This is a genomic window from Thermobacillus sp. ZCTH02-B1 (assembly GCF_002159085.1).
Classification (GTDB): domain Bacteria; phylum Bacillota; class Bacilli; order Paenibacillales; family Paenibacillaceae; genus Thermobacillus.
On record NZ_LZRU01000009.1, the window covers coordinates 341710 to 396694 of the forward strand.

A 54985-nucleotide genomic window follows, 5' to 3' on the forward strand; every position below is an offset into this window, starting at 1 on the left:
ATGAAGGGCGCCGGCACCGTCCGGCGAACAGTTGTCCCTGCCTGACGCAAAAAACTCCCGAACGGCCCGATGGGGTCCCCGTCCGGGAGCTCTGGCTGCGGTCTATTCGTCGGATTCGCGGGATTCGCGGCAGCGGCGGCAGATCCCCTGGAAATCGAGGCGATGGTCGATGACATGGAAGCCGTATTCCTTCTCCAGCCGCTCTTCGAGCGGAATGAGCCAGTCCTCCATGATCTCCTCCATCGAACCGCACTGCACGCAAATCAAATGATGATGGTGGTGCTTGGAGCTGTCCGTCCGCAAATCGTAGCGGGCAACGCCGTCTCCGAAGTTCAGTTTCTCGACGACGTGCAGCTCGCTCAAGAGTTCCAGCGTCCGGTACACGGTCGCAAGACCGATCTCGGGCGCGATCTCCTTCACGAGCAGGAACACTTCTTCCGCGCTGAGATGGTCTTCCTCGTTCTCCAGCAGCACGCGAACGGTCGCCTCCCGCTGCGGGGTCAGTTTGTAGCCCTGCGACTGGAGCTGTTGTTTGATTTTCTCGAGCCGGGCCTCCATGCGCTCCCCTCCGCGTTCGGCAACCTGCGAACCAACAATCATTATCCAATCATTATAAATCATTATAGAAGCAGGCCCGAAAGAAAGTCAAACGAATCCGTCACGCCGTCAACGGTCAGGATGCGATCAGCGGCGCCGCCCAGACGATCAGCTTCGGCGCGGCCCACGCCTCGACGAACGCGCCGCCCGCGCACGCGACCAGCATCGCGAGCGAGAACGACGTGTGGACGACGAGCGGCTCGCGCAGGCTGCCGGACGGCTGCAGGAGCCGGTACCGGAAGACGTGAAGCGCGAACGCGACGGACGAGGCGCCCGCGAGCAGCAACGCCGGGAGCGCCAGCAGATTGCCGGGAACCATCGCCGCGAGGGCGAACAGCATCCCCTTCCATCCGTGCGTCTGGACGAGCACGCCGAGGGAGAATCCGATCAGCATTCCTTTGAGAAAAAGAACGAACAGCACGACAGGCGCCCCGACCACCGTGACGCCGAGCAGCCAGACGGCCAGCAGCCATTTCGCGTGGTGCATGAGCCGCTCGCGCAGCGCGTCCCCCGCCTCCGGAAGCTGTCCGGCTTCGGCCGACATCGCGTACAGCTCCAGGTCGGAGGCGAGATTGTCCCGCTGATCGAGCGTCAGCGTCCGGCTCGCGAGCGCCCCGAAGGCGACGCCCGCCGCCGCAAGCACCGCGAGGAATACAAGCAGCGTCCGCCGGTCCGTCGGCGGACGGAAGCCGATTTGTGCGTCCATCGCCGCCCTCCCGTTCCCGGCCCGGGGACATCCGGGCCCAGGACATGATGGTTCATTTCTATGTCCGGGGCCGGACGGGTATGCCGCGGCCGGACGGCACGTCCGAAGCCGCTCAGCAGGAGAGCGCCCTGCCGTAGCGCCCGCCGCCGCCCGCCTCGAGCCGCAGCCTTCCTTCGCGGGCGGCGAGGATCAGCGCGGCCGTCTTCTCGCCGGCCGCTTCGGCCAGCGCTTCGGGCGGAGCTTCGTGCAGCACGTTCATCTCCGTGCCGAAGCGGTCAAGCAGCCGCCCGAGCAGCTTCGGTCCGACGCCGGGGATGAATTCGAGCGGCACCTGGCAGATATACGGGGGCCTTGCGGCCTCGGCGGGAGGCTGCTCCCGCCCCGCGAGGCGGCCGAGGGCGCGCACCCGGTCGGCCACGCCGCGGATCAGCTTCGCCGCCCCGCACAGCGGGCAGCGCGCGGCGGGACCGGCGAGGATCGCCGCTTCGGCTTCCCGTTCGTCCAGCGTCGTGCCGCAGCCCGCGCAATGCGTCCGGTGGTATTTGCCGAGGCGCGGGTCCAGTCCGTAGTTCGCCGCGATCCTTCGGCCATCCTCCCCGTGCAGCGCCTTGCGGAGCTCGTCGAACGACGGCTCGGCGACGAGGAGCGCGTTGTATTCCCGTCCGATCCGGGCGAGCGAATGGGCGTCCGAGTTCGTCAGAAACGCGTACCGGTCCAGCTCGGGCACGAAGCCGGCCATCGCCGTGTCCGCGCTGAGCCCCAGCTCGACCGCGTCCACGAGCTCCGGGTCGAGCACGTCCGACAGCCGGTCCGCGCAGCTTCCGTACAGGCTGCGGTGCGGCGTGAAAATGTGGGCGGGAACGAACAGCCCGCCCCGCGCGGCCACCTCGAGCTGCAGCTCGCGTCCGCTTGCCCGGACGCGCTGCGAGCTGAGCGCGACATTCGTCATCCGCTTCGCGAGCCACCGGGTGAACGAGCGCATCGCGTCGAAATCGCGCAGGAAGACCAGGTGATGCGCCGGCCCGCGGCCGGGCTCCATCACCTCGATCTCCGCGCCGAGCAGGAGCGTCACGTCCCGGTAGCAGATGCCGCCGCCGGGCGCCTCCTCCATCTCGCCGCGGTCGAGCAACTCCGCGATGTCCCGCTGCACGCCGGGCGAATGGGCGTCGATCACGCCGAGCAGCCGGATGCCCTTGCGATGCACGGCCTCATGGGCGATGTTCCGGAACGTGAGCGCCCGGCTGGCGCTGATCTTTACCGGTTCGCCGCGGCCGGTCGAGCCGATGTGCAGATGGAGGTCGGCGAAAATGCGGCGAAGGCCCGCCTCCGGAACGGCTTGATTCGCTGCAGTTCCCATGTCACGCGAACGACCCGGTCAGCCGGAACAGCCGCCACGCCTGGACCGCGATGATCGTCTTCGCGTCGCCGATCCGGCCCTCGCGGATGTACCGGTCGGCCTGTTCGAGCGTGATCGCGTCCACGTTCAGCAGCTCGTCCTCGTCCGGCTTGCGATTTCCCCGCGTGAGATCGTATGCCGCATACAGATACAGCTTCTCGTCGGCGAAGCCCGGAGACGTGTAGAAGCTGCCGATGAGTTCGAGCCGCCCCGCACGCCAGCCGGTCTCCTCCTCGAGCTCCCGCCCCGCCGTCACCATCGGGTCCTCGCCGGGCTCGAGCTTGCCCGCCGGAATCTCGACCAGCGTCCGGCCGAGCGGCTTCCGGTATTGCTCGACGACAATCAGCCGGTCGTCCCGGATCGCGAGCACCGCGGCCGCGCCCGGATGCCTCACGATCTCCCGCGTCGTCGTCTTCCCGTCCGGAAGTTCGACCGTGTCCACCTGCACCGTGATGATCCGGCCGCTGAAAATCGGCTTCGTCTCGATGGTGCGCTCGGGCTCCGGCCTTCCCATCTCTCCACTCCCGAATGGCATCCTTCACCCGCTCCCCCGGTGTGATATCTTGTCCGCTCCGTGCATAGGATGGGACATGCCCGATCCGAAACGGAGGTTGCGATTGCGATGAAACAGTACAACGACCCCAACGGCATCCGCCTCGTCGGCAAGGCGTGGGAGATCCGCCACCGGCTGCGCGTCCTCGCCGACGGGCGGAAGAAGCTGGCCGACTACGTCCGCCGGCACGGCGCAAGAACCGGCGGAAAATGACCCGGATGCTTGCCGGCAGCCCCGGCCCGGTCGCGCCGCGTTCTCAGGGCCGGGCCTCGAACCGGACCAGGGCGGCCGGCGGCGACGTCGGCCGTTCGCTGCCGCCCTTCGGCTCGGCGCTCAGCGAGATCATCTCGGCGTCCGGCAGCAACATCGAACGGACGTGCAGATGGGCGACGCCGTCGAAGAGCTTCAGGATGCCGAGGCTGTCCGCGTGCGGTCCGCGCATCGCCCAGGCCTGATAGTCGACCTGATCCGTGTCGGGAAGCCCGTACAGATAGAACAGCGCCTCCCGTGCGTCGCCGCTCAGCCAGATGTAGCCTTCGCCCGCCATCCCGAAGATGCGGACGACCCGGAATTGCGTCGTGTCCGGATCGGCCAGGACGGGCACGGCATCCGGCTCCCGCTGAAGGAGGTATTCGCCCGGCAGCGCATGCATCGCGTTCGGTGCGGCGCCCCGGATCGGATCAACGGAGACGCCGGCGCGCAGGAGAAAGCCGGCGGTCAGCAGCACGGTGGCAGCGCAGACCGCGAGCACCGGACGGCGCAGCCTGCGGCGCAGGCCGACCGCGCGCACCGCCCTCCGGAGCGCGCGGCGCCGCCGCTCCGGAAGCGGCGATGCGGCCGGCCCGCCATCCGCGGGCCCGAGCAGCCGCATCCACTCGTCGCGGCGTTCCGCGCAAGCGGCGCACAGCGAGGCGTGCGCCTCCATCCCGGACGCTTCCCGCGCGTCGAGATGCCCGAGGGCGTAATCCGCCCACTCGCGGTCCGCGTAGCCGAAGGAGCAACGGCCGGGGACGAAGCCGTCATTCCCCGTCATGCGGCGTTCCCCCTTCCCCGCCGGCGATCCAGCCGCGGACGGCCATCTGCTTGCGCAGGTTGGCGAGGCCGCCGCGAATCCACGATTTCACCGTGCCGAGCGGCACATTCCACTCGTCGGCCAATTCCCGCTGCGTTTTCTCGCTGTAAAAGGCGTTCGCCAGCGCGCGCCGCTGCCGGCTCGGCAATGCGGCGAACGCTTCCCGGACCGCCGCCCGCTGGAAGCGGAGAACGACCAGGTCCTCCGGAGCCGCCGCGGTCTCGATTTCCGGGATCCGCGCGCCGGACGCGTGCGTGCTCCCCTGCAGGGCGCGCCGGGCCCGACGCCGCCTGTCCAGCGCGCGGCTGCGCGTCAGGACCGCCAGCCAGCTCTCGATCGACCCCCGCGAACGGTCGAATTTCCTGCCGGATCTGAGCACCTCGAGGAACACGTCATGGCAAAGGTCTTCCGCCTCCATCCGGTCTTCCATCATCCGGAGGGCGATCTGCATGACCAGCGGCGCATACCGTTCGTAGAACCGGTCGAACGCTTCGACGGAGCCGGCGCACATCGCTTCGAGCACCGCCGCCATGTCGTCTCCCCGTCTGTCCAATCCGCATCCTCCCCACCGACAGTGGTCTCTCCCGGATATTTTAACAGATGCGTGCAAGCGTCGAAAGCCGGACGTTCCTCCGGAACCCGATGCAGGATTTGAAAAAAAAACCTGAAGCGCATTAATCCGTCCGCCGTGCCCGTTCGTAATGTAAGCGGAAGCATCATTCCGACCATCATCGGTGAAGGGGGAATCAAAAGCATGCTTGCCGCATGCCGCAACTTCTTGACCAGGCTGGGGCTGGCCGCCCTGATCGCGGCCGGAGCCGCCGCAGCTTCGGCGGTACCGGTGAAGGCCGCCGATACGTTCGAACTCTACACCACCTACGTCAACCTGTCGGCGCCGCCCGGCGAGACGATCACGTACTCGGTCGAGGCGATCAACCGCAGCGACAGGACGCAGATTTTCCCGATCCGTCTGGAGACGACGGCTTCCAACTGGGAATACAAGATCACGTCCGGCGGCCGCACGGTGAACGAAATCGCCGTCAAGCCGGACGATTCGGAGACGTTCAACGTCCAGATCGAAGTGCCGCTTGAAGTGAACAAGGGGACCTACCGGTTCACGGTCGTCGCCGGCGACCTGGCCCGCCTGCCGCTCGTGATCAACGTGACCGAGCAGGGCACCTACGCGTCGGAATGGACGGCGGAACAGGCGAACATGGAGGGCCACGCGGACGACACCTTCACGTTCTCGACGGAGCTGCACAACCGGACGGCCGAAGAACAGACCTATGCGCTGAGCGCGGCCGTGCAGCCGGGCTGGGACGTCCGCTTCATGGTCAGCGGCGACAGCGTCCGCTCCGTGACGGTCGAGCCGAACGCAAAGAAGACGATCTCCGTGCAGGTCATCCCGCCGCAATCAGTGGAAGCCGGCACGTATCAGATTCCGATCGCCGCGACGAACAACGCGACGCAGGCCGATGCGACGCTCGAGGTCGTCATCACCGGCACGTACGGCATCGATCTGACGACGGCCGACGAACGGCTGAACGCGCGCGTGAAGGCCGGCGGCGAACGGAAGATCGACCTCGTCATCAAGAACACCGGCACGGCGAAACTCGAGGATGTCAGCCTGTCGTCGAATGCACCGATCGACTGGGAAGTGTCGTTCGAACCGTCCAAGATCACGTCCATCGAGCCGGGCGAAACGGCAACCGTCCAGGCGACGATCAAGTCGTCGGAGAAGGCGCTGGCCGGTGACTACGAAGTCGACATCACCGCTAGTTCGGCGCAGAAATCGGACACGATCGCACTGCGCGTCGCGGTGCAATCTTCCACGCTGTGGGGCTGGATCGGCATCCTGATCGTCATCGCCGTCGCGGGAGGCGTCTACTACCTGTATCGCAAGTACGGGAGGCGGTAAACGTGGTCGCGCTCAGCGAAGAACGCGAGCCGGTCATCGAACTCAGAGGGCTTACGAAGATGTACGGTGAGCTCGCGGCCGTCAACCGCCTCGATCTGACGATCTGGCGCGGCGAAGTGTTCGGCCTGCTCGGTCCGAACGGCGCCGGCAAGACGACGACGATCCTGATGATGCTCGGCCTGACCGAGCCGACCTCGGGTTCGGCCCGCGTGCTCGGCCTCGACCCGACCCGGAATCCGCTGCAGATCAAGCGCCGCGTCGGCTACATGCCCGATGACATCGGCTTCTACGAGGACCGGACCGCCGTCGACAATCTCGTCTTCACGGCCCGGCTGAACCGGATCCCGCCGGCCGAAGCCGAGGCCCGCGCGCGCGAACTGCTCAAGCGCGTCGGCCTCGCCGAAGCCGCCGACCAGAAGGTCGGCACCTTCTCCCGCGGGATGCGGCAGCGGCTCGGCCTTGCCGACGTGCTGATCAAGCGTCCCGAGATCATCATCCTCGACGAGCCGACGCTCGGCATCGACCCGGAAGGGGTGCGCGAGCTGCTGGAGCTGATCACGCGCCTGAGCCGCGAGGACCGAATCACGGTGCTGCTTTCGTCCCACCATCTGCACCAGGTGCAGCAGGTGTGCGACCGCGTCGGCCTGTTCGTCAAGGGCCGCCTCATCGCCTGCGGCGACATCGAGTCGCTCTCGAGACAGCTCGATGAGGACGGCACGGTCACGGTCGAGCTCGAGCTCGAATCCTGGCCGGACGGTCTGGACGAAAAGCTGCGCGGCATCGGGGGAGTCCTGTCCGTGAAGCGCGGCGAAGGGGGCAAGGCCTCGGTCGTCTGCAGCGCGGATCTGACCGCGGACATCGCGCAGGCCGCCGTCGGCAGCGGCGGGCGGCTCGTCGCCATCAGCCGCCGGAAATACGGGCTGGACGACATCTACCACCGCTATTTCGAAGGAGGGGAAGCCCGTGGCGCTTGACGTCAAATCGCTCCTCGGACGCATCGCGCGCCGCAGGGACGCCGACGGCGCGGCCGGTTCGGAGCAAGCGCGGGATGCGGCGATCTCTCCTTTCTGGATCATCGTGCAGAAGGAATTCAGCGACCACATCCGGAGCTGGCGGTTCACGATTCTGCTCGCGCTCATCTTCCTGGCGTGCATCGGCTCGATCTTTTCCGCCGTGTCCGCGATCCGCGGCGGCAAGCTGAATGACGATCTGAATTTCCTGTTCCTGCAAATCTTCACGATTTCGGACGGAACGTGGCCGAACTTCATCACGTTCGTGACGTTCCTCGGCCCGCTGATGGGGATCGCGCTGGGGTTCGACGCCGTCAACTCGGAACGGAACCGCGGCACGCTGAGCCGGCTCATGTCGCAGCCGATCTACCGGGACGACTTCATTCTGGCGAAGTTCACGGCCTCGCTGCTCCTTGTGACGGTCGTCATCTTCGCCCTCGGGCTGCTCGTGGCGGGGCTCGGCCTGTTCGCGATCGGCTATCCGCCGACGCCGGAGGAGTTCTGGCGCATCTTCTTCTTCCTCGTGCTCGCGGTGTTCTACGTCGGGTTCTGGCTCAACCTGTCGATCCTGTTCTCGATCCGGTTCCGCCAGGCCGCGACCTCCGCGCTCTCGAGCCTGGCGCTCTGGATCTTCTTCACCGTCTTCTACGGGCTGGTCCTGAACCTGATCTCGAACGCGATCGCGCCTTCGTCGGACGCCGGGGTGCAGCGGATCATCAACTACCAGCAGACGATGCTGTGGCTGAACCGCCTGTCGCCGGCCGAACTGTTCTCCGAGGCGACGACGACGCTGCTGACGCCGAACGTCCGGACGCTCGGTCCGTTCACGCTCGAGCAGATCTACCTCGCGATCGCGAGCCCGCTGCCGCTCGGTCAGAGTCTGCTGCTCGTCTGGCCGCATTTCACCGGGCTCATCGCCGCGACGGTCATCTGCTTCGGCATCTCGTACGTGATGTTCATGCGCCAGGAAATCCGTTCGCGCTCGTGATCCGAATCCGGAATCCGGCGTCAACCATAAGCGAAGGCCGGCCGGGATCGCTCCCGGACCGGCCTTCCTTTGTTCCGGACAAACCTGTTTGGGTGAGGCACGCCTGCTCCTGAATGAGGCAAGCCCGCCTCAGCCTTTCAGTCCCGCGGCCTGGCGGATGATCTCGACGACGAGCTCCGCCGTCTTGACCAGATTGTCGACGTGGATCCGCTCGCGCGTCGTATGGATCTCCTCATAGCCGACCGCGAGGTTGACGGTCGGCACGCCGTGACCGTTGAAGATGTTCGCGTCGCTGCCGCCTCCCGAATGGAACGTGCGCGGCTTCAATCCGACCGCCTCGATCGCCCGGACGGCAAGCTTCACGACCGGATCCTCCTCCGTATACCGGAACGCCGGATAGAGGATCTCGCTTTCGAATTCCGCCCGCGCACCGAACTCCGCCGCCGCCTCCTCGAGCGCCCGGCGCATCGCCTCCACCTGACGGTCCAGCTTCGCCCGGTCGAGGCTGCGCGCCTCGGCTTCGAGCCGGACGAAATCGCAGACGATGTTCGTCGCGCCGCCGCCCTCGAACCGGCCGATGTTGGCGGTCGTCTCGTGGTCGATCCGGCCGAGCGGCATGCGCGCGATCGCCTTCGCGGCCACCTGGATCGCGCTGATGCCGTCCTCGGGATTGACGCCGGCATGCGCCGACTTGCCGTGCACCTTCATCGTGATCTTCGCCTGGGTCGGCGCCGCGACGGCGATGTCGCCGACTTCGCCGTTCGAGTCCAGCGCGTAGCCGAACGCCGCCTTCAGCCGGCTCCCGTCCATCGCCCGGGCGCCGTTCAGCCCGGCTTCCTCGCCGACCGTGATGACGAACTGGACCGGACCGTGCGGGATTCCGCGCTCGCGGACCACCCGGATCGCTTCGAGCATCGCCGCGAGTCCCGCCTTGTCGTCGCTGCCGAGGATCGTCGTGCCGTCGCTGCGGATGTAGCCGTCGTCGTCCAGCCGCGGTTTGACGCCGCGGCCCGGCGCGACGGTGTCCATGTGCGACGTGAAGAAGATGACCGGCGCATCCGGAGCTCCGTCGGCCTCCAGCATCGCGAACAGGTTGCCCGCGCCGTGCCCCGTCTTCGCCGCGGCGTCGTCTTCCTCGACCGCAAGGCCGAGCGCGGCGAACTTCGCCTTGAGCGCGCGGCCGATCTCCTGCTCATGCCCGGTCTCGCTGTCGATCCGGACGAGTTCCATAAACTCGTCGATCAGTCGTTGTCGATCGATCATCGCTTTCCACCCGTCTTTCGTATCGGATACAATAGAAGCGTGCAATCAGCCTGGCGAAAGGAGCGTGCAACCCGCCATGATCAACGGCAAATGGGTCCGGATCACGGCCATCGTGGTCGTCGCCGCGATGCTGCTCTCAACCATCGTCGCCGGCATCGGCTTCTTCTTCTATTAAAGGGCCGGCGGTCCTGCCGAACACGCGGCAGAAGTGCGGCACGATCTCCCGCGCCGCCCGATCCGGCGGCATCGGCATTCCCGCCACGTCCTCGAAGCTCGTGACGCCGTATTCGCGGATGCCGCACGGAATGATGCCCGCAAAGCCTTCCTTCCCGATCCCCGCGCGCAGGTTCAGCGCGAAGCCGTGGCTCGTGATGAAGCCGCGGCGGGAGCGCGCCTTGTTGAACTTGACGCCGATCGCCGCGATCTTCTCTTCCCCGACCCACACGCCGGTGTACCCTTCCTTGCGGCCGGCCGCGATGCCGTAATCGGCCAGCCACTCGATGATGACCTGCTCGAGGCTGCGCAGATAACCGTGCAGGTCGAGCGTCGCCGGATCGAGATAGAGCAGCGGGTAGCCGACGAGCTGCCCCGGACCGTGGTAGGTGATGTCGCCTCCGCGATCGATCTCGAACACCCGGATGCCCCGCGCCTTCAGCTCCTCTTCGCCGAGCAGGAGATGTTCCGGATGCTTCTGCGAACCGATCGTGTAGGTCGGCGGATGCTGCAAAAGCAGGAGCGTCTCCGGCCCTTCGCCGCGGTCGATGCTCCGCACGATCTCCTTTTGCCGCTCCCACGCCTCGGCGTAGGCGATCATCGGGATATAGCGGATGTCGAGCGGTGCTGCGTTCGTCCCGTTCATGGCGCGCCCCTCAGTACAGCGTGGTGTTTTCGATGCTGAAGCTTTCGAGGTTCTCTTTTACCCGCTGCAGGAAACGCCCGCAGATGACGCCGTCCAGGATGCGGTGGTCGAGCGACAGGCACAGATTCACCATCGAACGGATCGCAATCATGTCGCCGATGACGACGGGCCGCTTCACGATCGACTCGAACGTGATGAGCGCCGCCTGCGGATAGTTGATGATCGGCTGCGACAGGATCGATCCGAACGAGCCCGTGTTGTTGACGGTGAACGTGCCGCCCTGCATGTCGCTGAGCGACAGCCGGCCTTCCCGCGTCCTGCGCGCGAGCTCGTCGATCTCGCGGGCCAACCCGGCGATGTTCTTCTGGTCGGCGTTCTTGATGACCGGCGTCCAGACGCCCTCCTCCGTGCCGACCGCAAGCGAGATGTTGATGTCGCGCTTGACGATGATCTTGTCGACCGCCCACACCGAGTTCATGATCGGGTAGTCCTTGATTGCGTTGATGACCGCCTTCAGGAAGAACGCGAGATAGGTCAGGTTGATTCCTTCGCGTCTTTTGAACTCGTCCTTCAGTTTGTTGCGCAATGCGACGAGGTTCGTCACGTCCGCCTCGATCATCATCCAGGCGTGCGGAATCTCGGTGACGCTCTGCCGCATGCGGGTCGCGATCGTGTGCCGGAGCGGCGTCACGTCGATGAAATATTCGTTGCTCCCCGGTTCCGCCGGCTCGACCTCGATGGCCGGCAGCTTCGGCTCCTCGGTGAGGTGCAGCCCGGAAGACCGGACCGGCATCCGGACCGGATCGTCCGCCGGCGGGCTGTCCCGGCGTCCGGACGCGCGGCCGGACGCGATGTAATGCAGCACGTCCTTGCGCGTGATGCGGCCGCCGAGGCCGGTTCCCCGGATCTCGGACAGATTGACGCCGTGTTCGGCGGCGAGCCGCTGCACCGCCGGCGAGTAGCGGGCGCGCATGGGCTCGGCGTCCGGAGCGGCCGGCGGCTCCTCCCGCGAAGGCTCCGTCTCCCGCCGATCCGCCGCGGAACGGTCTTCCCCGCCCGCCGCCGCGGTCTCGACGAGGCAGATCGGCGCGCCGACGTTCACGGTCTCGCCTTCGCCCGCCAAAATTTTGACCAGCCTGCCGCTCACGGTCGAAGGCAGCTCCGCATTCACCTTGTCCGTGTTGATCTCGCAGATCGGCTCGTACAGCTCGATCGTGTCTCCCGGCTGCTTGAGCCAGCGCTCGATCGTCGCGGACACCAGCGATTCCGCGAGCTGCGGCATCAAGATTTCCCGAAGACCTTGCCTCACGTTCTCAACCCCTCCCGACCTCTAATAAAGCGCCAGGTGCCGCATCGCATCCCGCAACTTCTCGCGATTCAGCATGAAATGCTTCTCGCCGGGCGCGTTGATCGGCATCGCCGGCACGTCCGGTCCGCACAGCCGCATGATCGGGGCGTCCAGCTCGTACAGCAGCTCCTCGGCGATGATCGCCGCCACTTCGGCGCCGACACCGCCCGTCTTGTTGTCCTCGTGGACGATCAGCACCTTGCCCGTGCGGCGGACCGCCTCGAGGATCGCCTCCTTGTCGAGCGGCTGCAGCGTGCGGAGATCGAGAATGTGGGCCGAGATGCCCTCCGCCTCCAGATCCTCGGCCGCCTGCAGCGCGAAATGAAGCGGCAGGCTGTAGCCGATCACCGTGATGTCGTCGCCTTCGCGCAGCACGTTCGCCCTGCCGATCGGCACGATGTAGTCGTCCTCCGGCACCTCGCCGGATACGAGCCGGTAGCATTTCTTGTGCTCGAAGTAGAGCACGGGGTCCGGGTCCCGCACGGCGGCCTTCAGCAGCCCCTTCGCGTCGTAGGCGGTGTACGGCGCGACGATCTTGAGGCCGGGCGTGCCGAAGAAGACCGATTCGACGCACTGCGAATGGTACAATCCGCCGAACACGCCGCCGCCGATCGGGGCGCGGATGACGACCGGGCAGGACCAGTCGCCCGCCGAACGGTAGCGGATCTTCGACGCCTCGCTGATGATCTGGTTCGCCGCGGGGAAGATGAAATCCGCGTACTGGATCTCGGCGATCGGCTTCAGGCCGTACATGGCGGCCCCGATCGCCGCCCCGGCGATCACCGATTCCGACAGCGGCGTATCGAGCACCCGCTCCGGCCCGAACTTCTCGAGCAGCCCCTTCGTCGTCGTGAAGACGCCGCCCTTGTAGCCGACGTCCTCGCCGAGAATGAACACGTTCTCGTCGCGGGCCATCTCCTCCTCCATCGCCAGCCGGATCGCGTCGATGTAGTACATGACCGCCATGTTACCGCCCTCCTTCCGCGTCTTCGGCGTAGACGTGGCGCATGATCGACTCCGGCGGCGGGAAGGGCGCCCGGTCCGCGTATTCGGTCGCCTCGTCGAGCATTTGCCGGATGTGCTCCTCGAGCGACCGGTCCAGCTCCTCGTTCCACAGACCGCAGTCGATCAGATATTGGCGGTATCGCGGCAAACCGTCCTTCGCGCGGTGCTCCTCGATCTCTTCCTTCGTCCGGTAGGCCAGATCGTTGTCGGAGGTCGAATGCGGCGACAGCCGGTACATCATCGCCTCGATCAGCGTCGGGCCTTCCCCCGCGACGGCCCTCGCCCGCGCTTCCTTGACGACCCGGTACACCTCGAGCGGATCGTTGCCGTCGACCCGCACGCCGGGAAATCCGTAGCCGATCGCCCGGTCGCAGATCCGCCCGGCCACCTGCCGCTCGACCGGCACCGATATCGCGTATTGGTTGTTCTCGCACATGAAGATGACGGGCAGCTTGTGCACTCCCGCGAAATTGCAGCCTTCGTGGAAATCGCCCTGGTTGCTCGAGCCCTCTCCGAACGTCACGAACGCCACGCCGGGCTTGCGCTTCAGCTTGAGCGCATAGGCGATGCCGACCGCATGCGGCACCTGGGTCGTCACCGGGCTGGAATGGGTGACGATGCGAAGCCTCCTGCAGCCGAAATGCCCGGCCATCTGCCGGCCGGCGCTGTTCGGATCCTCTTCCTTCGAAAACAGGCACAGCATCAGCTCGCGGAGCGTCATGCCGACCGCCAGCACGAAGCCGTAATCGCGGTAATAGGGCAGGAACCAGTCCTGCTCCCGGTCCAGCGCGAAGGCGGCCGCCACCTGCGCGGCCTCCTGTCCGATCCCCGAGATGTGAAAATGGATCTTGCCGGCCCGCTGGAGAAGCAGCGCCCGTTCGTCGTAGCGCCTTGCCATCAGCATCGTCGCGTACATCTGCACCGCTTCGTCGTCCGTAAGTCCGAGCTCGCGGTGGCGGAACGAACGCTCAATCCCGGTATTGGCCATGCATTGCCTCCTTCTCCCGGCTGTGGCGAGCCGCCCGTTCGAGGTCAGCTCTTAACACCAGGTACTAAATACAGGATGCATTCATTATACCCTGTTTTCCCTGAAAAAGAAATGAACCGGACGCACCGGAATTCCCCGGAATTTCGGGTCAAAACGACAGGGATGCGCCGTCGATCGCCAGCATCGCCTCGCCGAGCGTCTCCGACAGCGACGGATGCGGACGGATGAGCTGGCCGGACTCCCATACGGAAGCGTTCAGCAGATCCGCAAGACCCGCTTCGGACAGCAGCTCCGTCACGTGCGGACCGATCATGTGAACGCCGAGGATGTCGCCGGTTTTCCGGTCGGCGATCACCTTCACGAAGCCGTCCGTTTCGCCCTCCACGACCGCCTTGCCGCTCGCCCGGAACGGGATCCGGCTCGTCTTCACGTCGTGGCCGCGGGACATCGCCTGGCTCTCCGTCCAGCCGATCGAGGCCACCTCCGGCCGCGAATAGACGCAGCGCGGGATGCGGTGCGGCTGGATCGGCTCCGGATCGAGGCCCGCGATATGCTCGGCCGCGATCACCCCTTCGCGCGCCGCCGCATGCGCGAGCTGCACGCCGCCGATGCAATCGCCGACCGCGTAGATGTGCGGTTCGGCCGTCCGGCAATGCTTGTCCACCGCGATGAATCCGTCCTTCACCGCCACATCGGTCGCCTCGAGGCCGATGCCGTCGACGTTCGCCGTCCGTCCGACCGCGACGAGCATCCGCTCGGCGTACAGCGCGACCGTCCCCTCGCCGGTTTCGACCTTGACCGACAAGCCGCCTTCTTCGGGCGCGAACGTGTCCGGCAGCAGCTTCGCCGACGTGAGCACGCGCACGCCGCGCCGCCGGAGCAGCCGCTCCATCTCGGCGGAGACGTCGGCGTCCTCGCCCGGCAGCAGCCGCGACGCCGCTTCGACGATCGTCACGTCCACGCCGAAGTCGTTCATCATCGACGCCCATTCAATGCCGATGACGCCGCCGCCGACGATCAGGAGGTCCTTCGGCAGCGTCTCCATGTTCAGCGCGTCGTCGCTGCTCAGCACGCGGACGCCGTCGAAGGGCAGTCCATTAAGCTCGCGCGGGCGCGATCCGGTCGCGATCACGAGCTGCTGCGGCACGACCGTCTCGGTCTCGCCAACTTCCAGTTCAACCGCGACCGAGCCGCTGCGCGGCGAAAAGATGGACGGTCCGATGATCCGTCCCCGGCCGCGGACGACTTCGATGTTGTACTTCTTCATGAGCGACTGCAGGCCGCGGGAGAGCTGCTCGACGACGGCGCGCTTCCGCTCCAGGACCAGATCGTAGCGCAGCTCCGGCTCGCCGCCCACGGCCACGCCGTAGCGCGCGGCTTCCTTCACCGTTCGGAACACTTCCGCGCTCCTGAGGAGCGCCTTGCTCGGAATGCAGCCCCGGTTCAGGCAGACGCCGCCGAGCCGGTCCTGCTCGATGATGACGACCTTCCGGCCGAGCTGGGCGGCGCGGATCGCGGCCGAGTAGCCGCCGGGCCCGCCGCCGAGCACCGCAACATCCGCTTGGATGGCCATGTCCATTCTCCTTTATCCGCTTGATCCGCATATCAGGTGTTTGGCAGCGAACGCCAATCTCACAAGTTCTATTTTACCTTCGCCGATGCCGGGATAACAGACCCGTTCGGCACCGTTGGACAACGAAGGCGCTTTCGCGGTATGATACAAGGGAGGAAGTGTCGCGCCGCACGCTGCTGGAGGAAGGATGGTAGAAGCATGAGACTCGTCATCTCGCGATTCATCGCCGTGCTGCTGCTGGTCATTCCCGGCATCGGGGCGGCCTACGGTTTCCTGCAGATCAAGAACACCCTGTTCAATTATCTGGCTTCCTTCGGTCCGGACGGTGCCGTACCGGACTTCGACTGGCTGCGGTTCATCTTCGGCCTCGTCCTGTTCCTGGGAGGTGTCGGCTTCATCGGCGGCTGGATCTTCTTCCGCGACCGGAAACGCAACTACGTCGCCCCGCGCTTCCGCAAGAAGCGTCCCCGTCCGCCGAAGCCCGTCCGCCGCCCGGACAACGAACTTTCCTGAAACGAACGCCGCATCCGGCCCGGTGCCGTTGCGGCGTTTCGCATGATGGCCGGCAACCCGGAAGGGGATGCAACATCGGCTGCCGCCATCGCCATCCGGCCATGAAAAAGGACCGGTCGGAACATCCGGCTGACCGCCCTCGACGCTCCTCAGCGCTTCACCGCGATCGTTGAAGGCATGGCGCGTCGCCCGCCGTCCGGCAGCGCGTCCGCCTGGCCCTACCCGATGCGCAGCGCCCGCCCGCGGCAACCTTCACGGCGTTTCCGGAATCCGCAGGCCGCTCCAGCCGTCCACTTCGCACTGGCCGTGCGAATTGTCCCCGACAGCGACGACGGTTCCGTCCGCGCGCAGCCCGACGGTGTGGGCGCAGCCCGCCGCGATCGCCACGATCCCGCGCCAGCGGCCCACCTCGCATTGGCCGAAACGATTGTCGCCGGCGGTGACGACGGTTCCGTCCGCGCGGAGTCCGACCATGTGCAGGCTGCCCGCCGCGATCGCCACGATGTCCCGCCAGCCGTCCACTCCGCATTGGCCGGCATGGTTGCTGCCCGCCGCGGTCACGGTTCCGTCCGCCCGCAGCCCGACCGAATGCAGATAGCCCGCCGCGACCGCCACAATGTCCCGCCATTCGTCCACCCGGCACTGGCGGTGGCGGTTGTTGCCCGTCCAAGCGACCGTGCCGTCCGCGCGAAGGCCGAGCGTATGCCAGTCACCCGCCGCGATCGCGACGATATCGCGCCAACCGTCCGTCTCGCATTCGCCTTCCAGGTTCCGGCCGACCGCGACGACCGATCCGTCCGCGCGCAACCCGACGGTCCGGCACCAACCCGCGGCGATCGCCACGATGTCCCGCCAATCTCCCGTCTCGCACTGGCCGTGCCGATTCCAGCCCGCCGCGACCACGGTGCCGTCCGCGCGCAGTCCGACGGTGTGCGCGTTGCCGGTGTTCGCCGCCATGTGGACGTTTCCAGCGGCGACCGACACGATGCCGTGCCAGCCGTCCACCGCGCACTGGCCGAGCCGGTTGTCCCCGGCCGCCACCACCGTGCCGTCGGCCTTCAGTCCGACGGTATGCCGCCTGCCCGCCGCCAGGACGCTATGACGCATTTCCGGTAACAAAATCCTCATCCCGTACCGCGTCCGCTTCCCTCCATCTCCGCCAGCAACCGCTCCAACACTTTCGCCACTCCGTCGCGATCACGGGTGTCCGTGATCGCGCAGTCCATTCTTTTGGCGCGCAAAGGATCGTTCATCCTTTCCCCGAGATGACAAAAACGTTGAAAGCTTCATGCATGATGAAACCAGCTTTGCGCAAGTCTATGGGAAATTCCCCCGAAACGTTCAATAGAAATTCAAACAAAACGCCCCTGCCATTGGTTCTCTTCCAACCAATAAACAGGGGGAATTCGTCGGAACGGATGTTCAAGGATGGTTGGCCTCGCCAATGTCGTTCGGTCTCGTTGAAACATTCCCGCGATTCCGCAATCCCTTGTCCCTTGAGCCTTACGACACCTTGTGCTCGATCCGCAGTTTGTCGGCCACCATCGCGATGAATTCGCTGTTCGTCGGCTTCGACTTGCTCATGTTCACCGTGTAGCCGAAGAGATGCGAGATCGACTCGATGTTGCCGCGCGTCCAGGCGACCTCGATCGCGTGCCGGATCGCGCGCTCGACGCGAGACGGCGTCGTCTTGAACTTCTCGGCGATGGCCGGATAGAGCGTTTTCGTGATGGCGCCGAGGATCTCGATATTGTTGTACACCATCGTGATCGCTTCGCGCAGATATTGATAGCCCTTGATGTGGGCGGGAACGCCGATCTCGTGGATGATGCTCGTGATGTTCGCGTCGAGGTTCTTGCTCTTCGACATCGGCACGACGCCGGACGATTTCTGCAGCATCGAGCCGTAGCTTCCGGACGGCGCGAGCGCCGGCTGGTTCACCAGCTGCCGGATCCGGTTCGCGAGGATTTCCATGTCGAAGGGCTTCAGTATGTAGTACGACGCGCCGAGTTGTACCGCCTTCTGCGTGATGTTCTCCTGGCCGAAGGCCGTCAGCATGATGATTTTCGGCATCGGATTCAGATTCATGTCGCGCAGCCTTTCCAATACGCCAAGGCCGTCGAGGTGTGGCATGATGATGTCCAGGATGAGGACGTCCGGCGCCTTGCGCGATTCCTCCAGCAGCCGAAGCACTTCTTCGCCGTTGTAGGCTACGCCCGTGACGGTCATGTCGCTCTGTTCCGAGATGTACTCGGAGAGCAGGTTGATGAATTCACGGTTGTCGTCTGCCAGCAACACTTCAATTTTCTGCAAGGTGTGAGGCCTCCTTACTTGCAATGGATTCGCGATTGGAAGGCGAGGATTCCTCCCCGGCATAATACCGATTCGACACAGGGAAGAAAATTCCTTCCCGATCCAAAATTTTTCTTTACAAATTTTCTTGTAATGAATATAATAATTTAATTTTCAAAATTCTCCCCATTTCTGGATCGTTCGACATTTTTCGACATTCCGGTTCCCGAAAATCGGATGGAACGGACGAAAGCTTAGGGCGTCAACCCGCCTTAAGCTTTCGTTGCTCCCGGGCCGGCAGAATGCCGGCGTCTTCGAGCATCCATTCGATATAGCAGGCGTAACCCGACGACGGGTCGTTGACGAACACGTGGGTGACGGCGCCGACCAGCTTGCCGTTCTGGATGATGGGACTTCCGGACATGCCCTGCACGATGCCGCCCGTGCGCTTCAGCAGCTTCTCGTCGGTGATCCGGATGATCATGCCCTTCGTCGCCGGTTCGGTCTGGCGCATCGCGCGCGTGATCATGATATCGAATTTCTCCACCTTTTCGCCGTCGACCACCGTCAGGATATGCGCGGGTCCTTCCTTCACCTCGTCCGCGAACGCGACCGGTATCGCCTTGTTGTCATAGTACGGCGTCGGCAGTTCGCTCATTCGTCCGAAAATGCCGAACGGCGTGTTGCGCTCGACGGTGCCGAGCACTTTTCCCTCCTTGACGAAATGCGCCCTTTTCTCGCCGGGTTCGCCGCTGGAGCTCTTGTTGATCGACGTGACGCTCGATTGCACGATCTGCCCTTCTCCGACCCGGATCGGCGCCTGCGTGTCCATGTCCGTGATGATGTGTCCGAGGGCGCCGTATACGCCGTGTTCCGGCGCGTAGAACGTCAGCGTGCCCACGCCGGCCGCGGAATCCCGGATGTACAGGCCGAGCCGCCAGGCCCGGTCTTCCGCGTCATAGACCGGCTTCAGCTCCTTCATGAACCGTTCGTCTCCGCGCTCGATCACCAGCTTCAGCGTTCCGCCTTCCCTCCCGGCCTTTTCGACCATCTTGGCCATCTGGCCCACTTCCCTGAGCCTGACGCCGTTCGCGCTCTTGATCAGATCGCCGAGGCGGATGCCGGCCGATTGGGCGGGCGACACCTTCCCGCCGTCTTCCGTCTTCACCTGGTGATGACCGACGACCATGATGCCGTCCGATTTCACCTTGACGCCGATCGTCTGACCGCCGGGAATGACCTTCAGTTCGGGGACGACGTTCAAGGCAACCGTCTTGATAGGAATCGTACCGAATAATTTCAGTTGCAGCCTGGCGGTGCCGTCCGCCAGCGGCCTGATCGACAGCGGCTTGCGCATGTCAACCCGGACCGGACGGCCGCCCGAACCGTTGATGTCGACGATGGACGGATCGACCGTGATGTCGGCGTGGACCGGCAACGTGTAGTCAAGCTGCCGCTGCTGGCCGAGGAACAGCTTCAGTTCGCCCGGGAAGGCAGCGTAATGGCGGAACGGGGCGGAAAATCCGGCGGAGCCGACCAGCATCGCGAGCAACAGACCGAACCAACGGATCCGTGCGCTGCCATTCAATGGATTCACGCTCCTTCGGGGGAATCGGGATGAACGGCGGACGGGATGCGCATGCGCATAGCAAAAAAGCCGTCGATGAACCACCGGTCGGCTGCCGGCGGTTCTCGCGGCTTCGTGTCGGCGCGGGCGCTGTCCCGGGGTCCGCCCGATGCGATGGAAGCCGCGGAAGCTGTCGCTCCCGTGTCTTGTGGATCGCCCTGTCGGCGTACCCTTAAGGTATCCCCGCCCCTTTTCTTTTATGACCGATAAAACATTCCCGGGATGGCTTTCAGGGGGTTCAGGCGCCCTTCTTCCGCGCGGCCAGATCGAGCATTTCCTGCGCGTGATGGCGCGTCCTGTCCGTCACTTCCACGCCGCCGAGCATGCGCGCCAATTCCTCGACCCGGCCGGCGCCCTCGAGCGGTTCGACCGTCGTCGTCGTGCGTTCGCCGGCCGTCGACTTGCGGATGCCGTAATGATGGTCGGCCATACAGGCAACCTGCGGCAGATGCGTGATCGCGAACACCTGGCAGCGCCGGGACAGCTTCGACAGCTTCTCCGCAATGGCCTGCGCGGCGCGGCCGCTGACGCCCGTGTCCACCTCGTCGAAGACGAGCACGGGCACGCCGTCGATCGCGGCGAACACCGTCTTCAGCGCCAGCATGATGCGCGACATTTCGCCGCCGGAAGCGATCTTCGCGAGCGGCTTCGGCGGCTCGCCCGGGTTCGCGGAGAACAGGAACATCGCCTCGTCGATTCCGTTCGGTCCGAGCTTCGGCTCGCCGTCCTCGCCCGCGGGCTGTTCGAGCTGCACCCTGAACGTCGTCCGCTCCATGTGCAATTCCTTGAGCTCGCCTTCGATCTCCTTCGCCAGCCGGTCCGCCGCCAGCCGGCGCTGCTCCGACAGGGCGAGCGCCAGCCGCCGCGCCTCGTCGCGCAGCTTCCGCTCCTCCTCGCGCAGCCGCAGGAGATGCTCGTCCCGATTTTCCATCGTGTCGACGGCTGCGGCGATTTGATCCCGGTATGCGAGGATGTCCTCGATGCGCTCGCCGTACTTGCGCTTGAGGCGGCCCAGGAGATCGAGCCGGTCCTCGATCTCGGCCAGCCGCTCCGGATCCGCCTCGATCCGGTCGCGGTAATCGCGGAGCTGATGCGCGACGTCCTCCGCCTGGTAATAGGCCGACTGCAGCTGATCGAGCAGCGGACCGACGCTCGCGTCGTACCTGCGGATATCCTCCAGCCGCGCGATCGCCCGGGCCAGCGCGTCGAGCCCGGAGCGGCCGTAGATCAGATCGTACGCCTCGGCCGCGTTCTGCATGAGCCGTTCGGCGTTCGCGAGCCGCCTGCGCTCGTCCTGAAGTTCCTCGTCTTCGCCGGGCTTGAGCCGCGCGTCGTCAATCTCCCTGAGCTGGAACCGGTACAGATCGAGCATCTGCATGTTGTGCCGCGAGGCGTCTTCCAGCTCGCGCAGCCGGCTCCGCGTCTCCGCATACCGCCGGTACGCTTCCTGATATTCCCGCTTCAACGCGGCCAGCGGCTCGCCCGCATAGACGTCGAGCCATTCGAGATGGCGTTCGGTCCGGAGCAGCGACTGGTGCTCGTGCTGGCCGTGGATGTTGACGAGCGAATCGCCGATCTCCCGGAGCATCGACAGGTTGACGATCCGGCCGTTCACGCGGCATACGCTCTTGCCCTGAACCGACAGCTCGCGCCGCACGACGATCGGCTCGCCGGGATCCGCCTCGATGCCGAACGATTCCAGCACGTCCCATACCGGATGGCCGGCGGGCGGCTCGAACAGCGCCTCGATCTCGGCCTTCTCGCATCCGTAGCGCACGAGGTCGGCCGACCCGCGCCCGCCGATGGCAAGGGTCAGCGCATCGATCAGGATCGATTTGCCCGCGCCGGTCTCGCCGGTCAACACATGAAACCCTTCGGCGAAGGAAACGGTTACGTGCTCGATGACCGCCAGGTTGCGTATCGACAGCTCGCGCAGCATGGACGTGTCCCCTTCCCTGCCAACTAATACGATGCCTATTTCCGGCCCGGTTCATGCAGCAGGCCGATCAGCCGGTCGACGATCGCCTGGCTCTGCTTCTTCATCCGGCAGATGATCAGGATCGTGTCGTCCCCGCAGATCGTGCCCATGACCTCGCTCCATTCCATCGCGTCGATCAGCGCCCCGATCGCGTTCGCCGTGCCGGGCAGACATTTCAGGACGATGAGATTGTCCGCGCGGTCGATGTGGACGAAGTGGTCCTGCAGCGCCCGCTTCAGCTTCTGCAGCGGATAGATCTTACCTTCCGGCGGCAGCGAGTATTTGTAACGGCCGTCTCCGGTCGGCACCTTGACGAGCTGCATCTCCTTGATGTCCCGGGAGACGGTCGCCTGCGTCACGTTCAGACCCGCGCGGCGAAGCGCCTCGACCAGCTCGTCCTGCGTCCCGATCTCCTGCTCGCCGATGATCTCCCGGATCTTCAACTGCCTGTATCCTTTCATCTGGAGCCAGCCTCCTCAGCCTTCCGTTCCGATCGCGAACGTGATCGTCCGCAGCCGCCGTTCCTTCGGATCGGCGTAGATGACGCCCTCCGCCGAAGGGACGAGCAGCGCATAGACGAGCAGCCGGTCGCGGACGCCGGCGCCGGTCCAGTCGATCGGCATCCGGTCGCGGGCCGTCTTCACGAGCCAGGTCCGCCCGTCCTTCACCGCGACGTAGTCGATGAACAGCCGGGATTGCAGCAGCTCGCCATCCACCTCGATCTCGATCGGCACGCGGTGCTTGCCCGAGACGACTTCGTAGCCGCATTCGGTCAGCAGGCGCACCGCCTCGTCGTCGGGATCCGGTTCCGCCCCTTCTCCCAGCCTGTAGAAGCGGCTGGCCGGCGGCTCGTGCAGCCACGCGTAGAACCGGCGGAACAGCCAGACGGCAATCAGGCCGCCCGCGGCGAGCATGAGAAGCCAGTCGGCCGCATTGCCCACATCCGCCGCCCCCTCCGCGCATGCATGCGCGCATGGTTTCGCCTGCTCTACAGGTTCTCGCTCGGGAGCGGAAATTCCTTCCATGACGAGACAATGCGGACCAGAACGTTTGTTTGCCTTTCCAGTATACCAGAAAATGTCCCGATGGGAAAGCCGCGGACCGGGCACAAAACGACAAGAGGCCAACCGATTGTCAAACCGATCGACCTCGCATGCCTTGCGCCCGGCTCCCGCCGGTCCGATGTTCCCGCTTCGGTTCCAAAAAGAAAGTCCGGCCCGTCAACCCTTCCGGAACGCCGCGTGCGCCTCCCGGACGATCCTCCCGACCGTTTCGGGGGTCGCGGGAAAAGCCGCCGGCTCTTCCGCGCGCCACCAGGCCAGAAATTCGATGTTGCCCTCGCCGCCCGTGATCGGCGAATAGTCAAGCCCGTGAAGGCCAAAGCCTTCCTCCTCCGCGAAGCCGCACACCCGGATCAGCACCTCTTCGTGCGTCTTCGGGTCGCGCACGACGCCGGACCTGCCGACGGCTTCGCGCCCCGCCTCGAACTGCGGCTTGATCAGCGCGACGACGTCCGCGCCGCGCGGAAGCATCGTCCGCAGCACCGGCAGGATGAGGCGCAGCGAGATGAACGAGACGTCGATCGCCGCGAAATCCGGCTGCGGCCCGCGGAGGTCCTCCGGTTTCACATAGCGGAAATTCGTGCGCTCCATGACGGTGACCCGGCTGTCCTGCCGGAGCGACCAGTCGAGCTGGTTGTAGCCGACGTCGATCGCATAGACGTGGGCGGCGCCGTGCTGGAGCGCGCAATCGGTGAAGCCGCCGGTCGACGCGCCGATGTCGAGCATGACGCGCCCTTCCATCCTGAGGCCGAACGCGCGGATCGCCTTCTCCAGCTTGAGCCCGCCGCGGCTTACGTACGGATGCGGCGCCCCCTTCACCGCGATCGCCGCCTCGCGCGGCACCTTCGCCCCGCTCTTCTCGACCCGCTCGCCGTCCACCGTCACAAGCCCGGCCATCACGGCCGCCTTCGCCTTTTCCCGGCTCTCGAAAAAGCCCCGCTCCACGAGGAGCACGTCGATCCGTTCCTTGTCCTTCCGATCCTTATCCGGCATGTCCGTTCCCGTCGTCCCCCATGTCAGATGCGGGCGGCGCCGGCGCGCGCGCCCGGCCTGGCCCGGAGCCGCATCGCCTCGCCGACGATCCGGTCGGCGGTCAGCCCGATCTCCTCGCGCTGTTCGCGGATCGAGCCGTGCTCGATGAACCGGTCGGGCACGCCGATCAGGCGGATCCGCATATGGTCGATGCCGCGCAGCGCATAGAACTCGAGTACCGCGCCGCCGAGTCCGCCGTGCACCGCGCCCTCCTCGATCACGAGAACGGGCAGGCCCTCGTCGGCGAGGGAGAGCAGCATCTCCTCGTCCAGCGGCTTCAGGAACCGGGCGTTCACGACGCGCATCCGCACGCCTTCCGCAAGGAGCCGCTCCGCCGCCGCCTCCGCCAGGCCGACCATCGGGCCGCAGGCGAGCGCGACGAGGTCTTCGCCCGCGCGGACCGTCTCCCAGGAGCCGATCGGAATCGGCTGCGGATCGGGTTCCGGCTTCAGGCCGACCCCGGGCGACCGCGGGTAACGGACCGCGATCGGGCCGCCGTCGTATTCAACGGCCGTGCGCAGCATGCGCCTGAGCTCGTTCTCGTCCTTCGGCATCATGAGCACCATGTTCGGAATGTGGCGCAGGAACGCGATGTCGAATACGCCCTGATGCGTCTCGCCGTCGGGCCCGACCAGTCCGGCCCGGTCGATCGCGAGGATCACGTTCGCGTTGTGGCGGCAGATATCGTGCACGACCTGGTCGTACGCCCGCTGCAGGAACGTCGAATAGACGGCGAAGACCGGCTTCATGCCCTCGAGCGCGAGCGCGGCGCACAGCGTCGCCGCGTGCTGCTCGGCGATGCCGACGTCAAACATCCGGTCCGGGAACCGCTTCGCAAACTTGAGCAGGCCGGATCCGCCGGGCATCGCCGGCGTCACCGCGACGATGCGCGGATCGCGCTCCGCCAGCTCCACCAGCGTATCCCCGAACACGTCCGTGTACGTCGGCGGTCCGGCCTGCTTCAGCACCTGGCCGGACTCGATCTTGTACGGCGTGATGCCGTGCCATTTGTGCGAATCGGCCTCGGCCGGCTTGTACCCCTTGCCCTTCACGGTCAGCACGTGCACGAGCACGGGTCCCCCGACCGCTTTCGCCTGGTTCAGCGCCTCGATCAGCTTGCGGACGTCGTGTCCGTCCACCGGACCGAGGTACGTGTAGCCGAGCTCCTCGAACCACATGCCCGGCACGACCATGTATTTCAGGCTGTCCTTCAGCCGCTCGGCCGTTTTCGCGAGCCTGCCGCCGATCGCCGGAATCCGGTTCAGCAGCTGCTGCAGCTCTTCCTTCGCCTTCAGATAGTGGCGGTCCGAACGGATCCGGCCGAGATAATTGTGCAGGGCGCCGACGTTCGGCGCGATCGACATCTCGTTGTCGTTGAGGACGACGATCAGCTTCTTTTTCTCGTGGCCGATGTGGTTCAGCGCCTCGAGCGCCATGCCGCCGGTCAGCGCGCCGTCGCCGATGATCGCGACGATGTGATGGTTCTCGCCCTTCAGATCGCGGGCGATCGCCATGCCCATCGCGCCGGACAACGACGTGCTGCTGTGCCCGGCTTCCCAGACGTCGTGCTCGCTCTCCGAGCGCTTCAGGAAACCGCACAGCCCCTTGTATTGGCGAAGCGTGTCAAACCGGTGCATCCGGCCGGTGACGATCTTGTGCACATACGCCTGGTGCCCGACGTCGAAGATCAGCCTGTCCTTCGGGCTGTCGAACACGTAATGGAGCGCGAGCGTCAGCTCCACGACGCCGAGATTCGACGCCAGATGGCCGCCGGTCACGGACAGCTTCTCGATCAGAAACCGCCGCACTTCCCCGGCCAGCTCGTCGAGCAGGTCCACCGGCAGCGCCTTCAAATCCTTCGGTCCCCGGATTTGTTCGAGCAGCATGCGTCTACCTCGCTTTCGTCCGGCGGAACGTCTTCCCGGCGGCGCGCCTTGCGGCGAACCTTCGCGCGCCGCGCCGGTCTCCGTGCTCCGCCATGCGCGCAGGCCCATTATACCACAAGCCGTCCGGCCAGGCACACGGCGGCAGTCCGGCCGCTGCCGGTCCGCGGGCAGGCCCGCGCCTCAGCGGTCGCGCCGCATCAGATAGTCGGCGATGCCGATAAGGAGGTCCGGCTTGCGCAGGCCGGCTTCCCGCAGCATTTCCTTCGCCTCGCGCGTAAGCCTCTCGACTTCGTCCCGGCTCGCCTCGAGTCCGGCGAGATACGGCCAGGTGACCTTCCGGCTCCGCTCGTCGCTGCCGGTCTTCTTGCCGAGCCGCCGCTCGTCGCCGATTACGTCCAGCATGTCGTCCCGGATCTGGAACGCGAGCCCGAGCCGGCGGCCGAATTCCGCCAGCGCTTCGATCTGGCCGGCGGACGCGCCTGCCGCCCGGCCGCCGGCCGTGAGCGAGAACACGATCAGATCGGCCGTCTTGTGCAGATGGATATACCTCAGTTCCTCCAGCGTCGTCACGCCCTGCTCGCCGAGGATGTCGGCCGCCTGTCCGCCGACCATGCCGGACGCGCCGGCCAGCCGGGCCAGATCGGCCGTGATCGCCAGCGCCGCGTCGGCGGACAGCCTGCCGGAGAGCGCGGCTTCCGCGATCAGATGGAACGCGTGGGTGAGCAGCGCATCACCGGCCAGGATCGCCATCGCTTCGCCGAACACCCGGTGGTTCGTCGGTTTGCCCCGGCGGAAATCGTCGTTGTCCATCGCCGGAAGATCGTCGTGAATGAGCGAATAGGTATGCACCAGCTCGACGGCGCAGGCGGCCGGCATCGCCGCCTCCGACGCCGATCCGTCCCCCCGCACCGCTTCCGCGGCGGCCAGCACGAGCACCGGTCGTACCCGTTTGCCCCCGGCCTTCAGCGAATACATCATCGCCTCGCGCAGCCTGGCCGGCACATCCCAACCGGCCGGAAGGACGCCGTCCAGCTCCCGCTCGACCATGCCGGCCAGCCGCGCCATGTACGCTTCGACGGTCATTTCCTGCTAACTCCAATCCGTGGGTCTCGAATCAACCGCCTCAAGGTCTGGTCATTCTTCCGGAACGAAGGGCCTGCGTTCGATCCCCTGCTCCGTCTCGATCAGCATCTCGATCTTCCGCTCGACCTGCTCGAGCTTGTCCCCGCACAGCCGCGACAGTCGCATGCCCTCCTGGAACAGCTCGATCGCTTGTTCGAGCGGCACGTCGCCCGATTCCAGCTTCGCGACGATCGCCTCGAGCTTGTCCATCGCTTCCTCGAAGCTCAAGGCGGCGTCCCCGTTGCCCGCGTCCGGTCCGGGCATTCCAGCGCCCGTCCGGTCAACGTTCGTTTCCGCCAAAGCCGTCCTCTCCCCTCATCGACCAGATATGGCAATCCAGCCGGCCGTCCAGAAGCCGCACCTTCACCATGTCTCCCGGCTGCACGTCCCGGATCGACCGGATCAGCCGCTCCTCCCGCTCGTCGTAGACGAGGCTGTAGCCGCGCATCATCACCTTGAGCGGGCTCAGCGCGTCAAGCCGGCTCATCGCCAGCGCCAGGCGCTGCCGCCCGTCCTTCACGGCCGTCCGCATGGCGGCCGCGAGCCTCCGCTCCGCCTCGCGCCGCCGGGCGGCGGCCACCGCCGCCTTGCCGCCCGGATGCGCCGCCGCCAGGCGCGCCCTCAGGGCCAGCAGCCGCTGTCGGTTCTGTCCGGCCCGGTGCCGCATCCGCTCGCGCAGCCGCTCGGTCGCCCGGTCAAGCCGCTCCGCATGCGCCAGCAGGTAGCGCCGCGGGTAGAGCAGCACCGGCGAGCGGCGGACGCGCGCGAGACGCTGCCGGCGCGAATCGACGACGGCCGCGAGCGCGACGCGCATGCTGCGCTTGAGATGCTCCAGCGTCTCCTTGAGCTCCATGATGTGCGGCACCGCGAGCTCGGCCGCCGCCGTCGGCGTCGGGGCGCGGAGATCCGCCGCGAAGTCGGCGATCGTGAAGTCCGTCTCGTGCCCGACCGCGGAGATGACGGGGATGCGGGACGCCGCGATGGCGCGGGCCACGATTTCCTCGTTGAACGCCCACAGCTCCTCGATCGATCCGCCGCCGCGCCCGACGATCATCACGTCCGCCTCGCCGATCCGGTTCAGCAGTTCGATCGCCCGCACGATCGACGGCGCCGCACCTTCCCCCTGGACAAGCACCGGCACGAGGACCACCCTCGCCTGCGGATAGCGGCGGCCGAGCGTCGTCAGAATGTCGCGGATCGCGGCGCCGGTCGGCGACGTGACGACCCCGATCGTCCGGGGGTACCGCGGCAGCGGCCGCTTGCGCGCCGGATCGAACAGCCCTTCGGCCTCGAGCTTCCGCTTGAGCTGCTCGAAGGCGAGGTAGAGCGAGCCGATCCCGTCCGGCTGCATCTGCGTCACATAGAATTGATAATTTCCGTCCCGCTCGTAGACCGCCACGCTGCCGCGGGCGATCACCTTCGTCCCGTCGCGCGGCATGAACGGAAGCTTCCGGTTGTGGGCGGCGAACATGACGCATTTGATCCGGCTGGCCTCGTCCTTCAGCGTGAAATACATGTGCCCGCTCGTATGGTGCGTGAAATTCGAGATTTCTCCGCGCAGCCACACATCGGCGAGCCGTTCGTCCGATTCCAGCTTCATCCGGATGTACCGGGTGATCTCATGGACCGAATAGATGCGAGCCTCTCCCACGGACTCCACTCCCGGCTTGTCCGGCGCCTCAACCGACGCCGTGCATGCGTTTCGCCGCGGTCAGCGTGTTGCGCAGCAGGAACGTGATCGTCATCGGGCCGACGCCGCCCGGCACCGGCGTGATCCAGCCGGCGACTTCCTTGGCGCTCTCAAAGTCGACGTCGCCGGCGAGCTTGCCGTCCGGCAGCCGGTTGACGCCGACGTCGAGGACGACGGCGCCCGGCTTCACATACCGCGCGTCAATCGCCTTCGCCTTGCCGATCGCGACGACGAGGATGTCGGCCTGCCGCGCGATCTCCTCCAGGTTGGTCGTGCGCGAATGGCAGATCGTCACCGTCGCGTGCTCGCGCAGCAGAAGCAGCGCCGCCGGCTTGCCGACGATGTTGCTTCTGCCGATGACGACCGCGTGTTTGCCCGCGATCGTGATGCCCGACCGCTTCAGCAGCTCGATGCAGCCGGCCGGCGTGCACGGCAGCAGGCTGTCGTCGCCGATCACCAGATTCCCCGTGTTCACCGGGTGGAAGCCGTCGACGTCCTTGTCGGGCCGGATCGCGCCGATGACGGCCTTTTCGTCGATATGCTCCGGCAGCGGCAGCTGCACGAGGATGCCGTGGACGGCCGGATCGCCGTTCAGCCGGTCGATCAGCGCGAGCAGCTCCTCCTGCGTCGTTTCCGCCGGCAGCCGGTGCACCTCCGAATGAAAGCCCGTCGCCAGGCACGCCTTTTCCTTGTTTCGGACGTACACCTTCGACGCCGGGTCGTCGCCGACAAGGACGACCGCGAGCCCCGGTACGATGCCGCGTGCCTTGAGCGCCTCCGTCTCCGCGCGGATTTCCTCGCGGATCGCGTTCGCAATCGCTTTTCCGTCGATGATGGTTGCGGACATGGTACCACTCCTTTATCAAATGGGCCGGTTCTGCTTCAACGTCTCAAGCTCGTTCAACACCCGGCCAAGCACGCCGTTGACGAATCTGCCCGATTCCTCGGTGCCGAAGCGCTTCGCGAGTTCGATCGCCTCGTTCACCGCCGCCTTCGGCGGCACGTCGTCCCGCCAGACGATCTCGTAGGCGGCAAGGCGAAGGATCTGCCGGTCGACGCGGGACAGCCGGTCGATCTGCCAGCCGGTCAGCACCTGCTGCAGCAGCCGGTCGATCGCGGGCCTGTGCCTTGTCACGCCCTCGGCCAGCTCCCGCGCCCGCGGCACCGCCGCCTCGAGCGCGGCCGGGTCCGCGTCGAGCTCGCTGTCCTCCCGCGCCGCCTCCTCCGCAATCATCGCGACCGCGTCAGCGGCGTTCGTGTCGTTCATCTCGATCTGGTACAACGCCTGCACGGCGATCTCGCGCGCCAATCTGCGTATCATGTCGCCTCCCGGTTGCCTGGAGCCGCGGTCCGGAGACGGGCCGCGCCCCGATCTCGAACGAAAAAAACCTATGATCTCCTCCCTGCACCGAACCGTGGGGACGCCGACTCCGGCGCACGGAGGAAATCACAGGGCCTAACGGAACCGGCGCCACCGGTCGCCCAGCCATTCTCCCAGCCTTTCGCCCAGCCGGTCCCAGGGGATCGCCGGCCAGCTCCGCTCGTCTTTCATTTTGCCTGCGTAATAGCCGATCCAAACGAGCAGCGCGAAAAAGAGCATATCCCAGAAGCCCGCGATCAGATAGATGATGCCGAAGAACACGCCGGCCAGCACGCCCGCGACGCGTCCCCCGTGCGTCGACAGGAGATCCCTCCAGAACATGGCCGACTCCTCCTCTTATTCCACGCGGTTCCGGAACGTCTGGCTCCGCGCGATGTTCGCGACGAATACCGCGACATTCGCCACGGGAATCCCGGTGATTTCCTCGACGTAATCCCTGACCGCCCGCTGCATCTCCTCCGACAGCGACGGAATCGGGCTGTCGCCGTCCACGACGGCCCGGATCGAGATGTCGATGCCGGCGTCGGTGACCCGGATGCGCGCGCGGAGATCCTGCACGCCGCGCTGGCGGGACGCCGCCTTGAGCGCCAGATTCTCGACGGTCTCGAGCGAGATGCGAATGTCGCCGTAATCGGTCCGCTGGTCGATCGACGCCGCCGCGCCGCCGCCCCGCCGCAGCGACAGGTAAAGGAAGCGCAGGCTGATCAGCAGCAGGACGGCGGAGACGGTGATGACGGCGATGCGCACTCCCCAGCCGTCGTACAGGGCGCGGACGGCGTCCAGCGCCTCATCCTCGGGAATGACGCCCGCGCCCGCGGCGATCGCCGCGACGGAGGCCGCGAGGATGATCAGACTGCAGACGAACAGCAGCAGCTTGTCCAATACCCTGGCCAATTCGTCATCTCTCCCCATAATGAAAATCCCCCCGACGGGCGGCATGCCGTCCACGAGGGGAAAACCCGTGTAAAGCCGTTACTTCACCCGGTGCGTCTCTTCTTCCTCCGCCTTCTCGGCCGATTTGAAATGAACGTCGTGCACGTGGACGTTCACCTCGACGACCGTCAGCCCGGTCATCGTCTCGATCGATCGCTTCACGTTGCGCTGGATCTCGGAGGCGACATCCGGTATCCGGTACCCGTATTCGACGACGATTGACACGTCGACCGCGGCTTCCTTCTGGCCGACTTCCACCTTGACGCCCTTGGCCAGATTCTTGCGGCCGAGAAGTTCCGCGATGCCGCCGGCGATGCCTCCGCTCATGCCCGCGACGCCGTTCACTTCCACGGTCGCGAGGCCCGCAATCACGGCGATGACCTCCGGCGCGATCTGGATCGTGCCGATCTCCGTGCGCTCGAAATCGGCCGCTTCCGCAATGCTCTCCATGGTGCACCTCCCCGGACTTGCTGGGCTTATCCGCGTTTATTTCTATACTATAACATTCGGCGGGAATTATGACAAACCTGGATCGACGGCGGTGAGATCGTGCTCCTCGAGAAACTTGATGTCAAAGTCGCCGCGCTCGAACACCGGATGGTTCAGCACCCGGAGATGGAACGGAATCGTCGTCTTGATGCCATCGATCGCGAACTCCGCCAGCGCGCGCTTCATGCGCGCGATCGCCTCCTCGCGCGTCGGCGCCCAGACGATCAGCTTCGCGATCATCGAGTCGTAGTGCGGCGTGACGGTGTAGCCCGGATACGCACCGCTGTCGACGCGCACGCCGATGCCGCCCGGCGGAAGGTAGAACCCGAGTTTGCCGGGGGACGGCATGAAGCCCCGATCCGGATCCTCCGCGTTGATGCGGCACTCGATCGCCCAGCCGTTGATGCGGAGGTCCTCCTGCCGGAACGAAAGCGGATGCCCCTCGGCGACGCGGATCATCTCGCGGATCAGGTCGACGCCGGTGATCATCTCCGTCACCGGGTGCTCGACCTGGATGCGCGTGTTCATTTCCATGAAATAGAACTGGCCGTCCGGTCCGAGCAGGAATTCCAGCGTGCCCGCGCCGACGTAACCGACCGCCTTCGCGGCGCGCACGGCCGCCTGCCCCATTCGCTCCCGGAGCTCGGGCGTCATGACCGGGCAGGGAGCCTCCTCGATCAGCTTCTGCCGGCGGCGCTGCACGGAGCAGTCGCGTTCGAACAGATGGACGACATTGCCGAATTTGTCGGCCATGATCTGGATCTCGACGTGCTTCATGCCCGTCAGGTATTTCTCGATGTAGACTCCGCCGTTGCCGAACGCCTTCTCGGCTTCCTGGCGCGCGGTCTCGAGCCCCGCGATCAGCGCTTCCTCGTTCTCGGCGATGCGGATGCCGCGGCCGCCGCCGCCCGCCGTCGCCTTGATGATGACCGGGTAACCGATTTCGCGGGCGATGCGGACCGCCTCTTCCGTGTCGCTCACGAGCCCGTCGGACCCGGGCACGACCGGGACGTCCGCCTCCCGCATCGTCTGCTTCGCCGCCGACTTGTCGCCCATGCGGGCGATCGCCTCCGCCGGCGGGCCGATGAACGCGATGTTGCAGGACTCCACGATCTCCGCGAAGTCCGCGTTCTCGGACAGGAAGCCGTAACCCGGATGGATCGCGTCGCAGCCGGTCAGCGTCGCGACGCTCATGATGTTCGCAAAGTTCAGGTAGCTGTCCTTGAGCGGCGCCGGCCCGATGCAGTACGCCTCGTCCGCCAGCCGCACGTGCAGCGAATCGCGGTCCGCCTCCGAATAGACGGCAACCGTGGAAATGCCGAGTTCGCGGCACGCGCGGATGATCCGGACGGCGATTTCTCCGCGGTTCGCGATCAGGATTTTATGGAATTTCAAGCGACGTTACCCCTTTCGACGATCGGATCACTCCGGCCTGACGAGGAACAGCGGCTGCCCGTACTCGACGAGCTGCCCGTTCTCGGCGAGAATGTCGACGATCTCGCCCCGCACCTCGGCTTCAAGCGGATTCATCAGCTTCATCGCCTCGAGGATGCAGACGACGGTCTTCTCCGTGACGCGGTCGCCGATGTTGACGAACGGCGGCGCGTCCGGAGATGGCGCGCGGTAAAACGTGCCGACCATCGGAGCCACAATCGTGTGCAGATTGTCCTCGCGGGCCGGAGCGGAAGCCCGTCCGGCGGGCGCTTCGGGTTCCGGCGCCGGAGCGGCGGGCGCGGTCGCGGGTGCCGCCGGTATATGCGCGGAAACGGCTTGCGGCGCCGGAACCTGGACGACCTCGCTCTTCCCCGGTTTTCGGATGACGAGGCGCGAGCCTTCGTTCTCGATCTCGAGTTCCTGCACCGAAGTCGCATCGACCAGCTTGATCAGTTCCTTGATCTCACTGAGTTTGAACATCTTGCCTGTCTTCACTCCCCAAAAGGTCTGCGCGCGGCGGCGGAAAGCCTGTCCGGGCGCCGGTTCCTTCACCGAACGTAAGTATTATAGCACAAACGGGAAGGAACTCGTACATCTTTTTCCTGCCGCCCCTCCGCGGGCGCCCGGAAAGCGGAACAAGCCGGCGGGCCCGTCCCCGGGCCGTCCGGCTTGCGCGCCGCCCCGCCCGGGCGGCGTCAGGGCACATATTGCACCGACACGCGGTCGGCCGTCACGTCCATCGTCTTCATGACGAGGTCGACGATGTCGACCGCGTCGGCGGTCTCCAGCTTCTCGCTCTGGACGACGACCTTGTACCGGTTGTTCTCCTCCGTCACGACGACGTTCGGGAAGCGGGCGGACAGCTCCTCCTCGATGCCGGTCAGTTTTTCCTCCTTCTCTTCCAGGAGGCTGAGCTGCTCCATCGCCGCCGACGATTCGCCGGCGTCGAGGCTCGTGTCCGCGATGATGCCGTACAGCCGCTCCGCCGCCTCCGCGAATTCCTCGGTGCGCGCGTGCTGCAGCTTCGCGATGTAATCACCGCCGGACGAGCCGATCCCCTGCGCCTCGAGCTGCCGGAGCACCTCCGCATCCTCCTCGCTCAGTTGCGAGCCGTCCGCCGCCCATCCGGCGTCCGGATCGACCTCGTCGACGACGATGCCGGTATCGTCCGCCGCCGCCTGCCGCCCGTCAGCCGGGCCCGTGTCGAGATCCTCCGTGAACAGATAGTACGCCGACAGCACGACCATCAGGCTCAACATCGACACCAGCCAAATCGTCTGCCTTCTCGAGTTCATGCTCCTTCTCCTCCCCTGTGATGGCATAGCCGCTTCATCCCGTCTTCCGCGGCACGACCGAGATGCGGCCGGCGGGCACGCCGGTTCCCTTCTGCACGGCGTCCAGGATGAGCGCCCGGACCGTCTGGTTCTCCGCGCCCTTCGCGACGACGAGGATGCCGCGGATCTTCGGCTGGATCCGCTTCACGACGACGGGCGTCTGATCGCCGGACACCTCGTAGAAGACGATCGTGCCCTCCTGCGTAACCTGCGCGATGTGCCGGGTTCCGCCCTGGCCGTCCGTCTCGTCGGTCTGCTGCCGCGTCAGCCGGCTGTTCTTCTCGTAGACGATCTCCTCCGTCGATTCGACCGTGACGAGCACGTCGACCGTGCCGACGCCCACGATCTTCTCCAGCATCTCCTTGAGCCGCTGCTCGAGCGGCTGCTCGATCGCCTCGAACGGCGACGCGGGCGCCGGCTCCCGGTTCAGAAACGTCTCTTCGCCCTCCGGGGGCGGGCCGGCCGCGCCTTCATCCGGCTCGACGCCGCGCAGCGACAGGAACGGGTTGATGACGAGCAGCGCCGCGCCCAGGCCGCCGATGATGAACAGCAGGCGCAGCGATCGGGAGCGCTTCTCCCCTCCCGGTCCGCCGCCGACGATCCGTTCCAGCCCCTCCAGCCATTTCGCCACCCGGAATCCCTCCCGCTCGACTTGCTGCCGGCCGCGTCAGGCCGGCATCCATACCGCGATCCGCTCCGGTTCCACCCCCCATCCCTGGTGAACGACCGCCCGGATGACGGCGGCGATGCCTTCGGGCGCCGCCGCGAGCCCGTCCGCCGCGGGCCCGTCCGCTTTGCGCCCGTCCGCATCCGGCGCGCCACCGCCCGCGCCGGCCCGGCCGGCGGCCGGACCGGACGCCGGAACGGCGCGCTCCGTTCCGCTCCGGATCCGCACCGCTTCCACCGGCTTCACCGGATCGATCGGTCCGATCCGGATCGGCCGCACGGTTCCGTCCTCCGAGCCGGCCGCCGGGACGTGTCCGCCCCCCGGTTCGTCTTCCGTCTCCCGGTCCCGCGCCGCCTCGAGCACGATCGAGACCGAAGCGATCTCCGGTCCGCCGCGGCCTTCGGCGAGCTCCACCCGGACGTCCCGTGCCCTCGGTCCGTTCAGCCGGTTCACCGCCTCGCGGATCGACGCCTCGAGTGCTTCCGCGGCCAGTTCCGCGGCCTGCCGCTCCTGCCGTCCGCGCAGCGCTTCGGCTTCGCTCCGGATCGCTTCCAGTCCCGGCATGCGCGCGGACGAACGGTCCGCCGCCACGCTCCAGCCCGCGAGGCTCCGTTCGATGAGCCGCTCCGGATCTTCCCTGAAGAGCTTCAGCACCGGGCCGAGCATCGCCGCCAGGATGATGAGGCCGAGCGCGAGCCGCGTGTACCGCTCGTACGCCTTGCCGGGAACGAGCAGGTCGACGACCGCCGCCAGGAGCAGAACCGTGAGGATCTGTTTGATCCAGTCGTTCAGCCACGCCATCATGCGGCATGCCTCCCCCCGTCCGGCGCACTCCCGTTCAGCGGATCATGAGCGCCGCGTTTCCGGCGGCCAGAATGACGGCGACGGCGAGGAAGAACATCATGCCGACCGCCGCCACGGCGGCGAACACGTGGACCATCGTCTTGCCGATCGCCTCGAGGCAGGACGCGATCGGGCTCGGTCCGAGCGGCTGCAGCACGGCCGCCGACAGCCGGTAGATGACGGCGAGCGCGACGATCTTCACCGCCGGGAACAGGCACAGGAAGAGCAGGATCACGACGCCCGCGATGCCGACCGCGTTCTTCACGATGACCGACGCGCTGAGCACGGCGTCGGCCGCGTCCGAGAACATCCGGCCGACGACCGGCACGAAGTTGCCGGTGACGAACTTGGCGGTGCGGAGCGCCACGCCGTCCGTCACCGAACCGACCGCGCCCTGCACCGCGATGACGCCGAGAAAGACGGTCAGCAGGACGCCGAGCGTTCCGGCGCCGACCGCGCGCATGAGATCCGCGAGCTGCGTCGCCTTGAACCGTTCGGACAGGGAACTTGCGATGTGCAGCACCGCCGAGAAGAACAGCAGCGGGAACACGATCGCCTGGATCAGGGTGCCGACCGCGTAGATCGTGAACACGATGAGCGGATGCATGACCGTCACGGTGACGACGCTGCCCGTCGAGGCGAGCAGCGTGAGCAGGAGCGGCACCATTGCGATCATGAACTCGATCATGCCGCCGATCGCCTCCCGCGCGTAGCCGAACGCCTCGTTGAAGCTGTTCGCCGCGATCACGAGCAGCACCATGAAGGCGACGGCGTAGGCGGCCCGGCTGACCGCCCCCTGCTCGAACGCGGACTGGACGGTCTCGAGAATCATGCAGAACACGGTGAGCAGCACGATCGTGCCGATCAGCCGTCCGCTTTGGATCACTTCGTACAGCAGATAGCGGACGATTCCGGTCAGCGCGGCGCCGATGTCGAGCGTTTCGCCGTCGGGCCTGAGGAGGTCCGCAAAACCCGGCGGCTTGCGGTCCGGGAAGAAACCGCCGTATTCGCGCATCAGCCGGTTCCAGTACGCCTCGATCGCGCCGGTGTCGATCGCTTCGAGCTGCTCCTCCGTCAGCCGGCGCGTGAGTCCCCCGTCCGCGCGGTCTTCCTCCGGTCCGGCGCCTTCCGCGCCGGGCATCGCCGAAGCCGGCGCGGCGGCGAACAGGAGCCAGAGGACGGTGAGCGCCAGCAGCAGGCGCACGCGCCTTACCTCCCTTCGGGCAGCATCCCGATGACCATCTCGATGATGGCGCCGATGATCGGGATGGCCATCACGAGGATGAACACCTTGCCCGCGGCCTCGATCTTCGACGCCACGCTCTCCTGGCCCGCGTCCCGCACGATCTGCGCGCCGAATTCGGCGATGTAGGCGATGCCGATGATCTTCAGCACCGTCTCGAGCCAGACGTTCGGAATGCCCGAACGGTCGGCCAGCCGCTGGAGCATCGCGATCACTTCCTCGATCCGTCCCGCCAGCTCGAGGAATACGTACAGCCCGGTGAACGCCGCGAGGAGGAACGCGAACAACGGTTTCTGTTCCCGGACGACGAGAATGAGCACCGCCGCCACCAGCCCGAGTCCGACGAGTTGGATGATGTCCACGCGCGTTCACCCGCTTGATTGTGCTTGGCCGGCTACTGGAACAGAAAGATCGCCTTGATCTCCCGGAACAGATCGTTCAGCAGCCGGACGACCATGAACAGCACGACCACGAATCCGATCAGCGTTACCCAGTGCGCCATGTCTTCCTTGCCCATCTGTTTGAGCACCGTATGGATCATCGCGATGATGATCCCGATGCCCGCGATCTGGAAAATGGCGCTGACGTCGATACCCATTGCCCGGCCTCCCGCTACAACATGAGAATGACGACGAGCAGCGCCGCCATGAAGCCGAGGCTTCTCCACATCTTGCCGTACCGGATTTGTTCGTCCCGCGCCCCGGCTTCTTCCGCCGCAAGCAGCGCGGCCGCAAGCCGCAGATGCCGGATCTGGTCCTCCCGGTCGCTGATGCCGAGCGCGTCGCCGAGCCTTGTGAGCGCCGCCCGCTCCGGTTCGCGCATCGCGGTCCGGGGCCAGACTTCCGCGACCGCCGCGCGCAGGGCGTCGCGGACGCTGGCGCCGTCCGCCCGAAGCCGCTCCGCCGTGCGGATGAAGATCGCGGCGACCGGCTCCGCCGCGCCCGTGGCGGCCCGCCCGAGCGCTTCGGGAAGCGGCGTGTGGCCGAAGCCGATCTCGGTCTCAAGCCGCTGCAGCGCGTGGAGCAGATCGCGGATCTGCGCCGTTCGGTCCGCGTACCGGGCAGCCTGGCGGAAGCCGATCAGCGTGCCGGATACGAGCACGAGCATCGCGCCGGCCAGCTTCAGCATGCTCCCGCGCCTCCCGCCTTGCGCGTCGGCTCGCGCGCCGCCGGGCCCGGCCGCACGACGCGGAACGCGATGTCCGCGCCGCGCCGCCTCAGCTCGACGACGGCCGCGAACGCGCCTTCGTCGATGAGCCGGCGGATCGTCGTCCGGCCGCGCGCGTCCTCCAGGTCGTTCGCATGCGCCGTCGCGATGACCGGCACGCCCGCGTGCGCCGCCTCGCGGATCGCCTCCGCGTCCTCCGGCCGGCCGATCTCGTCGACGGCGAGCAGCTCGGGCGACATCGAGCGCAGCAGCATCATCATGCCCTCCGCCTTCGGACAGGCGTCCAGCACGTCCGTGCGCGGCCCGACGTCGAACGCCGGCACGCCCCGGACGCATGCGGCGATCTCGGACCGCTCGTCGACGACGCCCACTTTGCGCGCCGGCCAGCTCCGCGCCTCGGGCATCGGCCAATCGCCGTAGCTGACGGACCGGATGATGTCGCGCAGCATCGTCGTCTTCCCCTGCTGCGGCGGCGCGACAATCAGCGTCGACAGCACGCTGCGGCGCACGCGGTCGGCGATGTGCGGCAGCAGCCGCGCGGATGCGCCCCTGGTTTCGCGCGCGATCCGGATGTTAAAGGCGCCGATGTCGCGCAGTCCCCGCACGGCTCCGCCTTCGAGCACCGTCCTGCCCGCCAGGCCGATCCGGTGGCCGCCGGCCACCGTCACGTAGCCGCGGCGCAGCTCCTCCTCCATCGCGTACAGCGAATGGTTCGTGATCCGCTCGAGGAGCCGGGCGCACAATCCGGCGTCCGGCCGCCAGCCGCCCGCCGGATCGGTGGTGACGGTTCCGGCCGGCGTTACATAGGCGAAGCCCCCGGCATGGCCGATCTCGAGCGGCCTGTCCTGCCGGACGCGGATCTCCTCGAGCCCGTTCAGCACGGAGGCGGGCAGGGCGCGGATCAGCGCGGCGAGTTCCGCGGGCAGAAGCGCAAGCAAGCCGTCGAGCATGGCGTTCCCCCCTCGTCCGCTTGCCGCTGCGGTACTTGTCTCATCTATATGCCGCCCGAGACGAGGAATATGCCAGGCCCGTCCCGCCGGGCCGGCCGGGCTATCGCTTCAGGATGCCGATCAGCAGGCAGGCGACGCCGATCGCGATCCACGCGAGCTTCCCGGGAGACAGCCTGTCCGCCAGCCCCGCCAGCCCGACGGCCGTCGTCGCGATCAGCACGCACGGCCCGACCAGCGCGAGCGACGAATTGACGACGAGCGCCTTGTCCACCTCGTTGAGCCGGAGCATGACGAGCGCCGCCAGCATCTCGATGCTTCCCGACAGGAGCCGGAGCGTCGCCATCGCGAGCACGAATCGGTCGATCATGCGGACCACCTCCGCCCGGCCGCGTTCTTGCGGCGGCCGTCCGCTACACTGTATGCAGGCTCGTCCCTCCTCATGACGGGTCGTCCCTCCCCATGACGGGCACCCGCCCGCCCGCCTGCGCATATATTGCTCGCGAAATCAGCGACGCAAGGAGAGTCGGATCATGAGACAGACCCTACACGGGGCGTGGATCCCCGAGCTGCGCGACCCGTCCGGCGGGCGCGCGGACGCAAGGCATCCTGCGGGAGGCGCCGCATCCGCGGCGGCGTCCTCCGCGCGAACGGGCGGCAAGACGATGGTGATCGACCGGGGCCTCGGCTGGCATGCCTGGTGCGACCTGATCGATTCGGCCGGCGCCTACGTCGACGTCATCAAGCTTGGGTTCGGCACGTCCGTGCTCTATCCGGACGAACTGCTGCTCAGGAAAATCGGCTACGCCCGGCGGCACGGCATCACCGTCATGCCCGGGGGCACGCTGCTGGAGACGGCGGTCCGGCAGGGTGCGGAGGCCGCGTTCTTTGACGCGGTGTGCGGCCTCGGCTTCGACGGGGTCGAAGTGTCGGAAGGGACGATCGAACTCGGGAGGAGAAGACGGACGGAGCTCATCCGCGAAGGAAGGGCGCGCGGGCTGAAGGTTTTCGCGGAATACGGAAAGAAGGCGGAAGGCTCGGCAATCGATCCGGAGGCGCTCCGGGCGACGGCCGAAGCGGATTGGGAAGCGGGCGCCGAGCTCGTGACGATCGAGACGCGGGAATCCGGCACGGTCGGCCTGTTCGGCGGGGACGGCCGTCCGGACCGGGCGCTGTTCGAGCGGATCATCCGGCTGATTCCGCGCGCGGACCGGCTCATGTGGGAGGCGCCGCGGAAGGAGCAGCAGGTGTTTCTGATCCGCGAGCTCGGACCGAACGTCCACCTCGGCAACATCGCTCCCGGCGACGTGCTGGCGCTGGAGGCGATGCGACGGGCCCTGAGGAACGACACCTTCATGTTGCAGCGGGAGCCAGAGTTCTGCGACTACGCGATTTGACCGGTGCGGCGGCAATCCGACGCGCCGCACGCTCCGCGATCCGGGCGGAGGCGTGCCGGGCCGGCCGTGACGGACCGCGCGGCGCAGAATCCGCATGTGACGGGATGGACGCCATGTCTTCGCTTGACGAACGGCGCCCTGACCGGGGCGGATGCGCGAACCGGCCGGAACGCCGGGATGAAGCCGGCCGCAGAGGCATGCCGGCGGAGGCTTGGACATACAATGGAACGAAGCCGCCGATCGCGGGTCCGGCGGCCGGCTTCGCCGCCGCCGAGCGCGCGGCGCCGCAGGCCGATGAACCGCGCCATCCGAAAACCCCCGCGGCTTCGGGAGAGAGCGTCCGTGACCGGTGAAATCATCCTCGTCGGCCTGATCATCATCGGCATCATCGGCCGAAGTCCCATCATCTCGACGGCCGCCTGCATGCTGCTGATCATCAAGCTCGTCCACCTGGAGCGGTTCCTGCCGCTGCTCGAGCGGCGCGGGCTCGAACTCGGCCTGCTGTTCCTGACGTTCAGCGTGCTCGTGCCGTTCGCGACGGGGCGCATTCAATGGAAGGAAATGCTCGCCGCCTTCTCGTCCTGGCCGGGATGGCTCGCGCTGCTCGGCGGCGCCCTCGCCACCTACGTGAACGGCAAGGGACTGGAAATGCTCCGGTTCGACCCGCGCCTCATCGTCGGCATGGTCATCGGCTCGATCTTCGGGATCGTCTTCCTGCGCGGCATTCCGGTCGGCCCCCTCATGGCGGCCGGCATCACCGTCATCCTGTACAAGCTGTTCACGTTCATCGCGGACCGGGTGACCTGATCCCGGGCATGAAAAAACCGTCCGCTGCGCAAGGCGGACGGTTTCATGCATCATGCGGGGATCAGCGGCGCACCTGCGGGCCGCCGACGAACGCCTCCTCGTTCGTGTCGAGGCCGTAGGCGGTATGCAGCGCCCGGACGACATCCTCGAACTTCTCCGGGCCGATGACGCAGGACACCTTGATCTCGGACGTGCTCACCATCTTGATGTTGACGCCGAGGCTGCTGATCGTCTGGAACATCTGCGCGGCGACGCCGGGATTCGACACCATTCCCGCGCCGACGATCGACACCTTCACGAGGCCGCTCTCGCTCGTCGCTTCGCGGTAGGGAACGATGCTCCGAACCTGTTCGATGACGTGCATCGCCGCGTCCACATCCTCGCCGGAGACCGTGAACGAGAAATCGGCTTTGCCGTCCTGCACGCCGCTTTGCACGATAATGTCGACGTTGATGCCGGCTTCGGCGAGGGCGCCGAACACCTTCGCCAGCACGCCCGGCACGTCCTCCACGCCCATGATGCTGATGCGGGCCACGTTCTTGTCATAGGCGATGCCGCGGACGACGATGCCCTTTTCCATCGCTGCTTCCTCCTTCACTTGCGTTCCTTCGCGGTCCGTGAAGCTCGAGCGGACGACGAGCGTCACATTGTACTGCTTCGCGTATTCGACGGCGCGCGGATGGAGCACCGCCGCGCCGAGATGGGCGAGCTCCAGCATCTCGTCGTAGGTGATGGCATCCAGCTTGCGGGCGTTGCGCACGATCCGGGGGTCGGTCGAGTAGACGCCGTCGACGTCCGTATAGATTTCGCACAGATCGGCCTTCAGGGCGGCCGCCAGCGCCACGGCCGTCGTGTCCGAACCGCCGCGGCCGAGCGTCGTGATTTCGCCGTCCGCCGTCACGCCCTGGAATCCCGCGACGATGACGATGCGACCCGCCTTGAGCCCCTCATGGATCCGGCTCGGCGCGATGTCGGCGATCCTCGCGCGGCCGTGCACCGGCTCCGTCGAGATGCCGGCCTGCCAGCCGGTCAGCGACACCGCGTCGCCTCCCATCGCCTGGATCGTCATCGCCAGCAGGGCGATCGACACCTGTTCCCCGGTCGTCAGCAGCATATCCATCTCGCGCGCCGGCGGGTTCGGGTTGAGCTGTTTCGCAAGGTCGATCAGATCGTCCGTCGTATCGCCCATGGCCGACACGACGACGACGATGTCGTGGCCCTCCGCGCGCCTCGCGAGGATGCGCTCCGCGACGCGCCGCATCCGTTCGGGCGTGCCGACCGAGCTGCCGCCGAATTTCATCACGATCAACGACAAAGCCGTCTCACTCCTATCGAATCAATCGCATGAACATACAGTTCAATATTATAACATCAGGCGCATGCGCGGCATAGATCAAAATTCATCGCGCTCCGGCCGCCTCCCGTACCCTGCGCGCGTCGCCGTGGACGCGGACGCCGCCGGCGGGCGAAGCTTCCGGAACGCACGAGAAAGCCGTCCGGCTTTTCCGGACGGCCCGTCCCCGAAGCTTTACGCGCGGGAAATGTATTTGCCTTCGCGGGTATCGATCAGGAGCACGTCGCCTTCGTTGATGAAGAGCGGCACCTGCACGATCAGCCCGGTCTCGAGCTTCGCGTTCTTCGTCGCGTTCGTGGCCGTGTTGCCGCGGACGCCGGGCTCCGTCTCGACGACCTTGAGCGGAACGCTGTTCGGCAGGCTGATGCCGATGATCTCGCCCTGATAGAACTGGATGTTGACGTTCATGTTTTCCTTCAGGAAGTTGATTTCCCATTCGAGCTGCTTCCGGTCGAGCGTGAACTGGTCGAACGTCTCGTTGTCCATGAAGACGTATTCGTCGCCGGAATTGTACAGGTACTGCACCTCGCGGTTCTCGATTTGCGCCCGGTTCACGGTTTCGCCCGCGCGGAACGTCTTTTCCACGAGGTTTCCGTTGCGCAGATTCTTCAGCTTCGAGCGGACGAACGCCGCGCCCTTGCCCGGCTTCACATGCTGGAATTCGAGGACGGAGTAGATTTCGCCGTCCACTTCGATCGTAAGACCGGTTCTGAAATCGTTGACGTTGATCACGGTTCTCTTCCTCCCTGCACATTTGCGCCGGCTCCGCCGGCCCTATAGCCTGTAAGCCTATCCCGTCGCGAAAAACGCTTTCGGGGATGAGGTCAAGACCTCGATACCGGACTCGGTGATGACGACGTCGTCCTCGATCCGCACGCCGCCGAAACCCGGAATGTAGATGCCGGGCTCGACGGTCACGACCATGCCGGGTTCGAGCACCGCGTCGCTGTGCCGCGACAGTCTGGGCGCCTCGTGGATTTCCAGACCGATGCCGTGGCCCGTGCCGTGTCCGAAAAACTCACCATAACCATACCTTGCGATGACGTCCCGCGTCAAGGCGTCCGCCTCGCGTCCCGTCATGCCCGGCCGGATGTTGGCCAGGGCGTGCTCCTGCGCCTCGAGCACGATCCCGTAGATTTCCCGGTGCCGGTCGGTCGGCTCGCCGACGACGATCGTGCGCGTCAAATCGGAGCAATATCCCTGATAGAGCGCGCCAAAATCGAACGTCACGAACTCGCCCGGCTGCAGCTTGCGGGTGCCGGCGACGCCGTGCGGCAGCGCCGACCGCTCGCCGGAAGCGACGATCGTGTCAAACGTCGGGCCGGAGGCGCCGTTCTTGCGCATGAACGCCTCCAGCTCGGCGGCCAGATCCAGTTCGGTCACGCCCGGACGGGCGAAATGGAGGATGTGCGCGTAGGCCGCGTCCGCAAGCTTCGCCGCCTGCCGGATCACGGCGATCTCGTCCTCGTCCTTCCTCACCCGGAGCTTCTCGGGAAGCCCGTCCAGGGGCACGAGCTCGACCGGCGCAAGCTTCTTCGACCAGGACGCCCAGTCGGCGTACGAGACGTGCCGCTCCTCGAAGCCGAGCCTCTTCACGCCCGCTTCGGCGAGCAATTCCTTCACGGTGTCCATCATCTCCGGCGCGTGCTCGACGACCCGGTAATCGGGCGCCTGGGCCGGCGCCTGCGTCATGTAGCGGAAGTCCGTTAGCAGATATTGGCCGCCGGGTGTGAACAGCAGCGCGCCGCTCGTGCCCGTAAAGCCGCTCAGGTAGCGGCGGTTGACGCCGGAAGCGACGAGCATCGCCTCGACGCCGGCCTTCTCCATCTCCGCGCGCAGCGCGGTGATCCGTCTGCCCGTGTTCATCGCTTCACGCCCCTTCGCGCCCGGAACCGGCCCGCGCCCCGATCTCCCGGACAAGCGCCATCAGCCCCAGCTCGTAGCCGAACGCGCCGAAGCCGGCGATTTGGCCGACGGCGACCGGCGCGATGACCGAGACGTGCCGGAACGGTTCGCGCCTGTGGATGTTCGACAGATGCACTTCCACGACCGGAAGCGCGACGGCGCTGAGCGCGTCGCGCAGCGCGTAGCTGTAGTGCGTCAGCGCGCCCGGGTTGATCAGGATGCCGTCCACCCGCCCGAAGGACGCATGGATCCGGTCGATCAGGGCGCCTTCGTGGTTCGACTGGAAGCATTCGATCTCGACACCGAGCCTGGCCGCCGCCTCGCGCAGCGACGCTTCGATCGACTCGAGCGTGACCGTCCCGTAGACATCGGGTTCCCGGACGCCGAGCATGTTCAGGTTCGGTCCGTTCAGCACCAAAATTTTGGGCATGTTGCACCTCTCGCATGCATCCTGCGCAAAGATACAAGACATTTTATCACAATCCGGGCACTTTTGAGAAGCGGTCGGGACCCGGCGTCACAGGACGGCACGGATGCGGCGGCTCCAAGCGCAAAGCCCGGGCGTTCGCCCGGGTCCCGCCGGCCCCTGCCTGTTTTCCGTGCCTCCGGACAGTCGCTCCACGGACCATGGGTCCGCCGATTCATCCCAAACCTCCTCGCAGGCCCGGGCCTCTCGCGCCCGGGCCTTGCGCCCTCACGGAAGCCGTCGACGGGCAGCGGCCACCCGTCGATGCCTCCTCAACCCGCCGCCGCGGGTTCGCCGTCTCCGGCCCCGCGCCTGCCGTCATGGTCCGCACGTTCGCCGCCCGCCGAATCATGAAATTCGAAGGCGATCGAATAGCCGATGAAAAGCCCCCACAGCATGTGGATGCTCCATTCCGTCCAGATCGTGTTCCAGCCGATCCGGGTGAGCGGGGCGGTCATCCCGAAGAGCGGACCCAGCCCTCCGAATATGGCGGCCCACCAGGCCGTGCCGTAGACGATGCCTGCCCAGGGACCGCGGAACCGGATGAGCAGGGCCCGGTACAGGAGCGCCGCCGCGACGGAGAACACGATGAACGACGCGATGCCGGCCGCGTGTCCGGCGGGCGAGACAAGGAACTTCCGCAGGAAGAACGGCTCGATCCAGTATCCGACGTGGACGGAGGTGAATCTGAGCAGCTCGCACAGCCAATGGATCAGTCCCCAGATCAGCCCGGCCCAGAACCCGACGGAAGCCGCGTGCGTCCACGGGTTTGTCCCGCCGCTGCGCCTGCGGTTGCGGGCTTCGTGCCAGATGCCGGCCACGGACGGAACCTCCTTTCCGGCATTGCTGCATGCGGAAATGTAGTATGCCTTTTCCGCCGCGCCTCCATTCCCGTCCCGCCGCACCGCCGTTTCCCGCCGTGCTCCCTTTGGCAGTGGCAATCGCGGCCCGAATCAAGTACAATGATGCTGCATCCCATTTCGGTGTCGCCATGGAAAGGTGGAACGCGATTTGCCGCAAGACAAGCCCGTTCTGTACGGCGGCCAGGCCGTGATCGAAGGCGTCATGTTCTCCGGCAGACACGTGAACGTGACGGCGGTCCGCCGCAAAAACAACGACATCGTCTTTTTCGAAGTGCCGAAGACGACCAAACCGTGGGTGAAGGCGCTGCTCAAGGTTCCGTTCATCCGGGGCATCGTCGGGCTGATCGACGCGAGCGCAAAGGGTTCGCAGCACCTCAATTTTTCGATCGAACGGTACGCGGAGGACGAGGCCGGCGAAGAAGGCGCGGAGACGAACCCCGCGGACGGGAAAAAAGAGTCAATCTGGAGCCTCTCGATGATCTTCGGCGTCGCGGCCGCGGGAGTCATATCGTTCGCGCTCGGCAAGCTGTTCTTCACCGCCGTGCCCGCTGCCGTGGAAGAGCTTTTGTTCAAAAAATCCTTTGACAATATCGTGCTGCACAACCTGATCGAAGGCCTGATCAAAATCCTATTCCTGATCGGCTATCTGTACGCGATCTCGTTCACGCCGATCATCAAGCGCCTGTTCCAATACCACGGCGCGGAGCACAAGGTGATCAGCTGCTACGAGGCCGGGGAGGAACTGACCGTGCGGAACGTGCAGAAATATTCGCGCCTCCATTACCGGTGCGGCAGCAGCTTCATCGTGCTGTCGGTCATCGTCGGCGTCATCCTCTACTCGATGCCGATCTTCGAATGGAACGGCATCTGGGAGCGCATTTACATCCGCATCCTGCTGCTGCCCGTCGTGCTCGGCGTATCCTACGAGGTGCTCCGGTTCACGAACGCGGTGCGCAACATTCCCGTGCTCCGGTATCTCGGCTATCCCGGTCTGTGGCTGCAGCTCCTGACGACGAAGGAGCCGACGGACGACCAGGTCGAGGTCTCGATCGCGTCGTTCCGGCGGATGCGCGAACTCGACGCGCGCTACGCGGAGCGGCCGGAACCGGCCGCCGCCGCCAATGCATGAAGACGAAGGGGGAACGCCCATGCGCGGAAAAATCACCCCGCTTGCGGCCGTCCTGTTGACGCTCGCCGCGGTCGGCATCGTCGCGACGCTCCGGGAGCGTCCCGCCCTGCTCATCATTCCCGCCGCCGTGTTCGGCATCGTGTATCTGCTCTACCGTTTCCCCCCGGACCGCTTCCGCAAGCGCCGGTACCGGGCGCCGCAGCCGCCCGCCCGCGACCGGCGGAAGACCGGTTCCGGCGCCGGCGCTTTCTCCCGCCGCAAGGCCCTGCCGTTCCGGGTGATCGAAGGCGGACGGGACGACGACGGGAACCGGCCGAAATACCATTGATCCCCGAAAAACCGGCGACCCGCGGTCGGGACACAGAGCCCGATCGCGGGTCGCCTTTTGTTTGTATGATTAGGTTGAAACGTTCATTCGCTCTCCAGTTCGCGCCTTACGGCGGCCAGATCCTCCAGCCGCTTCGGGTCGCGCTTGAAATATTCGACAAGCGTCTCGATGCACGTGATCGAGTCCCAGCTCAGATGATGCTCGATGCCTTCCACGTCGCGGTAGATGTTCTCCTCCCGGACGCCGATCATGCCGAGGAACTGCTCGAGCAGCTTGTGCCGGTCGACGAGCCGCTTGCCGATCCGCTTGCCCTTCGCCGTCAGCACGAGACCGCGGTATTTCTCGTAGATCAGATATTCATCCTTGTCGAGCTTCTGGATCATCTTCGTGACGGACGACGGATGGACGTCCAGGCCCTCCGCGATGTCGGAGACGCGGGCATAGCCCTTTTCGTCAATCAGCCGGTAGATCCGTTCCAGATAATCTTCCATGCTCGGCGTGGCCATCGGCAACCTCCTCGAATCCCCCGTCGCGCCGGCCCGCAGCTCGCGCAGCGGTTCCGGACGAGTAAACATTGTATCATATCCGGAGGGAATTCGCCAGTTTGCGCAATCGTCCGGGTCATGGGGGATCCGGGCAGTATCCGTTATATGACATAAGCGTCGGGAAGGTCACGGGAGAATCGTTTGCGCCCGAAAAAACGGTTGCCGGGAAACGCAGGGCGTTTCCTGAAAAAAAGGAACACGTCGGCTCCGTTCCTTCCAACGGCGCCAACGTGTTGACGTGACCCCGAAACCAACCGGTCGCGGGTTTCTTCATTAAAACTTCAGCCAATCCGGCGTGATCGAGTTCAGATAGACGGTGATGCGCGTCAACTGGTCCGTGAACAGCGTGATGCCGAGCACGACGAGCAGCACGCCGCCGGTCTTCATCACCGCGTTCGAATAGCGGAGCAACGCCCGCGCCGATCCGAGGAAGAACGCGAGGATGAAGAACGGTATGGCGAAGCCGGCCGCGTACGCCGTCGTCATCGCGAACCAGGAGCCGGGCGACGTCGCCTGCAGTCCGAGGATCGCCGCCAGGATCGGCCCGACGCACGGCGTCCAGCCCATCGAGAAGCCGAGGCCGAAGATGAACGAACCGAGGAGCCCGGCCTTCCTCCCGCCGAAGCGGAACCTGTATTCCCGCATGAGCGCCTTCGGCTGGAAGATGCCGGCCAGGAACAGGCCCATCAGAATGACGATGAGCGCCGCGATCTGCCGGATGAGATCCGAATGTTCGTAGAAGAAGTCGGCGAACGCGCTGACGCCGTAGCCGAGCGTGTAGAACACCACCGAGAAACCGAGCAGGAAGAAGAGCGTGTGCACCGCCATCCGGATCCGCATCTCGCGCGGCTTGCTGCCTTCCTTCAGATCGCTCACCGATATGCCCGTGATATAGGACAGATAGGACGGATACAGCGGCAGGCAGCACGGCGAGACGAACGATGCGAAGCCGGCGCCGAGCGCGATCCAGACGTTCAGGTTCATGGCGGAGAACCTCCCTTCGATTTACAGGCGGGGCCTGCGCCTGAAGATGAGCGTCGCGAGCAGGACGGCGATCAGGAGCAGGACGACCGTCGCCCCGGGCGCAAGGTTCCAGAAGCCCGCGGCGAGCAGACCGGCGAGCATCGCCGCCTCGGCGACGCCGACCGCAAGCAGCGCCGACTGGCGGAAGCTGCGCGCGGCCAGCAGGCCGCACGCGGCGGGAATCGTCAGCAGCGCGGATACGAGCAGCGCGCCGACGATCTTGATCGAGACGCCGATGACGAGGGCGGTCAGCACGCTCATCCCGAGATTGAGCGCCCGGACCGGCAGTCCCCCGACCGCTGCGGCGTCCTCGTCGAACGTCATCAGGAACCATTCCTTGTATTGCAGCGCAACCGCCGCCAGCACGACGGCCGTCACGGCGGCGATCGCCGTCAGATCCGCATCGTTCAGCGTATAGATGCTGCCGAACAGATAGCTCGTGATGTTCACGCCGAATCCCCTGTCGAGCGAGAACAGGAGCGACGCGAGCGCGATGCCGCCCGCCATCAGGATCGCGATCGACAGCTCGGCGTAGGTCTTGTACGCCCTGCGCAGCCGCTCGACGGCGAGCGACGCGAGCAGCGCCGCCGCCATGCCGCCCGCCGCGGGCGACCCGAGTCCGAGCAGGTAACCCGCCGCGACGCCGGCGACCGAGACGTGCGACAGCGTGTCGCCGATCATCGAGAGCCGGCGCAGCACGAGGAACAGCCCGAGCAGCGGGCCGGAGGCCGCGATCAGCGCACCGCCGATCAGCGCGCGCCGGAAAAATTCCATCGTCAGCAAATCCAAGCCGATGCGTCCCTCCCGTATCGGCCCGCCCGGTCAGCGGACGAGGGCCGGCTCGTCCGCCTCGCGGCGGTATGCCCGCAGGCTGTGGGTCAAATCCGTCTCCCCGCAGTCCGTCCGATCATGCGAGTGGCGGACATAGAATTTCAGCCTTCCCGCCACCGCGGCGGGTTCGCCCTCCAGATAATCGCCCAGCCGGTCCCGGTCATGGGACACCATCAGGAACGTGATGTTGTGATGCCGGTGCATGTGCCGGATCAGATGATAGAAACTCTCCTGCGTCTCCGCGTCGATGCCGACCGTCGGCTCGTCGAGGATGAGCAGCCCGGGGTTGTTCACGAGCGCGCGCGCGAGAAACACCCGCTGCTGCTGCCCGCCGGAAAGCATGCCGATCCGCTTGCCGGCCAGATCCGCGATGCCCAGCGCGTGCATCGCGTCCTCCGCCCTCCGGTAATCCTCCTTCGTCAGGCGGCGGAACAGCCGGTGCCGCCCGTACAGGCCGGACAGCACGACTTCGCGCACCGTCGCGGGGAACAGCGGATTGAACGCGCTCTTCTGCGGCACGTAGCCGATCCGTTCCCTGCGCCGGAAACGGCGGGCGGGCTCGCCGAACAGGCGGATCTCGCCGGCGTCCGGCTCGAGCAGACCGACAATCAGCTTGAGCAGCGTCGTCTTGCCCGCGCCGTTCGGGCCGGTGAGCAGCGCAAAATCCCGCTCCCGCACGGTGAAGTTCAGGTGCTCGATGACCGGGCGCCGCTCGTAGGCGAACGAGACGTCCTCAAGTTCAATGACCGGCTGATGGCAGCCGGCGTCGGCCGGACCTGCTCCGGTCGTCACGGCGCTTCACCTTCTTCCGGATGCGGAACCGGCCCTTCCGTCGGCCGGCCGCTTCAAGATTCATTGTAGAGCTTTGATCAGGTTTTGCAAATTTTTCTCCATGATTGTCACAAAATCTTCGCCTGCGGCTTCCTGTTCGGGCGTCAGCCCCTCGACGGGATTCAGGACGAGCGTCTCCGCGCCCGCCTCCTCCGCCAGCGTGCGCGCGAGCCGGTCCGAGACGAGCTCCTCGAAGAAAATGTACCGGATGCCGTTCTCCCGCACGAATGCCACGATCCGCTTCAGATCCTGCGCCTTCGGTTCCTCCTCCGGATTGAGCCCCATGACGGCGATCTGGTTCAGACCGTAATCGCGGCAAAGATAGGCGAACGCGCGGTGGGAGACGACGATGTCCCGCCGGCTGAGGCCGGAAAGCCCGCGCTCGTACGCCTGATCGAGCGCCTCGAGGCGTCCGGCCAGCGCCCGGTGGTTCGCTTCATAGGCGTCCGCGTGCTCCGGATCGACCCGGATCAGCGCGTCCCGCACGTTTTCCGCCATCTTCAGCATCGACTTCGGACTGACCCAGATATGCGGATCGACGGCACCTTCATGCCCGTGTCCGTTCCGGTGTCCGCCCTGTTCATGATCCCGGCCGTGCGCTCCGGCATCCGGCTCCAGCGGAATGAGTTCGATCCCCGCGCCGGCCTCCGCGATGAGCACGCCGGCGTCCGCCCCGATCCCTTCCAGCAGTTCGTCCGTCCAACCCTCGAACCCCGTACCGGTGACAAGGAACAGGTCGGCCCCCGCGATGCGCGCCAGATCACGGCTCTTCGGCGTCCAGTCATGCGGTTCCACGCCCGCCGGCACGAGGTTTGCGACATCCGCGAGCGCTCCGCCGATGCCCGACGCGAGAAAATACAGCGGATAGATGCTCGTCACGACGACCGGTCTGCCGTCCGCCGCGGAACCGTCTCCGCCGCCGGCTTCCGGACCGTTCGTCCGGGCGCCCCCTGTTCCTCCTCCCGCTCCGCCGCAGCCCGCCGTCAGCATCGCCGCCGCCAGCAGGGCCGCCGTGAACCGGAACAGCCTGCCATTTCCAAAGCCAGTCCCGGCACGCCTCATGTCGCAAACCACTCCCATCCCGCTGCTCTTTCTCTTAATCGTAATCGTAACTATTACGATGTAAGTATATCCGTCCCCCTCCGGGCTGTCAACAAGAAACGGGCAGGCCCTCCGCCCGGAAAGCGGCGGTCACGGCCTGCCCGTATCCAAATCCATGCTCCCGTCACTTCACGATCGCGCCGTTCGGCATCTCCTTCGGCACCTCGACGACCTTGACCCGGTCGCCTTCGGACGCGGCCAGGATCATGCCCTGCGAAAGTTCTCCCCTCAGCTTCGCAGGCTTCAGGTTCGCCACGAGGACGAGCTTGCGTCCGACGAGTTCCTCCGGCCGATAGTGCTCGGCGATGCCGGAGACGACCTGACGCCGTTCAGAGCCGAGGTCGAGCTGGAGCTTGAGCAGCCGGTCGGCGCCCTTCACGCGCTCGGCGGCGACAACCTCCGCCACGCGCAGCTCCACCTTCGCGAAATCGTCAATGGAGATCTCCAGCTTCCCGGCCGGAGCCTGTCCGCCGGCTTCCGGCCGCCCGCCGCCGGAACCGGCGCCCGCTGCTTCGCCTCCGGAAGCCGCATCCGCCGCCGAAGCGGTCCCGTCCGAAGGCTTCCCGGCGATCACGGAGGCGATGTACCGCACCTCCGCCTCGACGTCCAACCGCGGAAAGAGCGGATCGCCCTTCACGACCTTCGTGCCGGCGGGAAGCGTGCCGAATTTCCGGACCGTATCCCATTCGGTCAGCGGCCCCTGTTCGATGCCGAGCTGCCGCCACATTTCCTTCGGCGCGCGCGTCAGGAACGGCTGGATCAGGATCGAGATGATGCGCAGCGACTCGGCGAGATGGTACAGCACCGACTTCAGCTCGCGCGCCTTCGCCTCGTCCTTCGCGAGCACCCAGGGCATCGTCTCGTCGATGTATTTGTTCGTCCGGCCGACGAACTGCCAGATCGCCGCGAGCGCAACGGAAAATTCCATCCGCTCCATCGCCGCTTCCATCGCCTCGACCGCCTCCCGCGCGGCCTCCTCGAGCGGAGCGTCGTACGCCGTCACATGCCCCTCGTACGCCGGCACGACGCTGCCGAGATACCTTTCGATCATCGCGACGGTCCGGTTCAACAGGTTGCCGAGGTCGTTCGCAAGGTCGTAATTCATCCGCTCGACGAAGCTCTCGGGCGTGAACACGCCGTCCGAGCCGAAGGGCGTGTCGCGAAGCAGCCAGTAGCGCAGCGGATCGAGGCCGTATCGGTCGATCAGCACGACCGGGTCGATCACGTTGCCCTTCGACTTCGACATTTTCCCTTCCTTCGTCTGGAACCAGCCGTGGCCGAACACCTTCTTCGGCAGCGGCAGGCCGAGCGCCATCAGCATGATCGGCCAATAGATCGTGTGGAAGCGGACGATCTCCTTCCCGACGAGATGGACGTCCGCCGGCCAGAACGTCCTGAACAGCGAGTCGTCGTCGGATCCGTAGCCGAGTGCCGTGATGTAGTTCGACAGCGCGTCGATCCAGACGTAGATGACGTGCTTCGGATCGCCCGGCACCCGGATGCCCCAGTCGAACGTCGTGCGCGAGACCGCGAGGTCCTCGAGCCCGGGCTTGATGAAGTTGTTGATCATCTCGTTCCGCCGCGACTCCGGCTGGATGAAGCCGGGGTTCTCCTCGTAGTATTGGAGCAGGCGGTCGACATATTTGCCCAACCGCAGGAAATAGCACTCCTCCTTCACCAGCTCGACGGGCCGTCCGCAGTCCGGACAATTGCCGTTCACGAGCTGGCGCTCAAGGAAGAACGATTCGCACGGCGTGCAGTACCAGCCCTCGTATTCGCCCTTGTAGATGTCCCCCTGCTCGACGAGCCGCGCAAAAATCTTCTCGACGACCCGCTTGTGCCGATCTTCGGTCGTGCGGATGAAATCGTCGTACGAGATGTCCAGCTTGCTCCACAGTTCCCGGATGCCGGCCACGATGCCGTCGACGAAGGCCTTGGGCTCCATCCCGCGCTCCCGCGCGCGGCGCTCGATCTTCTGCCCGTGCTCGTCCGTTCCCGTCAGGAAATGGACGCGGTAGCCGCGCAGCCTCTTGTAGCGCGCCATCGCGTCGGCCGCGACGGTCGTGTACGCGTGCCCGATATGCAGCTTGTCGCTCGGGTAATAGATCGGCGTCGTGATATAGAAGGTCTTCTCCGCATTCGCCATACCGAATTCCCTCCTGCAACGTTTCGACCTTCGGACATGCAAAAAAGCTCCCGCCCGCCATGGGACGAGAGCATCCGCTCACGTGGTACCACCCAATTTCCTCCCGATCCGCTCCGGGGCCGGATCGGAAGCTCGTCATCCTTAACGCGGAACACGTCCGCCCCTTGCGAAACCGGCCAACGGTTCCGGTCCGCTCGAAGCGGAATCCTCCGGGACCATCTTCCGGAGCCCGCGCCATGCCGGTTCGCAGCTCCCCCGGCTCTCTGGAATGGGCGGCGTCTCCGTACTCATCCGTTCATCGGATCCGGAATATGGAAGGGTTGTCCATTATCCTACCGGATCACGGCCCGCCTTGTCAAGCCGCCGGTCCGGCCGCTCCGGAACGCACGGTGCGGAAAGCTTACGCCCCCCGGTTCGCCCCGGCGGGGATGACGTCGGCCTGTTCAGCGCGGTTTCCTCGGCGGCGGCACGGGATCGATGCCGCCCGGATGGAACGGATGACAGCGCAGGATGCGCCGGATCGCGAGCCAGCTTCCGTACAGCGCGCCGTGCGTCTCGATCGCTTCGAGCGCGTATTGCGAGCAGGTCGGATGGAAACGGCAGGTCGGCGGCTTGAGCGGCGAGATGAAGCGGCGGTAAAACAGAATGAACGCCTTCAGCACCGCGCGCATGTCCGGTCCATCCCGCCGTCAGCGGCCGTCGGCGGCCGCCGCCTCTTCCTTCGCGCAGGCGCCGCAGTAGCCGAACACTTCGAACTTGTGCTTCACGATGACGAAGTCGTCGGGCACGACCGTCGCCTCCATCGGGCAGTGGGTCAGCGGATACGTCTTGCCGCAGTGCAGGCAGATCAGATGGTGATGATGGTCGTGCTCGCGGCAGTGCAGTTTGAACTTCACGCCGTCCTCGAAGACGACCTGCTCCAGCACGCCCAGCTCGTCGAGCAGCCGCAGATTGCGGTAGACGGTATCGAAGGAAAGGCCCGGATAGAACCTCCCCATGTAGTCGTAGACGTCCTTCGGCGACAGATAGCCGGGAGTGTCGGCGAACAGCTTCGCGAGCGTCCGCCGCTGCTCCGTGATGCGCAATCCCCGGCTCGCCATCTTCCGAATGATGTCATCCGTGTTCAAGGGTCCGACCTCCGGAAGGGTTGCTCCCTTCCATCATGCCCGAAAACGGCCGCCGCGTCAAATCCGCGTTCTCCGCGGTCCCCTCACGACCGTTCTTCCGGCAGCGGCTCGAACAGGAGGGCAATCGGCAGGTTGCTGCCGTTTGCCGGCGTGAACAGCAGCTCGACCGTCTCGGCGTAGTGGCCGGTCCGGTGGAGCACGACGGCTTCTCCCTGAT

The 54985-nt window shown here is 66.0% G+C and carries 63 protein-coding genes (1 of these 63 cut by a window edge); 10 read left to right on the top strand and 53 right to left on the bottom strand.

Translation table 11 applies throughout. The features are described from left to right. Window positions 1-102: 102 nt before the first annotated feature. The 4 genes from fur to A9Z00_RS03315 all read right to left on the bottom strand — a co-directional run bounded on the left by fur (window position 103) and on the right by A9Z00_RS03315 (window position 3213). Window positions 103-558: a ferric iron uptake transcriptional regulator gene (gene fur, locus A9Z00_RS03300; RefSeq protein WP_296974299.1), complete on the bottom strand. Its 456-nt coding sequence runs from the start codon at window positions 556-558 to the stop codon at window positions 103-105. Window positions 559-673: 115 nt separating this feature from the next. Then, window positions 674-1303 (bottom strand): stage II sporulation protein M, encoded by a 630-nt coding sequence (gene spoIIM, locus A9Z00_RS03305; RefSeq protein ID WP_296974305.1) that lies wholly within the window; start codon window positions 1301-1303, stop codon window positions 674-676. Between the two features lie 112 nt (window positions 1304-1415). Further along, complete coding sequence (locus A9Z00_RS03310) at window positions 1416-2660, bottom strand: endonuclease Q family protein (protein ID WP_296974308.1); 1245 nt, start codon at window positions 2658-2660, stop codon at window positions 1416-1418. Window position 2661: 1 nt separating this feature from the next. After that, window positions 2662-3213: an NUDIX domain-containing protein gene (locus A9Z00_RS03315; RefSeq protein ID WP_296974311.1), complete on the bottom strand. Its 552-nt coding sequence runs from the start codon at window positions 3211-3213 to the stop codon at window positions 2662-2664. Between the two features lie 108 nt (window positions 3214-3321). Here A9Z00_RS03315 and mciZ point away from each other — a divergent pair, with 108 nt between their 5' ends. Continuing rightward, on the top strand, window positions 3322-3465 hold the full coding sequence (gene mciZ, locus A9Z00_RS03320; RefSeq protein ID WP_296974314.1) for a Z-ring formation inhibitor MciZ: 144 nt from the start codon (window positions 3322-3324) through the stop codon (window positions 3463-3465). A gap of 43 nt (window positions 3466-3508) precedes the next feature. On the opposite strand, the gene A9Z00_RS03325 is transcribed toward mciZ, so the two are convergent. Together A9Z00_RS03325 and A9Z00_RS03330 are read right to left on the bottom strand one after the other, a co-directional pair. Beyond that, on the bottom strand, window positions 3509-4285 hold the full coding sequence (locus A9Z00_RS03325) for an anti-sigma factor (RefSeq protein WP_296974317.1): 777 nt from the start codon (window positions 4283-4285) through the stop codon (window positions 3509-3511). Then, window positions 4272-4877: a sigma-70 family RNA polymerase sigma factor gene (locus A9Z00_RS03330; RefSeq protein ID WP_296974319.1), complete on the bottom strand. Its 606-nt coding sequence runs from the start codon at window positions 4875-4877 to the stop codon at window positions 4272-4274. The genes A9Z00_RS03325 and A9Z00_RS03330 overlap by 14 nt, the downstream gene beginning before the upstream one ends. Window positions 4878-5078: 201 nt before the next feature. Here A9Z00_RS03330 and A9Z00_RS03335 point away from each other — a divergent pair, with 201 nt between their 5' ends. From A9Z00_RS03335 to A9Z00_RS03345, 3 genes are read left to right on the top strand one after another with little or no spacing between them, the layout of a single operon-like run. Continuing rightward, the gene (locus A9Z00_RS03335) at window positions 5079-6242 is read left to right on the top strand and encodes a COG1470 family protein (RefSeq protein ID WP_296974321.1); all 1164 of its coding nucleotides are present in this window, start codon (window positions 5079-5081) and stop codon (window positions 6240-6242) included. A gap of 59 nt (window positions 6243-6301) precedes the next feature. Beyond that, window positions 6302-7216 carry an ABC transporter ATP-binding protein gene (locus A9Z00_RS03340; RefSeq protein ID WP_296974736.1) on the top strand — a complete coding sequence of 305 codons (915 nt, stop codon included), beginning with the start codon at window positions 6302-6304 and terminating at the stop codon, window positions 7214-7216. Continuing rightward, the gene (locus tag A9Z00_RS03345; protein ID WP_296974323.1) at window positions 7206-8240 is read left to right on the top strand and encodes an ABC transporter permease; all 1035 of its coding nucleotides are present in this window, start codon (window positions 7206-7208) and stop codon (window positions 8238-8240) included. The genes A9Z00_RS03340 and A9Z00_RS03345 overlap by 11 nt, the downstream gene beginning before the upstream one ends. A 129-nt stretch (window positions 8241-8369) precedes the next feature. Here A9Z00_RS03345 and A9Z00_RS03350 read toward each other — a convergent pair whose 3' ends face one another. Next, window positions 8370-9503: a M20/M25/M40 family metallo-hydrolase gene (locus A9Z00_RS03350; RefSeq protein WP_296974326.1), complete on the bottom strand. Its 1134-nt coding sequence runs from the start codon at window positions 9501-9503 to the stop codon at window positions 8370-8372. 76 nt (window positions 9504-9579) lie between these two features. Here A9Z00_RS03350 and prli42 point away from each other — a divergent pair, with 76 nt between their 5' ends. Next, window positions 9580-9678 (top strand): stressosome-associated protein Prli42, encoded by a 99-nt coding sequence (gene prli42, locus A9Z00_RS03355; protein ID WP_296974329.1) that lies wholly within the window; start codon window positions 9580-9582, stop codon window positions 9676-9678. Here prli42 and lipB read toward each other — a convergent pair. From lipB to lpdA, 5 genes are all read right to left on the bottom strand, one after another. Continuing rightward, window positions 9640-10362, bottom strand: coding sequence for a lipoyl(octanoyl) transferase LipB (gene lipB / locus A9Z00_RS03360; protein ID WP_296974330.1), 723 nt, complete (start codon window positions 10360-10362; stop codon window positions 9640-9642). The two genes, prli42 and lipB, sit on opposite strands and share 39 nt — an antisense overlap. A 10-nt stretch (window positions 10363-10372) precedes the next feature. Beyond that, window positions 10373-11644: a dihydrolipoamide acetyltransferase family protein gene (locus A9Z00_RS03365; RefSeq protein ID WP_296974737.1), complete on the bottom strand. Its 1272-nt coding sequence runs from the start codon at window positions 11642-11644 to the stop codon at window positions 10373-10375. Window positions 11645-11692: 48 nt separating this feature from the next. Then, window positions 11693-12676 carry an alpha-ketoacid dehydrogenase subunit beta gene (locus A9Z00_RS03370; protein ID WP_296974332.1) on the bottom strand — a complete coding sequence of 328 codons (984 nt, stop codon included), beginning with the start codon at window positions 12674-12676 and terminating at the stop codon, window positions 11693-11695. 1 nt (window position 12677) lies between these two features. Then, window positions 12678-13703: a thiamine pyrophosphate-dependent dehydrogenase E1 component subunit alpha gene (locus tag A9Z00_RS03375; protein ID WP_296974335.1), complete on the bottom strand. Its 1026-nt coding sequence runs from the start codon at window positions 13701-13703 to the stop codon at window positions 12678-12680. A 148-nt stretch (window positions 13704-13851) separates the two neighbouring features. Further along, window positions 13852-15276 carry a dihydrolipoyl dehydrogenase gene (lpdA, locus tag A9Z00_RS03380; RefSeq protein WP_296974338.1) on the bottom strand — a complete coding sequence of 475 codons (1425 nt, stop codon included), beginning with the start codon at window positions 15274-15276 and terminating at the stop codon, window positions 13852-13854. Between the two features lie 198 nt (window positions 15277-15474). On the opposite strand from lpdA, the gene A9Z00_RS03385 reads away from it, so the two are divergent. Beyond that, entirely contained in the window at window positions 15475-15789 is a 315-nt protein-coding gene (locus A9Z00_RS03385) for a DUF2627 domain-containing protein (RefSeq protein WP_296974341.1), read from the top strand. A gap of 252 nt (window positions 15790-16041) precedes the next feature. Here A9Z00_RS03385 and A9Z00_RS03390 read toward each other — a convergent pair whose 3' ends face one another. The 27 genes from A9Z00_RS03390 to A9Z00_RS03520 form a co-directional block, all read right to left on the bottom strand. After that, complete coding sequence (locus A9Z00_RS03390; RefSeq protein ID WP_296974343.1) at window positions 16042-16896, bottom strand: RCC1 domain-containing protein; 855 nt, start codon at window positions 16894-16896, stop codon at window positions 16042-16044. Window positions 16897-17292: 396 nt separating this feature from the next. Beyond that, window positions 17293-18102 carry a sporulation transcription factor Spo0A gene (gene spo0A / locus A9Z00_RS03395; protein WP_296974345.1) on the bottom strand — a complete coding sequence of 270 codons (810 nt, stop codon included), beginning with the start codon at window positions 18100-18102 and terminating at the stop codon, window positions 17293-17295. Window positions 18103-18343: 241 nt separating this feature from the next. After that, entirely contained in the window at window positions 18344-19669 is a 1326-nt protein-coding gene (gene spoIVB, locus A9Z00_RS03400; RefSeq protein ID WP_296974346.1) for a SpoIVB peptidase, read from the bottom strand. A gap of 277 nt (window positions 19670-19946) precedes the next feature. Beyond that, a complete protein-coding gene (gene recN / locus A9Z00_RS03405; RefSeq protein ID WP_296974348.1) occupies window positions 19947-21647 on the bottom strand; it encodes a DNA repair protein RecN in 1701 nt (566 codons plus the stop codon). A 35-nt stretch (window positions 21648-21682) separates the two neighbouring features. After that, window positions 21683-22147 carry a transcriptional regulator AhrC/ArgR gene (gene ahrC / locus A9Z00_RS03410; protein ID WP_296974351.1) on the bottom strand — a complete coding sequence of 155 codons (465 nt, stop codon included), beginning with the start codon at window positions 22145-22147 and terminating at the stop codon, window positions 21683-21685. A 15-nt stretch (window positions 22148-22162) separates the two neighbouring features. Further along, entirely contained in the window at window positions 22163-22627 is a 465-nt protein-coding gene (locus A9Z00_RS03415; RefSeq protein WP_296974353.1) for a hypothetical protein, read from the bottom strand. A gap of 279 nt (window positions 22628-22906) precedes the next feature. Next, window positions 22907-23740, bottom strand: coding sequence for a TlyA family RNA methyltransferase (locus A9Z00_RS03420; protein ID WP_296974354.1), 834 nt, complete (start codon window positions 23738-23740; stop codon window positions 22907-22909). Between the two features lie 23 nt (window positions 23741-23763). Then, window positions 23764-25665: a 1-deoxy-D-xylulose-5-phosphate synthase gene (dxs, locus tag A9Z00_RS03425; protein ID WP_296974356.1), complete on the bottom strand. Its 1902-nt coding sequence runs from the start codon at window positions 25663-25665 to the stop codon at window positions 23764-23766. Window positions 25666-25845: 180 nt separating this feature from the next. Continuing rightward, on the bottom strand, window positions 25846-26748 hold the full coding sequence (locus tag A9Z00_RS03430; protein ID WP_296974360.1) for a polyprenyl synthetase family protein: 903 nt from the start codon (window positions 26746-26748) through the stop codon (window positions 25846-25848). A 51-nt stretch (window positions 26749-26799) separates the two neighbouring features. Next, on the bottom strand, window positions 26800-27051 hold the full coding sequence (gene xseB, locus A9Z00_RS03435; protein ID WP_296974740.1) for an exodeoxyribonuclease VII small subunit: 252 nt from the start codon (window positions 27049-27051) through the stop codon (window positions 26800-26802). A 16-nt stretch (window positions 27052-27067) separates the two neighbouring features. Further along, window positions 27068-28438, bottom strand: coding sequence for an exodeoxyribonuclease VII large subunit (gene xseA / locus A9Z00_RS03440; protein ID WP_296974362.1), 1371 nt, complete (start codon window positions 28436-28438; stop codon window positions 27068-27070). A 28-nt stretch (window positions 28439-28466) separates the two neighbouring features. Continuing rightward, the gene (folD, locus tag A9Z00_RS03445; RefSeq protein ID WP_296974364.1) at window positions 28467-29324 is read right to left on the bottom strand and encodes a bifunctional methylenetetrahydrofolate dehydrogenase/methenyltetrahydrofolate cyclohydrolase FolD; all 858 of its coding nucleotides are present in this window, start codon (window positions 29322-29324) and stop codon (window positions 28467-28469) included. A 15-nt stretch (window positions 29325-29339) separates the two neighbouring features. Beyond that, window positions 29340-29798 carry a transcription antitermination factor NusB gene (gene nusB / locus A9Z00_RS03450; RefSeq protein ID WP_296974367.1) on the bottom strand — a complete coding sequence of 153 codons (459 nt, stop codon included), beginning with the start codon at window positions 29796-29798 and terminating at the stop codon, window positions 29340-29342. Window positions 29799-29933: 135 nt separating this feature from the next. Beyond that, window positions 29934-30179, bottom strand: a complete 246-nt coding sequence (locus A9Z00_RS03455) for a DUF2273 domain-containing protein (protein WP_296974369.1) — start codon at window positions 30177-30179, stop codon at window positions 29934-29936. Between the two features lie 15 nt (window positions 30180-30194). Next, window positions 30195-30752 (bottom strand): alkaline shock response membrane anchor protein AmaP, encoded by a 558-nt coding sequence (gene amaP / locus A9Z00_RS03460; RefSeq protein ID WP_296974371.1) that lies wholly within the window; start codon window positions 30750-30752, stop codon window positions 30195-30197. A gap of 78 nt (window positions 30753-30830) precedes the next feature. Then, a complete protein-coding gene (locus A9Z00_RS03465) occupies window positions 30831-31241 on the bottom strand; it encodes an Asp23/Gls24 family envelope stress response protein (RefSeq protein WP_296974373.1) in 411 nt (136 codons plus the stop codon). A gap of 66 nt (window positions 31242-31307) precedes the next feature. Further along, window positions 31308-32675, bottom strand: a complete 1368-nt coding sequence (gene accC, locus A9Z00_RS03470) for an acetyl-CoA carboxylase biotin carboxylase subunit (RefSeq protein WP_296974376.1) — start codon at window positions 32673-32675, stop codon at window positions 31308-31310. 27 nt (window positions 32676-32702) lie between these two features. Then, the gene (gene accB / locus A9Z00_RS03475) at window positions 32703-33194 is read right to left on the bottom strand and encodes an acetyl-CoA carboxylase biotin carboxyl carrier protein (RefSeq protein ID WP_296974377.1); all 492 of its coding nucleotides are present in this window, start codon (window positions 33192-33194) and stop codon (window positions 32703-32705) included. Window positions 33195-33409: 215 nt separating this feature from the next. After that, a complete protein-coding gene (locus A9Z00_RS03480) occupies window positions 33410-34009 on the bottom strand; it encodes a SpoIIIAH-like family protein (RefSeq protein ID WP_296974380.1) in 600 nt (199 codons plus the stop codon). Between the two features lie 34 nt (window positions 34010-34043). Beyond that, the gene (gene spoIIIAG, locus A9Z00_RS03485; protein WP_296974382.1) at window positions 34044-34679 is read right to left on the bottom strand and encodes a stage III sporulation protein AG; all 636 of its coding nucleotides are present in this window, start codon (window positions 34677-34679) and stop codon (window positions 34044-34046) included. Between the two features lie 36 nt (window positions 34680-34715). After that, the gene (gene spoIIIAF / locus A9Z00_RS03490; protein ID WP_296974385.1) at window positions 34716-35519 is read right to left on the bottom strand and encodes a stage III sporulation protein AF; all 804 of its coding nucleotides are present in this window, start codon (window positions 35517-35519) and stop codon (window positions 34716-34718) included. A 34-nt stretch (window positions 35520-35553) separates the two neighbouring features. Next, on the bottom strand, window positions 35554-36762 hold the full coding sequence (gene spoIIIAE / locus A9Z00_RS03495) for a stage III sporulation protein AE (protein ID WP_296974389.1): 1209 nt from the start codon (window positions 36760-36762) through the stop codon (window positions 35554-35556). Between the two features lie 5 nt (window positions 36763-36767). Beyond that, window positions 36768-37163 carry a stage III sporulation protein AD gene (spoIIIAD, locus tag A9Z00_RS03500; protein WP_296974392.1) on the bottom strand — a complete coding sequence of 132 codons (396 nt, stop codon included), beginning with the start codon at window positions 37161-37163 and terminating at the stop codon, window positions 36768-36770. A 32-nt stretch (window positions 37164-37195) separates the two neighbouring features. After that, the gene (spoIIIAC, locus tag A9Z00_RS03505) at window positions 37196-37399 is read right to left on the bottom strand and encodes a stage III sporulation protein AC (RefSeq protein ID WP_296974395.1); all 204 of its coding nucleotides are present in this window, start codon (window positions 37397-37399) and stop codon (window positions 37196-37198) included. A gap of 14 nt (window positions 37400-37413) precedes the next feature. Then, window positions 37414-37929 (bottom strand): stage III sporulation protein SpoIIIAB, encoded by a 516-nt coding sequence (gene spoIIIAB, locus A9Z00_RS03510; protein WP_296974398.1) that lies wholly within the window; start codon window positions 37927-37929, stop codon window positions 37414-37416. After that, the gene (gene spoIIIAA, locus A9Z00_RS03515) at window positions 37923-38918 is read right to left on the bottom strand and encodes a stage III sporulation protein AA (RefSeq protein ID WP_296974400.1); all 996 of its coding nucleotides are present in this window, start codon (window positions 38916-38918) and stop codon (window positions 37923-37925) included. The genes spoIIIAB and spoIIIAA overlap by 7 nt, the downstream gene beginning before the upstream one ends. A gap of 100 nt (window positions 38919-39018) precedes the next feature. Further along, window positions 39019-39285, bottom strand: coding sequence for a YqhV family protein (locus A9Z00_RS03520; protein ID WP_296974402.1), 267 nt, complete (start codon window positions 39283-39285; stop codon window positions 39019-39021). 163 nt (window positions 39286-39448) lie between these two features. Between A9Z00_RS03520 and comA the strand changes: the two genes are divergently transcribed. Beyond that, window positions 39449-40312 carry a phosphosulfolactate synthase gene (comA, locus tag A9Z00_RS03525; RefSeq protein WP_296974404.1) on the top strand — a complete coding sequence of 288 codons (864 nt, stop codon included), beginning with the start codon at window positions 39449-39451 and terminating at the stop codon, window positions 40310-40312. A gap of 342 nt (window positions 40313-40654) precedes the next feature. Beyond that, complete coding sequence (locus A9Z00_RS03530) at window positions 40655-41119, top strand: DUF441 domain-containing protein (RefSeq protein ID WP_296974407.1); 465 nt, start codon at window positions 40655-40657, stop codon at window positions 41117-41119. Window positions 41120-41180: 61 nt separating this feature from the next. On the opposite strand, the gene A9Z00_RS03535 is transcribed toward A9Z00_RS03530, so the two are convergent. From A9Z00_RS03535 to A9Z00_RS03555, 5 genes are all read right to left on the bottom strand, one after another. Then, the gene (locus A9Z00_RS03535) at window positions 41181-42434 is read right to left on the bottom strand and encodes an aspartate kinase (RefSeq protein ID WP_296974408.1); all 1254 of its coding nucleotides are present in this window, start codon (window positions 42432-42434) and stop codon (window positions 41181-41183) included. A 213-nt stretch (window positions 42435-42647) separates the two neighbouring features. Continuing rightward, window positions 42648-43205, bottom strand: coding sequence for an elongation factor P (gene efp / locus A9Z00_RS03540; RefSeq protein WP_296974411.1), 558 nt, complete (start codon window positions 43203-43205; stop codon window positions 42648-42650). 57 nt (window positions 43206-43262) lie between these two features. After that, on the bottom strand, window positions 43263-44339 hold the full coding sequence (locus A9Z00_RS03545) for a M24 family metallopeptidase (RefSeq protein WP_296974413.1): 1077 nt from the start codon (window positions 44337-44339) through the stop codon (window positions 43263-43265). Between the two features lie 4 nt (window positions 44340-44343). Then, window positions 44344-44808, bottom strand: coding sequence for a type II 3-dehydroquinate dehydratase (gene aroQ / locus A9Z00_RS03550; RefSeq protein ID WP_296974415.1), 465 nt, complete (start codon window positions 44806-44808; stop codon window positions 44344-44346). A gap of 308 nt (window positions 44809-45116) precedes the next feature. Further along, complete coding sequence (locus A9Z00_RS03555) at window positions 45117-45665, bottom strand: YqhR family membrane protein (RefSeq protein ID WP_296974418.1); 549 nt, start codon at window positions 45663-45665, stop codon at window positions 45117-45119. Window positions 45666-45855: 190 nt separating this feature from the next. On the opposite strand from A9Z00_RS03555, the gene A9Z00_RS03560 reads away from it, so the two are divergent. Both A9Z00_RS03560 and A9Z00_RS03565 read left to right on the top strand, forming a co-directional pair. After that, window positions 45856-46836, top strand: a complete 981-nt coding sequence (locus tag A9Z00_RS03560; RefSeq protein ID WP_296974421.1) for a DUF1385 domain-containing protein — start codon at window positions 45856-45858, stop codon at window positions 46834-46836. Between the two features lie 19 nt (window positions 46837-46855). Next, window positions 46856-47164, top strand: a complete 309-nt coding sequence (locus tag A9Z00_RS03565; RefSeq protein WP_296974424.1) for a hypothetical protein — start codon at window positions 46856-46858, stop codon at window positions 47162-47164. A gap of 83 nt (window positions 47165-47247) precedes the next feature. On the opposite strand, the gene mntR is transcribed toward A9Z00_RS03565, so the two are convergent. The 9 genes from mntR to A9Z00_RS03610 form a co-directional block, all read right to left on the bottom strand. After that, window positions 47248-47670 carry a transcriptional regulator MntR gene (mntR, locus tag A9Z00_RS03570; protein WP_296974426.1) on the bottom strand — a complete coding sequence of 141 codons (423 nt, stop codon included), beginning with the start codon at window positions 47668-47670 and terminating at the stop codon, window positions 47248-47250. Window positions 47671-47982: 312 nt separating this feature from the next. Then, on the bottom strand, window positions 47983-48693 hold the full coding sequence (locus tag A9Z00_RS03575) for a cytochrome c biogenesis CcdA family protein (protein WP_296974428.1): 711 nt from the start codon (window positions 48691-48693) through the stop codon (window positions 47983-47985). 21 nt (window positions 48694-48714) lie between these two features. Continuing rightward, entirely contained in the window at window positions 48715-49521 is an 807-nt protein-coding gene (locus A9Z00_RS03580) for a metal ABC transporter permease (RefSeq protein ID WP_296974430.1), read from the bottom strand. Window positions 49522-49554: 33 nt separating this feature from the next. Continuing rightward, window positions 49555-50355, bottom strand: a complete 801-nt coding sequence (locus A9Z00_RS03585; protein ID WP_296974432.1) for a metal ABC transporter ATP-binding protein — start codon at window positions 50353-50355, stop codon at window positions 49555-49557. Window positions 50356-50415: 60 nt separating this feature from the next. Then, on the bottom strand, window positions 50416-51456 hold the full coding sequence (locus tag A9Z00_RS03590; RefSeq protein ID WP_296974434.1) for a metal ABC transporter substrate-binding protein: 1041 nt from the start codon (window positions 51454-51456) through the stop codon (window positions 50416-50418). Window positions 51457-51619: 163 nt separating this feature from the next. Beyond that, a complete protein-coding gene (gene metG / locus A9Z00_RS03595) occupies window positions 51620-53641 on the bottom strand; it encodes a methionine--tRNA ligase (protein WP_296974436.1) in 2022 nt (673 codons plus the stop codon). A 443-nt stretch (window positions 53642-54084) separates the two neighbouring features. Then, window positions 54085-54312, bottom strand: coding sequence for a membrane protein insertion efficiency factor YidD (gene yidD, locus A9Z00_RS03600; protein ID WP_296974438.1), 228 nt, complete (start codon window positions 54310-54312; stop codon window positions 54085-54087). Between the two features lie 18 nt (window positions 54313-54330). Continuing rightward, complete coding sequence (locus tag A9Z00_RS03605; protein ID WP_483316263.1) at window positions 54331-54741, bottom strand: Fur family transcriptional regulator; 411 nt, start codon at window positions 54739-54741, stop codon at window positions 54331-54333. 110 nt (window positions 54742-54851) lie between these two features. Continuing rightward, window positions 54852-54985, bottom strand: the final stretch of a protein-coding gene (locus A9Z00_RS03610; protein ID WP_296974442.1) for a copper amine oxidase N-terminal domain-containing protein. The gene runs 1846 nt beyond the window's last position; only the last 134 of its 1980 coding nucleotides appear in the window; the start codon falls outside the window, past its right edge — the gene reads right to left on this strand; the stop codon is at window positions 54852-54854.

What these genes read in the sequence shown, in the direction of transcription:
- fur (WP_296974299.1), bottom strand. Translation starts at nt 558, where the DNA reads ATGGAGGCCCGGCTCGAGAAAATCAAACAACAGCTCCAGTCGCAGGGC.
- spoIIM (WP_296974305.1), bottom strand. Translation starts at nt 1,303, where the DNA reads ATGGACGCACAAATCGGCTTCCGTCCGCCGACGGACCGGCGGACGCTG.
- A9Z00_RS03310 (WP_296974308.1), bottom strand. Translation starts at nt 2,660, where the DNA reads ATGGGAACTGCAGCGAATCAAGCCGTTCCGGAGGCGGGCCTTCGCCGC.
- A9Z00_RS03315 (WP_296974311.1), bottom strand. Translation starts at nt 3,213, where the DNA reads ATGGGAAGGCCGGAGCCCGAGCGCACCATCGAGACGAAGCCGATTTTC.
- mciZ (WP_296974314.1), top strand. Translation starts at nt 3,322, where the DNA reads ATGAAACAGTACAACGACCCCAACGGCATCCGCCTCGTCGGCAAGGCG.
- A9Z00_RS03325 (WP_296974317.1), bottom strand. Translation starts at nt 4,285, where the DNA reads ATGACGGGGAATGACGGCTTCGTCCCCGGCCGTTGCTCCTTCGGCTAC.
- A9Z00_RS03335 (WP_296974321.1), top strand. Translation starts at nt 5,079, where the DNA reads ATGCTTGCCGCATGCCGCAACTTCTTGACCAGGCTGGGGCTGGCCGCC.
- A9Z00_RS03340 (WP_296974736.1), top strand. Translation starts at nt 6,302, where the DNA reads ATGTACGGTGAGCTCGCGGCCGTCAACCGCCTCGATCTGACGATCTGG.
- A9Z00_RS03350 (WP_296974326.1), bottom strand. Translation starts at nt 9,503, where the DNA reads ATGATCGATCGACAACGACTGATCGACGAGTTTATGGAACTCGTCCGG.
- prli42 (WP_296974329.1), top strand. Translation starts at nt 9,580, where the DNA reads ATGATCAACGGCAAATGGGTCCGGATCACGGCCATCGTGGTCGTCGCC.
- lipB (WP_296974330.1), bottom strand. Translation starts at nt 10,362, where the DNA reads ATGAACGGGACGAACGCAGCACCGCTCGACATCCGCTATATCCCGATG.
- A9Z00_RS03365 (WP_296974737.1), bottom strand. Translation starts at nt 11,644, where the DNA reads ATGCCGCAGCTCGCGGAATCGCTGGTGTCCGCGACGATCGAGCGCTGG.
- A9Z00_RS03370 (WP_296974332.1), bottom strand. Translation starts at nt 12,676, where the DNA reads ATGGCGGTCATGTACTACATCGACGCGATCCGGCTGGCGATGGAGGAG.
- A9Z00_RS03375 (WP_296974335.1), bottom strand. Translation starts at nt 13,703, where the DNA reads ATGGCCAATACCGGGATTGAGCGTTCGTTCCGCCACCGCGAGCTCGGA.
- lpdA (WP_296974338.1), bottom strand. Translation starts at nt 15,276, where the DNA reads ATGGCCATCCAAGCGGATGTTGCGGTGCTCGGCGGCGGGCCCGGCGGC.
- A9Z00_RS03385 (WP_296974341.1), top strand. Translation starts at nt 15,475, where the DNA reads ATGAGACTCGTCATCTCGCGATTCATCGCCGTGCTGCTGCTGGTCATT.
- A9Z00_RS03390 (WP_296974343.1), bottom strand. Translation starts at nt 16,896, where the DNA reads ATGCGTCATAGCGTCCTGGCGGCGGGCAGGCGGCATACCGTCGGACTG.
- recN (WP_296974348.1), bottom strand. Translation starts at nt 21,647, where the DNA reads ATGCTGCGCGAGCTGTCGATACGCAACCTGGCGGTCATCGAGCACGTA.
- ahrC (WP_296974351.1), bottom strand. Translation starts at nt 22,147, where the DNA reads ATGAAAGGATACAGGCAGTTGAAGATCCGGGAGATCATCGGCGAGCAG.
- A9Z00_RS03420 (WP_296974354.1), bottom strand. Translation starts at nt 23,740, where the DNA reads ATGCCGGATAAGGATCGGAAGGACAAGGAACGGATCGACGTGCTCCTC.
- dxs (WP_296974356.1), bottom strand. Translation starts at nt 25,665, where the DNA reads ATGCTGCTCGAACAAATCCGGGGACCGAAGGATTTGAAGGCGCTGCCG.
- A9Z00_RS03430 (WP_296974360.1), bottom strand. Translation starts at nt 26,748, where the DNA reads ATGACCGTCGAAGCGTACATGGCGCGGCTGGCCGGCATGGTCGAGCGG.
- xseB (WP_296974740.1), bottom strand. Translation starts at nt 27,051, where the DNA reads ATGCCCGGACCGGACGCGGGCAACGGGGACGCCGCCTTGAGCTTCGAG.
- folD (WP_296974364.1), bottom strand. Translation starts at nt 29,324, where the DNA reads ATGTCCGCAACCATCATCGACGGAAAAGCGATTGCGAACGCGATCCGC.
- nusB (WP_296974367.1), bottom strand. Translation starts at nt 29,798, where the DNA reads ATGATACGCAGATTGGCGCGCGAGATCGCCGTGCAGGCGTTGTACCAG.
- A9Z00_RS03455 (WP_296974369.1), bottom strand. Translation starts at nt 30,179, where the DNA reads ATGTTCTGGAGGGATCTCCTGTCGACGCACGGGGGACGCGTCGCGGGC.
- A9Z00_RS03465 (WP_296974373.1), bottom strand. Translation starts at nt 31,241, where the DNA reads ATGGAGAGCATTGCGGAAGCGGCCGATTTCGAGCGCACGGAGATCGGC.
- accB (WP_296974377.1), bottom strand. Translation starts at nt 33,194, where the DNA reads ATGTTCAAACTCAGTGAGATCAAGGAACTGATCAAGCTGGTCGATGCG.
- A9Z00_RS03480 (WP_296974380.1), bottom strand. Translation starts at nt 34,009, where the DNA reads ATGAACTCGAGAAGGCAGACGATTTGGCTGGTGTCGATGTTGAGCCTG.
- spoIIIAF (WP_296974385.1), bottom strand. Translation starts at nt 35,519, where the DNA reads ATGATGGCGTGGCTGAACGACTGGATCAAACAGATCCTCACGGTTCTG.
- spoIIIAC (WP_296974395.1), bottom strand. Translation starts at nt 37,399, where the DNA reads ATGGGTATCGACGTCAGCGCCATTTTCCAGATCGCGGGCATCGGGATC.
- spoIIIAB (WP_296974398.1), bottom strand. Translation starts at nt 37,929, where the DNA reads ATGCTGAAGCTGGCCGGCGCGATGCTCGTGCTCGTATCCGGCACGCTG.
- spoIIIAA (WP_296974400.1), bottom strand. Translation starts at nt 38,918, where the DNA reads ATGCTCGACGGCTTGCTTGCGCTTCTGCCCGCGGAACTCGCCGCGCTG.
- A9Z00_RS03520 (WP_296974402.1), bottom strand. Translation starts at nt 39,285, where the DNA reads ATGATCGACCGATTCGTGCTCGCGATGGCGACGCTCCGGCTCCTGTCG.
- comA (WP_296974404.1), top strand. Translation starts at nt 39,449, where the DNA reads ATGAGACAGACCCTACACGGGGCGTGGATCCCCGAGCTGCGCGACCCG.
- A9Z00_RS03545 (WP_296974413.1), bottom strand. Translation starts at nt 44,339, where the DNA reads ATGAACACGGGCAGACGGATCACCGCGCTGCGCGCGGAGATGGAGAAG.
- aroQ (WP_296974415.1), bottom strand. Translation starts at nt 44,808, where the DNA reads ATGCCCAAAATTTTGGTGCTGAACGGACCGAACCTGAACATGCTCGGC.
- A9Z00_RS03565 (WP_296974424.1), top strand. Translation starts at nt 46,856, where the DNA reads ATGCGCGGAAAAATCACCCCGCTTGCGGCCGTCCTGTTGACGCTCGCC.
- mntR (WP_296974426.1), bottom strand. Translation starts at nt 47,670, where the DNA reads ATGGCCACGCCGAGCATGGAAGATTATCTGGAACGGATCTACCGGCTG.
- A9Z00_RS03575 (WP_296974428.1), bottom strand. Translation starts at nt 48,693, where the DNA reads ATGAACCTGAACGTCTGGATCGCGCTCGGCGCCGGCTTCGCATCGTTC.
- A9Z00_RS03590 (WP_296974434.1), bottom strand. Translation starts at nt 51,456, where the DNA reads ATGAGGCGTGCCGGGACTGGCTTTGGAAATGGCAGGCTGTTCCGGTTC.
- metG (WP_296974436.1), bottom strand. Translation starts at nt 53,641, where the DNA reads ATGGCGAATGCGGAGAAGACCTTCTATATCACGACGCCGATCTATTAC.
- yidD (WP_296974438.1), bottom strand. Translation starts at nt 54,312, where the DNA reads ATGCGCGCGGTGCTGAAGGCGTTCATTCTGTTTTACCGCCGCTTCATC.
- A9Z00_RS03605 (WP_483316263.1), bottom strand. Translation starts at nt 54,741, where the DNA reads ATGGCGAGCCGGGGATTGCGCATCACGGAGCAGCGGCGGACGCTCGCG.